Here is a 51,279-nt window from a genome sequence, read left to right on the forward strand (position 1 = left end):
GGACATTCGCACCATGACCACCTTTATCGGTCGCGATTGGAGCAAGAATGTCGACGACAATTGGCCGCGATTCCTCTCGATCTGGAAACCGATCATCGAGTTCGCCGAACAGCACAACGTGCGTGTGGCAATCGAGAATTGTCCCATGTTTTTTACCAACGATGAATGGCCGGGCGGTAAAAACCTGGCTCACTCGCCGGCCATTTGGCAGCGAATGTTTGCCGACATTCCCAGCGACCATTTTGGATTGAATTACGACCCGTCACACATGGTGTTCCAACAGATGGATTATCTGGCACCATTGAAAGAGTTTGCCGACAAACTCTTTCACATTCATGCCAAAGACGTGCGTGTCGACCGTCAGCGGCTCGATCGTGTCGGGATATTGGCCAACCCTAACGAATATCACTCACCTAAATTGCCGGGGTTGGGCGATGTCGATTGGGGGCATTTCTTTTCGGCGCTGACCGACACCGGATACAACGGGCCGGTTTGTGTGGAAGTGGAAGATCGTGCTTACGAAGGGTCCGACGACGATGTATTGCGAGCGCTGCTGCAAAGCTTCAATTTTCTTCGCAAGTATGTCGTCTAATGATTTGGTTTCTCGCTTACTTTGAATGGACAATCGAAAATGGATATTTGGCCAATTGGTGTGTTTGCGTCGGTCGACGCGGGATTGGGCGTGAAATGGGATGTGATCAAGGAACTCGGTGTACCGACGATCCAATTGCATGCACCGCACCCGTCCAAGCGTGATCAGGCGAACGCGGAAGCACTCAAAAAGCAGCTGGACGAAATGAACGTCCGCTGCACCGCCGTGTTTGGTGGGTTTGAGGGAGAGAGTTATGCCGACATTCCCACGGTGGCGGAAACCATTGGCTTAGTTCCGCCGGCGACCCGCCCCAGTCGGCTCGCCGAAATGTTTCAAATTTCTGATTTTGCGAAGTGGCTGGGATGTGACACGGTTGCCCTGCACCTGGGATTCATTCCGCACGACACCAAAGACCCCCATTACGAACCGATTGTTGCGGCGACCTGTAAACTGTGCGACTACTGCAAATCCAATGGCCAGTTTCTGCATCTGGAAACCGGCCAAGAAACCGCCGAGGGGCTGCTGGAATTCATTGCGGCGGTGGGCGCTGATAACCTGAAGATTAACTTTGATCCGGCCAACATGATTCTGTATGGGACAGGCGAGCCGATCGAAGCCCTGCGCAGTTTGTCACACCATGTACGCAGCGTGCACTGTAAAGACGGAACCTGGAGCAAGAAGCCGGGCGAGACCTGGGGCGCTGAAGTCCCGCTGGGTGAAGGCGATGTGAACATGCGCAAGTATCTTGAGACGCTACATGAGATCGGATACACCGGGCCGCTAACGATCGAGCGAGAAATTCCCGAGGACCCACTGCGGCAGAAGCAGGAAATCGGCGCTGCGATTGAGTTGCTCAGTCAGTTGCGTTCGGAATTTTGGGAAAGCGAATGATCACGCCAGGGTTGCACCGGGCCTACGATTGGGCCGCTGCGGCGCGCATTTGTTCGCGCAGGGGCGCAATGATTTGTTGGGGCACGAACTTGGCCAACTGTTGATCATCATCACTGACGCTGGCAATTTGTTTCAGCAGCGAACTGCTGACGTGGCCGAACCGTTCGTCGGCCATCAGAAACACGGTCTCGATGTCTTCGTCGAGTTGACGATTGGCCATCATCATCGTGAATTCGCCGGCGATGTCCGTTAGCGGTCGGATGCCGCGAACCATCACGCGCGAGCCGAGCGAGCGAACAAAGTCGACGGCCAATCCGTCAAAGAATTCGACACTGATGTTTGACAGATTGCCCGTCACCTGGCGGACCAGTTCACGACGCTGGTCCGGTGAAAACAGCGATCGTTTGTCCGCATTGATGCCGATCCCGATGACCAGTGAATCAAATAGTCGACTGGCGCGATCAATGATGTGCATGTGGCCCAGCGTGATCGGGTCAAACGATCCGGTGTAAACGGCTATTCGCGCGCCCTGGTTGGTTGCACTCATGAAACTCGAATCGGGAATGGGGGGGAAGTGGCGTTGATGGTTTAATCGGAAACGGGGTCAGGAACCACTAGCGCACCGAGGCGACGGCAGCGACCAATTGCTGCAGATCGGAGCTGTTATTGTACGCGTGGACGCCGGTGCGAATGCCACCACCTCGGCAGCTGACCACACATCCCTGGTCGATCAAGTGTTGCCGGACCGTCGCCGGTTCGCGTCCAGGGACGTCAAAGGTCACGATTCCCGATCGATGTTCCGGCTGGGCATCCATTCGCGTCTGAATTCCGATTTCACCCAGCCGATCAGCCATTTCCTGGACCAACCCCAAGACTCGATCGGCGATCGCGTCCGGGCCATGGGCTTCGCGGACGGCACTGAAGAGTTGCAAACTCGCGTCGAGTGCCGCGGCGCCGGACATGTTTGCCGATCCGGGTTCGAAACGGACGGCGGACTGCCGCAAATCCAACCGTGGTTGGTCGTAGTTGAACGTGTTGCGGACGCTGTTCCAACCGACGTTGCCGCAGCGAAGCGTCTGTAGATGGCGTTTGCGAATCATCGCCACCCCCATGCCTTCGGGGCCTAGCAGCCACTTGTGACCGTCAGCGGCCAAAAAATCGACATCTATTTTTCGCAGATCTAAATCAAAAATTCCCAATCCTTGGATGGCGTCGACAAACACCAAAACGTCAGATTCGTGGGCCCGCGCGACCAGAGATTCCAGATCGGCGCGGAATCCGCTGGCGTAGCCGACCCAAGACAACGCGATGATGCGCGTTGAATCATCGATTTGGGCAATCAGGTCGTCGACGACCACACGACCGTCGCGGCGGGGGACCACACGCACCTGCACGCCGCGTGATTGCTGGTTTTGCCAGGGGTACAGGTTGCTCGGAAATTCACCGTCGGGAACGATCAGATTGTCGCCCGGTTGCCAGGGAAATCCTTCGGCGACCAGGTTGATTCCGGTCGAAGTATTGGGAATCAGGCAGATTTCATCGCGTTCGGCCTGTAGCAGTTGTGCGAATCGTGTCCGCAGATCGTCTAGCCGGGCGGCCCACTGTGGCCACACGGTGTCCCCCTCGTGAGCGGCCTGGTCTGCGTAGGTTTGCAGCGCCACTGCAGCGGGATTGGACAGGGGGCCGACAGCCGCATGATCCAAATAAGCCCACTTTTGGGTCACCGGCATCTGGGATCGCCACCACTGCCAGGGATCAGATTGCAAATCGGGTGTGGTCATGGTTTGAACGAATGAATGGGCCATTTAGGACTAGCGGGGCGCCCCTCTAAGCTGAATTTGCAGAAAAATTGACCAAATGCCCGACCAGAGTCGATCACGGTAAACTAGCGATATAGCGTAGGCTTGGGAAACACCGCCCTTGGTAACTATACTGCGGCCCTTTCCCGGCTGCGATCCGACTTTGCCGCTCGCCATTTTCCGTTCACCCGTTTGTTTCCGAGGTTTAATTGATGCCCAAGGCACTTTGTCTCTTCAGCCTTGTCGCGTCGATTCTGGTCGTCTGTTTGTTTGTCCTAGACGCGATTGCACTGCTGTTCGGGCTTTCGAACTTCGCCATTCTGGGTGCGGCAAGCTTGATGATGGATATCACGTTCGCGATTTTAGGTGGAATCCTGGTTTATCTCAGTTGGTCCACCTATCGGGAGCAGCGATAAAACGGCTTTGATCTTGCGTTGTGCGACGACCAGCTGGGATGCTGCGGCGACGTTTTTGCCCGTCGCCAACTCTCTCGACTCGATCGACCCGTTCGGAAAGGTCAACGCCCTGTGACGCAGATCGACCGCTACATTCTGGTTCTTTTTCTCCGCACGTTTGCGGTCTGTTTCGCCTCCCTGTCAGGAATCGTTGTGGTGTTCCATGCGTTCACCAACATGAGCGATTTGATGGAATTGGCCGATTCTCGCGGTGTCAGCATCTCTCTGGTGATGTTCGAACATTACGGCCCCTATCTGCTGCTGCTGTTCGACTGGACCGGCGCCATCATCGCTTTGATGGCATTGCTGTTTGTTGTCGGCTGGTTGCGACGGACCGGCGAACTGACGGCGACCCTGTCGGCGGGGATTTCGCATGGGCGGATCTTTCGTTCGATGATTCTGGCGGCCCTGGCGTTGGTGCTCGTGCAATTAGCCAGTCGTGAACTGTTGTTGCCATCCATGCGTGACGCGCTGTCGTTGAAAAGCAAAGATCTCAGCGGTGACGCGCCACAGCCGATCCTGCCGAGTTACGACAAGATCAGCGGCATCCTGTTGGAGGGAGAATCGATTCGCCCCCGCAGCAAAGTCATCGTTCACCCCAGTTTTCGCCTCGACGGCGACTATCCGGGGTTCGGTGATGCGCTGGTCGCTGAATCAGCCGAGTGGTTGCCCGCCAGCATCCAACATGCCGAAGGCTATTTGATGCAGCAGGTGGAGTTTCCCGAGCAGATCGACCAGCTCCCGTCGACCGGGACCGCGGATCGCTTGGTGCTGACCACGTCCATGGACCATGACTGGGTGAAACCGGGGCAATGTTTTGTGGCAACGCCGGTCAACGCGGAAATCCTGCAAACCGACCAATCGTCGACACGCCTTTGCAGCAGTTGGAACCTGTACAAGCGACTGCGCAACCCTGCGGTCCACAACTCGATGGCCACGACGATGTTGTTGCACGAGCGAATCATGCGTGTGCCGCTCGATTTTTCATTGTTCCTGTTGGGGTTGCCGTTGGTGATCAATCAACGTGGCCGCAACCTGTTCACGATGATCGGGGCCGCGATCGGAATGGTGATGCTGTTCTTTATTTTAAAAACCGCCGGCAGCGCACTTGGTGGGGCCGGCTATCTGCTGTCACCCCCGGTGGCGGCTTGGATGCCGATGATCGTGCTTGGTCCGCTGGCTTACATGCGATTGCGTGAAGTCGAAACGCTATGACGCCGGTGGATGTGTCGGTCATCATTCCGGCCATTGACGAAGCTGCGAATCTGCCTGCTGCGATCCAATCGGCGCTGGCCAACGGTGCCGGAGAAGTCATTGTGTGTGACGGTGGCAGCCGTGACGCGACACGGCAACTGGCTCAGCAGGCCGGGGCCAAGGTGATTGAGAGCGAACGCGGTCGCGGGACCCAGCTTCGCCAAGGCGCCCAGTTTGCGTCAGGAGCAATGTTGTTGTTCCTGCACGCTGACAATCGCCTGGATGACGGCTGCCTAAACGAACTCTGTCGCTGCGTCCGCTTGCGCGGCACGGCCGAGCAGGGGCAGTGCGCTGGGTCGGAGACAACGGTGGGTTCTCCACCGTCGCTTTTGTTGTGGGGCGGATTCCGCCAGCGGATTGATGCCACAGCCCTTGGTTTTCGCTTGTTGGAATGGGGCAATGCCTCCCGCATCCGCTATCGGGGGATGCCGTTTGGAGATCAAGCGATGTTTGTCACACGACAGCTGTACGACCAGGTGGGCGGGTTTCAACCGCTGCCGTTGTTGGAAGACGTTGTATTGGCCCAATCGCTGCGGCGGATTTGTTGGCCGATCCTGGTTGATCACACGGTCCAGGTCGACGCCCGGCGATGGCAGAAGCGTGGGATTGTGCGTCAGACGCTGCGGAATTGGGGCATTCAACTGGCTCACTGGTCCGGCGTGTCGGAATCTCGCCTGGCCAGTTGGTACCGCTAACGCTGCGGACGCTACCGATTTCTGAGTTGAAATCCCTCCTAGACCTTGCAGGGATGGTCAGTGAATTTAGAATCGTAGATAGGTACGAGGGCACACGGTTGGTCATGCAGTGTTTGATCGGGACAAACACACCGCCGAATTTTGTCGCTCGACTATGCTGCGAGGTTACCGTTTTGCTTACTGAAGCCACCGTCGAAGAGATGTTCCGCAAGTTGATTAGCGACCCCAACCGTGGGGAAGCCATTTTTGACAAAGCGGAGGACCTCCTCGATGAAGAGCTCCGGCCCGAGAGCCCATTGCGGCATCGGTTGAGCCAGGAGCTAGAGGAATTGCGAGAGTTGGCTGACAAGGCTTAAGTACCTCTCTCGAGACACAGCACGCGGATCAGTTTCCGTAACAAACGAAAAAAGCCGCGACGGAATGATTCCGCCGCGGCTTTTCTCTTGCACCACGATGTCGTTTGAATCGTCTAGCGATTCAGTGTGATCCCGAATGTCCCACCGACCAGCAGCAAGTCTTGATCGGTGCTGCCACCGGGTAGGAACGATGTCCCCGAGTCACCGCCACGCCACAGGCCGCGGGCCACATCGACCAGTTGGAAACCGCCACGGACACAGATCTGTTTGGTCAGCTGGTAACCCAGTTCCCCGCGGACATCAAAGCCCAAGAAGAACTCGTCGTTGCGTTTGTAAACCGGGTCGGTTTCGTTGTAGTTGATGAAGTCCACTTCGTCACCGATTGCTGTGGGTGTGCCGTCGTAGACGGTGAACTCTTCGGTTCGGTTGGATCGGCTCGATTGCCAGTTGCCACCGGCAAAGACTCGGAAGTCAGACGAGAATGTAAATCGATCGCGAAACTTCGTGTAGCGGAAACCGACTTGTCCGGTGAACGCTTCATTCTTTGTGAACGCCTGGTCGGTCGTCACCAGATCCGCGTCGGCACCGTAAACATCGCTCAGCGGTGGGATGCCATTGATTGGCACGTCGTGACTGCTGATGAAGTTTTGATAGACATTGGTGTCTTCAATACGGAACCAGCGAACACCGGCCATCGGTTCCAGAATCCCTCCATAGTGGTAGGGTTCCAAACGCCATGTTTTCATCAGTTCGTAGCTATCAAAGTCAACCACATTCAGACTGTCTTTGACATCCACAAAGCGACGGTTGTAGCCGATGTTGTTGGCGTCCCCGGGGATCGCTTCGAATCCGAACGGTGGTGCCGGGTTGGTCGCCCCGCCATCGAGTTCGTCCAAGTTGGCTCGGTTGGTCCGTTCACGGCGAACGGTGAAGAACTCGCCGACGCCGGTGTTCAGCCAGCTGAATAACCATCCGCTGTCTTCGTCGGGTAGCATGAAACCGATTTCGTATCGGTGACCCCACCCGCTGTCCAACCCGGACTCTAGGTCCTGGTTGCCTTCGATTTCTGGCCGTGAACCGTACAGGTTCAATCGGTCATAGGTGGCGAACCAACCGGTATTGGCTCGCTTCTTTGGCTTCATATCCGCCAAATCCATGTCATAAATCGGTTCGAACCAACGGAAGTCGGGATCGAACTGAAACGGATCCGCAATCGGGGGGTTGTGATCCTGAGCATGGGCCGAAGCCAATCCACAGAGCATCACAAGGGATCCACAAATCCTAGCCGTCAGCTTCCGTACCGACATCGCTGTTCCACCGTCTTAATGAAGTCGTCCGTATGGGCAGCCAAAAACCGTCAACAGTTTTCACTGGCCGCCCGCGTTGGGTGCAATGACCGAAAATGCGTGTCGCAAAGACTCAGAAATTCGGTCGTGACGGTCTTATCGGACACGCCGGTTGCAAAGGCTTAGTCTGATTATCGCCAGAAGTGGCAAATGTCCGAGAATCTTTAAAACCGTTACAGCTTGCCAGGACGAAGAATCGGCTACTTTTTGCCCAGGGCGCGTTTGCTGGCAAAGAATTCGGTCAACACTTGGCCACAGGGTTCGGCCAGCACGCCGCCGCAGACTTCGCTACGGTGGTTCAGCCGCGAATCGTTCAATAGCTGAAACAAGCTCGACACCGCACCGGCCTTGTGATCGCTCGCCCCGTACACGACTCGCGGCACACGGGCCTGCAGGATCGCGCCGGCACACATCGGACAGGGCTCCAGCGTCACATACAGAGTGGTTTCCTCCAGTCGCCAATCACCCATCGCCGCGGCGGCCTGAGTGATCGCAATCATCTCCGCATGAGCCGTCGGGTCTTTTAGCATTTCCCGCTGGTTCGATGCGGCAGCAATGATCTGGTGGTTTCGCACCACCAATGCCCCGACCGGCACTTCATCCGCGGTTGCAGCTTGATAGGCCAATTCCAAGGCTCGCTGCATAAAATGTTCGTCGATCTGCTGTTGCGGGATCACTTGTCGTCGCTCTTTTTCGATTCCTGGTCCGCGGGGGCCACTTTATCGGCGACCAGTGGGCGGATCTGAATGTTGCGAATCTTGGACGTGGATTCGAAGTTAGCGATCCCCAGGGGCGTGCAAGGATCCATTTCGAAGCGGATGTCAAAGGTGTGATCCTGGCGTGGTTGTGCGAACAGTTCCGTGTCATCAATCCAGGCGGTGATGTTTTTGCTGTCGACGCGGACCCGTGCCTTGTACCAGGTGTCGTTTTCAAACGCTTTGAACATCGTCGTTTCGTTATCGCTGGCGTCGCGCCCGTCGACACTGCTGATCCCGGTGACGCCGCCGCCCCAGCCGCCCATCACCAAACTGACGTGGTCCTTGCCAACCGGAAAAGTGAACGCGCACATGAAATCGAATCCTTGATCGCGACGGCATTCCCAGCGCAGTTCATAATTGTCGCGTGGCAGGGCTTTGGGGGTGGGTTTCTTGTCCTTCGACAGGTCGGCCTTGGCGGCCGGATCACCGACAAATGGTCCATCCCACTTGACGCCGGTCAACGGGTCCCCGTATTCCATCGTGATCACCCCGTCTTTGATTTGGATCTCACCGTCGCCACCAAATTGACAGGCGGTCCAGTGGTCCGCCAACGTGATCCATGGCGTCGTGGCATCGTCGTTGCTTGTTTGGGGCGTTTCAGTCGCAGCCGTCGGTTGCGGCGGTTCGGCGCTCAGCGGGCTGGTCGGTACGATGGCGATCCAGCAACCGATCATCAGCAGGTTGGTCGCGACGTTTCGTGTCAGTCGATTCACGGGGCGTATTCCTCGCAGCAGTTGTGTTGGTTCATTCGGATTCAAGCGTCACACCCAGTCTGGACTTATGCGCCCGATCACAGGCATCACGATACTCGGCTTTCGACTGGGCGTCATCGCGTTGGTAGGGTATTGGATCACACTTTTTCTGGGGACACACTGGCCCGCTGGCGCTGAGATCGTGCCGGACGTGAGTGACAAAGTGAAGCATTTTTCGGCATTCTTCGGTTTGGCCCTGCTGTGCTGCTATGTGAGCGAATCCCCGCGATCGGATCACGCTGCGACTGTCCGCCGGTTTGGCATGATCGTCGTCGGATTGATGATTTACGCGGTCATCGATGAACTGACCCAGTTCTTTTCGCCCGGCCGACATCCTGATCCGTTAGACGCTCTGGCTGACACCGGCGGGATCGTTTCGGCAGTCATCCTCTACCTGATCGCTCGGCGGTGGATCCGCCACCGGATCTAGTGCCGTTGCTGCGGATTCCTTGTACTTGAGTTTGGCGATCTTTTGCCGCAAGAACCGAGACCGTTTGTCGAGTTCCGCCAGTTCAGTTTCTAGCTTTTCGATCTTGCGGTCATCGCTGATGCGTAAAATCCGCTCGGTCAAATCGAACAGGATCAACACCCGAAACGCTTTGAGCGCGGTGCCCCGCAATCGGTAGGCGCGGGCAACATTCGTCAGCTGCTGGATCCGCACCATGTCGGCCACTCGCAACATGCGAGCCAGGCTGAGCGAGCGGAGGAACCAGATCAGAGGAAGAATGACGATCGCCAAATCGATCCAGTGCTCTTTGCAATAATCGAGTTTCTTTTCGGCAATCGAGACCATCAAAATGAACTCCGCGGCAAACGCGAACCAGATCACTCCGGTGCCGATGTGCATCAACATGCGCAGCCATCCGTAAGCCGCGACCTGGTCTTTCAAGAAAAATTCGGTGATCAGGATCGGCATGATCAACAGCGCGATGATCATCATTGGCACGCTGAAATGCCGTTCCAGCTGTCGCTGCAGGCGGCGACCACCACGTCGCCAGCCCATGCCCGGCAACCAGATTCGCCCATTCATCTCGGGGCTTCTTGCGCACATCCGCAAGGCCGGACAAAGACAGAACAACAGACTGTACAGATGATGTCGGCGCATTTCGCGGTTCCAGGGGCGCGTGCACCAATGAATGCCCGCTTCGACCCAGACCACACACCACACTCCAGCCATCACGACCAACACCACGTCGTCGATGCCACGGTCGGAATGAACGTCGACGCCACCGACCAAATGAGTGTGTTCCGCTTCGGAGCGGTGGATGATGTTCCGCGCACGCTCCTGCAGATTGGGAACGTCAACCCAAATCACGACCAAGAACGCCACACAGACCAAATACACAACGGCCAATGTGAACATCAATTTTTCATTGCGGCCGGCAAACCAACGCAGCCAGTGTTTGGTGTCGAAACGTTTTTGCACTTCGAACCTCCGTTGGCGTTCGAGAATGGGGCTTGGCACCGGGACTTACGCAGTAACCCGACGCGTCAGTTTTGAAGCCAACGCTTTCGCGTGGGGCATTGGTTTTTGGTAACCCGACGCGTCAGCGAGGGATCTCCTCAACCCGTCAAATCCCTCGCTGACACGTCGCGGTTGCGATAAAAGCGCAACTTCTAAACGCGTGCACCGGGGGAGGTCTGCAATGGGTCAGTGTAACCTTAGGCCCTGGTGCAGGCTGTCCGGGGCGCTGCTGCTGGCCGTCGCGGGCACTCGACTTTGAGACACGGGTGAACGGATTTGGGATCGCACCACGAGAGATTTCAATCGGTAATCACCGTCAAATCGGCATTCTGCCGTCTGCCCGCTAAAACTCTGCTAAATTAATCACTTTGACCGCCGCACTTGTCTAGCCTGCCGTGGTATTAAATTGATGCCTTTCTCGAATCGCCTTGCCGTTATCGGTCTATTCTGGGTGATCGGAGCGATCTCGGCGTCGGCCGGCGACGCCGACACGGTCCAACTCCGTAGCGAATTAACGCAAATTCGATCGTCGTATCAGCACTGGGGGCTGAATCGCGAGACCCGCCAATACAAGTCTGTCAAAGTGGATTTTATGCCATCGGTGCCAGCGGCGATCCCTTGGGATGCCCTTGGACCGGGGCATCTGACGCGAGAACGTTTTTTGCGTTCGGGGGAACGATTTCGGTCGGATTGTTTTGAACCCGCCATCGAGAAACGAATTTATGCGTTTGATGGGGTGCATGGTCGCATCCGCGATCGAAACCACGTGCACAATGGTCCGCTCAAAGATTTGCGGTCTGCGTTTGAACGCAATTTCGCGCCCGCGATTCCGCATCTAGTGTTGTCACACTATTACTACACGCCGAGTCTGGTTTGGCTATTTGGGACCAACGAGGTGGGGCCGTTGCAAGCGGATCCAGGCATGTTGGGCGAGTTCACGGTTGAGCAGATCGAATATCGCCAGCAACCGTCTTGGAAAATCAATTGGCGGACGGTTCTCGACTACGAAGGCGGCAGCATTGCTCACTGTGAAGTGGTTTTGGCCAAGCATCGTCATCTGCTTCCCATTGAGCAAACCTTTCGCACGGTGATCGGTCCGGGAACGGTGGAAGTCAAACGGATCGAGACCGAAGCGTTTCAGCACGATCCGAATCAGGACCTGTGGTTTCCTCAAACGGTTGTCGCGTCACGCACGATCGGATCGGGATTGCGCGTCTCCAAAATTGAATTCGAATTGACCGAACAGTTCAACGACTCGGCGATCTATTCCGACGTCAAACCACTCGCCCCGGAACACCTGAGTCCGCCGCCGGCGATCGTTCCCGCGTTCCAGCCACACGCGCTGCTGGCGCGTGCTCCCGGCCCGATCAGTTTGCGTCAGGCGTTGGCGGAAAAATCTCGCCTGGGGATGGGGATGGTTGGAGTCACACTCTCGCTGCTCGGCTGCCTGATCTGCTACGTCGGTTTGCGAGTAACCCGAATCGGTCGCATGATTCGTGGTTTCTTTTCCGATCACCGTCTCTTACTGGGAGTCACCGGAGTGGTTTTGACCGCCGGTGTCGGCTACCTGGGGAGAATCCCGCCCGGTTGGGTCACCTACGGATTGGCGATGATGGTCGCGGGCGTGTTTGGTTTTTTGTGGATCGCGTTTTCGATGCTGCTCACCGGCGACAAAACCCTTTCGATTAAAACCACACTCTGTATCGCTGCTTGCACCGCGCTGGTGTTTGGTGGTTACAACACCGGCATCAAACGGATGAAGCTACGACAGCGCATGATCCACGAGGTGCGTGACCTGGGGGGGGAGGTGGTGATGGGGAATTGGCGGTTGGATGAAGACGGATTGTTTTTGCCAACCCAGATGCGCCAGTTGCTAGGGGAAGCGTGGACGGGGCGGGCCAACCGTGCAACGATTGAACAGGCCGCCTTTACCGCTGACAATCTCAGCCGCTGGTGTGTCGATGAAGTCCAATGGTTGGGGATCGGCAGCGAACTGGGCAAACCGTTTGAAATCAACGCCCAGGCGTTTAAAGAATTCAAATACACCGATGCCATGTGGACGTTGCATGTCGACGGCGGACGGATCGGCCGTGACTGTTTTCGTCAACTCGCTCGCTTTGGTGAGCTGGTTGATTTGCATTTTGATTGTGTTTACCAACCGGTGGATCCCGAAATCCGCCTGCTTCAGGATGTCGAACACCTGTGGTTGACCCATGCGGTGGTGAATAAGGAACTCTATGAGACGCTCAGCCGAATGCAACGGTTGGAAGTGGTCACGTTGGTGTCGCCGCGGTTTGGCCACTGCGACGCGGTGGACACGAATTTACAAATTCGGCGTGTCGAGGTGCAGTTCGCTACATTGAACCCCAGCGATCTGAAAACATTGGGCATTGTTCCGGCCGAGCTGCGTGTGATCGACAGTCGATTCAATTTGGGATCGGCCAGCGAATTTCAGATGCCGATCACGCGTGGTTTCAGCGTTCAAACCAGTGACATTGATGACAGCGTGTTAGCCAAATTGGTCGGGTCACCGAATTTGGCATGGATCGGGCTGGCTGGTACAGATGTCACCGCGGCCGGGGTCGAAGCGTTTTCGCAGTTGCGTCCGCAGATCTCGATCACACTCGAGTGAACAGCGGCGATCACAGCTGGCTCAATCACAGCTGGCTCAATCACAGCTGGCTCAATCACAGCTGGCTCAATCACAGCTGGCTCAATCACTGCTGGCACTGGGCCACCACCAGGCCGGCATTCAGTGGTTCAATAATGCGGCGGTTTTTCACTCAGCGGATCGTCAAACGATTCCCCTTTGTTCTTCAACGTCTCCACCGTTTGCTCCCACTTGGTGATACGTTTCTGCAACCGATCGAGTTGTATCGACTGTGCCGTGACGACCTCATTCAATAGATCGTATTGGCGCTGTAGATGGGCGAGCGCGATTTCAAGGTCACAAATTTTTTCGGCGTCGGTTTTCATGTTCAAATTTTAACGGCTCGTCGGCTCCCGCCGAAGTGGTCCAGATCGCGTAGAATGAGAGACGTTCTTTCCGACTCACTCTTTCCCCACCAACACTCTCACGAACTTGCATCATGGTCGAAGCGCTTCATCCTCGTCAACGACTTCTCATGGGGCCAGGCCCTAGCACCGTGCCGGCTCGAATCCTGCAAGCGATTTCGGCGCCGACACTCGGTCACCTCGACCCCCAATACATCGGCTACATGGACGAGACCTGTGAAATGTTGCGCAAGGTCTTTCGCACCAGCAACGCGCTGACCTTTCCGGTCTCCGGGACGGGGATGGCCGGGATGGAAACGGTGCTGGTCAATTTGATCGAACCGGGTGATGAAGTGATCGTGATGATCAATGGCGTCTTTGGGGGGCGGATGAAAGACAACATGGAGCGCTGCGGGGCGACCGTGCACGCGGTGGAGATCCCCTGGGGGCAATCGTTTTCGTTTCAGCAATTTGCCGACGTGGTGGCGGCGCATCCGGCGGCGAAACTGTTGGCCGTCGTGCATGCCGAGACTTCGACCGGTGCTCTGCAGGATCTTTCGGGCCTGGGCGATCTACTGCACGACGCCGGGATGCTGTTTGTCGTCGATGCGGTCACCTCGCTGGCAGGCCACGATGTCCAGGTGGATCGCTGGGGGATCGATGCCATTTATTCTGGCACTCAGAAGTGTTTGTCCTGTCCGCCCGGATTGTCACCGGTCTCGTTCTCTCCCCGCGCCATCGAACGCATGGAGGCCCGTACCACGAAAACACGTAGTTGGTACTTGGATGTGTCGATGCTGAAGGACTATTACACCGGTGGCGGCGGTCGTGCGTACCATCACACCGCGCCGATCAATATGATCTATGCGCTGCGAGAATCACTCGCGATCGTGTTGGAAGAAGGGTTGGAGAAACGCATCGCGCGGCACCAGGCCATGCACGATCTGTTGAGGACTGGTTTGGAAGGCTTGGGGTTGTCCTACATCCCGGACCAGTCGCTGTGCACGTTAAACTGTGTTTCGGTGCCCGATGGAATCGACGAGGCTGCGATTCGAAAGCGATTGTTAGAACAATTTGACATTGAAATCGGCGGCGGATTGGGCGTGTTTGCCGGCAAAGCCTGGCGGATCGGTTTGATGGGGGAATCCGCAAACAAACGGAATGTGCTGACGTTGTTGGCGGCACTCAAAAATTGTTTGTCATGAACACGCCGACTGCTGATCTTCAATCGCTGTGCCATCGATTGCCACCAGGCCGCTTTCATGCCGATGCGGCGTATCAAGCCGCATTCGAATCGGATGGATTGACCGCGTTTCGCCAGCGACCGCTGGGCGTCGTGATTCCTGAATGCGAACAGGAAGTGATCGAAGTCATTCGCTGGTGTTATGAACAATCGGTCCCATTCGTCGCCCGCGGTAGCGGTACGAGTTTGTCAGGGGGATCGATGCCGGTTGCAGACGGAATTGTGATTTCGCTAAATCGATTGAACAAAATCATCCATGTGGATCCGGACAACCGAATCGCAGTCGTTCAACCCGGCGTCATCAACTTGCATGTCTCCGCGGCAGCGGCGCGGCATGGGCTGTATTACGCACCCGATCCATCGAGCCAGAAAATTTGTACGATCGGCGGCAACATCGCGTTCAACTCCGGTGGCGCCCATTGCTTGAAATATGGAATGACGTCGAACCACGTGATCGGGATGCGAGTGGTCACGGCGACAGGGGAAATTGTCAATCTGGGTGGCCCCACGTTGGAATCGATTGGACCCGATGGGACCGGATTGTTTTGTGGCAGCGAAGGGCTGTTCGGTGTGGCACTGGAAATCACCTTGCGACTGTTGCCCAAACCCGAATGTTTTCACACCGTGTTGGTCGGCTATCGATCGCTGCGCGCCGCCGGCGACGCGGTCTCGGCGGTGATCGATTCCGGTCTCCTGCCCGGCGCGATGGAAATCATGGAGTCATTGGCGATCCAGGCGGCCGAAGCAGCAACGGCCTGTGGCTATCCCGACGGTGCCGCGGCGGTCTTGATTGTTGAATTGGAAGGCCCGCGGGAAAAGATCGCAGCCGAACAGCAACAGCTCGACGCGGTGATCGCTGCAACCGATGCCTTTGAAACCGTTGTGGCCGCCGACGACCAACAGCGCGCTGCGATTTGGGCGGGGCGCAAGAGTGCCTTCTCTGCGGTCGGCAAACTCAGCCCCGACTTTTTGGTCCAAGACGGCGTGGTCCCTCGCAAACGGTTGGGCGAAGCTCTGGAGCGGATCGAAAAACTCTCACTGGCGTCTGGATTGCGAGTCGCAAACGTCTTTCATGCCGGTGACGGCAATCTGCATCCGCTGATCCTGTTTGATGATTCGATCGCCGGACAACTTCAGCAAGCCGAGGCACTGGCCGGAAAAATTTTGATGATGTGTGTGGAAATGGGCGGCTCGATCACCGGGGAACATGGTGTTGGAATCGAAAAACGAGATTACCTGCCGGAGATGTACGACGTGTCAACGATCGAATTAATGCATCGCTTGCGCGCCGCGTTCGACCCCAAAACCATCGCCAATCCCGGCAAGATGTTTCCTGGCGCAGACGCCCCGGCACTGTTGACCCATGGCTTGCATCCGCTGGAAAAAGCGGGGGTGATCAGTCGTGAGTGAAATCGAATCCAATCCATCAGCGGCCAACGCTGCCAACCCGGTCTGTCCCGATTCCATCGACCAAGTTCGCCAATTGATTCTTGATTCGGAATCTGTCTTGATGGTCGGCAACCGCAGCAAGCCGACGCTTTCCGCGGTCACCGCCGAAACCACTCTGGTCAGCAGCCGATCGCTGTCGGGGATCGTCGAATACGAACCGTCGGAGTTCACGTTCACGGCAATGGCCGGAACGACGCTCAATGAGATCAATGACACGCTTCGGGACAAACGCCAGTACATGCCGTTTGATCCGCTCTTGGCTGACCACAACGCAACGATTGGTGGGACATTGGCCGCTGGGATCAGTGGTCCCGGACGTCATCGCTACGGGGGCGTTCGCGATTTTGTTTTGGGGGCACAGTTCGTTGCCGGTGACGGCCAACTGATTCAATCCGGTGGCAAGGTGGTCAAGAATGCTGCGGGATTCGATATCCCCAAATTGCTGGTGGGAAGCTGCGGCCGATTCGGCGCCATCACGCAATTGACGTTCAAGGTGTTTCCGCGGCCGCAGGGCATCCAAACCTATCAAGTCCGTTGTTCAGATCATGCCATGGCGGCGACGGTGATCGCTGCAGCGGCACGCGGCCGCTGGGAACTTGATGCGATCGATTACTCCGCCAAGACGCGAATGGTGTGGTTGCGGATCAGCGGTGCCGCCGAAATCAGCCAAGCGATTGCCGATGACATGCAACGCGTGGGCGTTGCGGATTCCCTGACACGAGTCGATTCGGACCAGGCCGCATTGATTTGGCAGCAACTTGGATCGTTTGAATTTGGCCCCGAACTGGACTGTGTTGCAAAAGTGCCCACGACGCTGAGACAGATGATCGGGTTGGCCGATTGGTGCGACACTTCCAAACACGCTGCAGTGCTGCATAACAGTGTCGCCGGCGCGATCAGTTGGATTGCGTTGTCGCAGCACGACCTCGATGATTTTGATACCTATTTGCGTGAGACCGAAGTGACCGGCCAACTGATGCGCGGGCCGCGTGCTCCTGATGGACGTTTGGTGATCGGCAACCGGGGAATCAATCACATTGAATCGGCGATCAAACATGCGATGGACCCGGTTGGCCGTTTTCCGATTTTTGAGCGATAGAAATGCGTCACGAAATCAAACCGCAACAGCACGGGCCACTGGGGCAGTCGATGGCCGATGCCGTCAGCACCTGTGTGCATTGTGGATTCTGTTTGTCGGCCTGCCCGACCTATCACGAACTGGGACGCGAGACCGATTCGCCGCGTGGGCGAATCGTGTTGATGAAAGAAGTCTTGGAGGGGGCGTTGCCGCTGGAAACCGCGGCACCGCATCTTGATGCCTGTTTGGGATGTGTGTCCTGTGTACCGGCCTGTCCTTCGGAAGTGGCCTATGGCGATCTGATCAGTTCGTTTCGGGCGACTCAAGAACCAGCACGCAAACGGGGGCTGGGCGACCGCTTCAAACGGACTTTGGCGCAGTGGACATTGCCCTATCCAAGTCGATTTCGAATGGCGGCTTTCACCGGCCGATTGGTCAAACCACTCGCTGGGCTGATGCCCGCGCCGATTCGTGTGATGTTGGACCTGTTGCCGGCCAAACTCCCCGCCGCACAACCGCTGCGTGAACTTTACCAGGCAAAAGGCACACGCCGCGGACGCGTCGCGCTACTGGCGGGTTGTGCGCAAACGGTGCTCGATCCCGATATCAACCTGGCAACCATCGATGTGCTCAATCGCAACGGGATCGATGTGATCGTCCCCCGCTCGCAATCCTGTTGTGGGGCGCTCTCGTGGCACGTCGGCAATTTGAACCAGGCACGTCGCTTCGCCAAACTCAATTTGGATGCGTTTCCGGCGGATGTCGATGCGATCGTCACCAACGCCGCGGGATGTGGTAGCGGGATGCACGAATATGGGTTGATGTTAAAAGGCACCGCCGACCAGCAGCGGGCTGCCGAATTTTCCCGGCGGGTCTGTGACGTCAGCGTCTATCTGAGCCGGCTGGGTGATCTGCAGCCGCTACCGCCACAGACCAACGGCGGCAGTGCCCAGAATCTGCGGGTCGCCTATCACGATGCTTGCCATTTGTCCAACGCGCAAGGCGTGCGTCGCGAACCGAGACAATTGCTGCAACTGATTCCCGGATTGGAATTGATTGAAATCGCCGAGGGGCATCTGTGTTGTGGCTCGGCGGGTTCCTACAACATCGACCAGCCCGAAATCGCGGGTTCATTAGGCCGGCAAAAAGCGGCCGCTGTGATTGCGTCCGGCGCCGATGTGGTTGCGATGGGAAATATTGGCTGTCTAACGCAGATCGAAAATCATTTGCGAGCGGCCGGTTCAACGATCCGCGTGCGACACACGATGCAAGTGCTGCGAGACGCCTATCAAGCCGACCAGCAATGACGTCTCGCGGCCGAGAACAACACAGGGTTAGAGCTGCCTCGATCGCAACTGCGAGTGCGATCACTACGCCCAGTCTTCGACGTTGTCGCGGGTCTCGGCAGCGCTCTCGGTGTCGCATAGGGCAGTCTGCTGATCGTCCAGATCGGGATCCGACGCCTCCTGCAGAAGTGCCGCAACACGTGCAAAGTTGATCGGGGTGTTGTCTTCGACGTGGTCCGCGAGTTCCGCGTCGGCGTCCCCTTCGACTTTTTGCGGTTCGAGTCCTTTCAGCACTTCGTCCAATTTGGCGTCCAGATCGTCCAGTTGGCTGAGAACGTCGTCTTGGCGACGCTCTAACTCTTCGAGCAATCCGCCGGGTTCTCGGTCAGCGGTGGATTGAGCGTCAAAATGGGGTGCTGGGACAGCCATCGGCAGTGATCTGGCGGATTGGTCGATGTGGCGGATGCACAGGGTTTGATGCGAGTCGAATCATTCGCTCGCACCGTTGGCATCGGACCGTCCAGCCATCGGAAGTGTGCCCGGTTCCGAACAAACCAGTTGCCTAAAGCGGGTTGGGATTGACGGTTATGCCGTTTGTGCGGAAACCGCTGTGCCAAGGGTGTAAATCCAGCACCCAACGGCAATGCAGGGGGACGATCGACTGCGATTCATGCAAAAACCCGGCAAAAACTGCCTGAACCGAAAAGGATGGCCGTTGCGGGACTGGCATGCCGATCGTTACACTCCCGCGTCTCTCGCCGCACCTCGGCCGGTTGTTTCCGTTGTCAGACCTGATAATGGCTGCATGCCGCTGCCACGCTCTGGGGGTGCGGACTGAGAAATAAGCGATTTCATTCAATAAACAGAGGATTCAGCGATGCAATTGGAGAAACAATGGTCAAGTTGATGGTCCGTGACAGCGAAACGATTCAAGAGGCAGTCCGAAGATTCCGAAAGTTGGTAGAACGCAGCGGAATTAAAAAAGAAATGCGACGCCGCGAGCACTACCAAAAACCGAGTGAAATTCGTCGTCGCCAAAAGATTCAGGCCGAACGACGCAACAAGCGAGCTCGTTTGTTAGGCCGCTGATGAAGCGAGACAAGAATACACCGCCGCAGCTGACAGAGGCATGAAAGCCGTCGGCAACCGGGCAGCTGGTTTTGACCGGACCGGATGTGGCAGACGATGTTTGCAGCGCCCTTGTGCTTGCAAAGCAACGTGATAGAGCAGTGATTGAACAGAATCGAGGACGCATTCCCACCGCGTCCTCCAACCGATGCGACGCACAGGCAGTGTTCACTGAGAACCGCGCCGAAGCACCCTCCGCTCAGCGGACGAGTTGAGAATTGCATCCCACATCGGGCGTTTGGCTCAGTTGGTTAGAGCACCTCGTTTACACCGAGGGGGTCGGGGGTTCGAGTCCCTCAACGCCCACTTCTTAAACCCTTGTTTCTAAAGGGTTTACGTCACCAAGGCTTGCCGCCCTTGGGTGCCCAAAGGTTTTGCCACCGGAAAATGTCCCTGAACGGGGTGGCAACTCCAGAAGACCTTCTTGAAAAGGTGTTCGTTTGCCCCGGCGTCTTACGAAGTCATACAAAAAGCCCCGCCAGGAGTGACGGGGCATTTGTCATTTATTGCGATTGCCTTGAGTGGTCCTAAATCCAACCGGATCAGTCCTTGACTCTGAATCGCTCAACCAAGTCCACAATCTTGTCATGATTCTTCTGGGTTGTTGAGATGATCAGTGACAGGTTTTGGGGATACGGTGCCATCGTCGAACTTCCCCCTTTCGCCTCCCAGTCCGACGGCGAAATTGTTTGCTGAATGAACGTCATCAGCAAATCGAAGGAAACGCCCTTCGTTGGTCTGTAAATCGGAAGGTCTGCAACTTTGTAGACCTTCGTTGCAATTATTGGGTTGGCTTCTTGTGACTCTTCCGCACCAACACCAGCCGCCAGGAAACTCGCTAGAACGATTGCCACAAGGCACACAGCAACAGAAATCTTTCGCATTGATCAGTCCTTTGGGTTTTGAGTTGCATCGGCAGAAAGGACCGTACTAAATCCCAAGCAGCCGTGAAACATCAGTAAATGAAAAAGGGTCAGGAGCCGATTTGGCAGTTTGGATAAGAAGGCTCTTCCGGTGCAGCCGACTCTCCCAGCTCATACGAATCCAACAGAGTGATCATCCAGCCCACGATCGCCCGCGACGCCCAACGCCACCACCCCCGTAGCTGGGCCGGCCACGGTTCAGATTTCGCCGCACTCCGGAGCGACTAAACCCTGGCGGGATCTGCTACGACGATCGTGCCCATCCGCAGTTCACCTAGGTCGGTCGTGTGTGACGCGCTGCTTGAATCCGCGTCTGGTCCGCTGACGCGATGGTTCGGTGTTTTGTTGGGTTGATCTTTCGCCAGTTGAGTTCGGCTCGCGCAGACAGGAAGCGCAACGTTTGATTAGGCAGCCATCTTCAAAGAGTTCGTTAGCATGGAATCAACTCCGCCTTGAGAGGTCGACGCGGCGATCCGTCTTCCGCTGAAGGAAAGCGTCACCGTTCCTTTTGTTTTTGCAATCGATGACCCAACGGATTTGGGCACATCAGATGGTGTCTCGTGACGTGATCGAACTCCACATGCCCAAGTCGACAGATGATCGATTGACACGATAAACTGCTGGTTGCTTATCATCCCTTACCCATGTTGCAGACCGTTCATGGCCCTCGGAATCGACCCGACCGTCGACTACGCATTCAAACTGCTGCTCGGGAGCCCTGAGCATCCCGCGATCACGCTGCACTTTTTGAACGCGATTCTTGGTGATGAGATCCATATCGTCGAAGTCGAGATTCTCAATCCGATCCTGGGCAAAGAGGACGATCTCGACAAGCTGTCGATTCTGGATGTGTCGGCGCGCGATTCGGCGGGCCGTCTATACGACATTGAAATGCAAACGACGCTTCCCGCGGGTCTTTCGCAGCGATTGGCGTACTACACCGCGTCACTCTACATCAGCCAAATCGGCGAAGGCGACGATTACACGCTATTGCGGCCGGCCATCAGCATCTGCGTTCTTGACGCAATTCTCTTTCGGGAATCAGCCCAAATCCACAGCGATTTTCGGCTCCGAAGTCGCGACGGCGGCCTGAAATTGACCGATGGGCTGCAAATTCACCTTCTTGAGTTGCCAAAGTACACGGTGCCGAGCGATAATCGAGTGATTACCGACCCCGTCGACGCGTGGTGTCACTTCTTCCGCCGAGCCGAAACGATGACGGCCGAAGAGATCAAGCAGCGATTCAACTCTCCCGCCTTTAGCGAAGCCGCCGAGGTCCTCGACATGATCCAACGAACGCCGCAGCAACGCAGCCAATACGAACTCCGCTTGAAAGCCCAACGCGATGAACGGGCAAGGATGCAGTTCGCGGTCGAGCAGGCGCGGAAAGAAGGCAAAGCAGAAGGCGAAGCTGTTGGTGAAGCCCGATGCCGGATTAAAATCCTTCACGAGCTTCTGAGCCGAGAGCAAACGTCCGTTGAAAATCTCTCGCTAGACGAGTTGGCAACATTGGAAAAGGACCTGCAACGCCAGCTTCGCGACCGGGGTGTTTGACGCGATCACTTTCGCATCGATTCTACGAATCACAGGCGTGTCATGACTGTGCTTTCGCCACCCCACGCCTACGGACGAGTCGCTTCCGTGCGTCAGCGAGCGTCTCGGAAGAGTGCGGCTACGATTTCACAACGAGATCGCAGGTGCACGTCGTCCCGTCTAAGACGGTGTTCGCCCCGCGAAACCCGCCAGAAATGTGAGGCGTCATCCGCCGCCCCCGTGCGTTGCTACGTTAGAGGCCAACACTACAGTGTTACCGCGCTGACGGATTCGTCAGCGGTGATCAAGGAGCGGTACGCTTACGATGCCTATGGCGGACTGTCGGTGTTTGATGGTAGCGGCACTGCACGTACGACGGCAGCCGAAGGCAATCGGTACACGTATACCGGCAGGGAGTGGGACGAAAAGCTAGCGCTCTATCACTATCGGGCTCGAATGTATGATCCGATCTGTGGGCGGTTTTGCTCCAGAGATCCGATCGGATTTGAGGGAAGCGAATGGAATCTATATGAATCCGTTGAGTCGAACCCAATTGATGGTCGCGATCCGCTTGGAATGACCCGAGAGTGCGACGCTAAGGAGAATCGACGGTTATGTTACATGTGCTGTAAAATGAAACATGGAGGACGCAGCGGAAGTCATATGAGAGGCTGCAAAAATAGCTGCAACGCGCGTCACCCGCCAATGCCGCCTCTTGTCCCGCCGGCGTCACCTCTACCTGGTCCGTATGCTGATGGAATCGTTACTTGCACACGATATCCTGGGAACGCGAACCAATTCCTCTGTTTTCCGCGATGCGGCAAGGACTATTCACTCGACTACGGCCTCTACATCATCGAGGGCACGAATTGCAGATTGTTTACAGCCTTCACATGCAAGGAATTTATAGAAGGCTACGATTTGGGTGGAGGCTCTTTGGATCAACCTTTTGCGTGAGCAAGTAGTGATGACCATTTGGATTTCAGGCATATTTGCGGGAGTGGCTTTGGTTTCGCTGTTGCTCTCGACTTTCATCTTAGTTATCAGGTACGGGAGCGTAGTAGCGAAAGATGATGTCGGTCTGGACCAGATCGGTGGACTTCTCTTTTTGTTGTTTCTTGTGTCGACAGTTTTTGCGTTTATGGCTTCTTAGAGACAGGTCGAAGCTCTGCCTATCGACGTTCGCTGTACTACCGCAGCAACGAGCGCAACAGTACGCCGCTGAGATTCTGCACACAGCGGTCGTGTCTCTCGACCGTCGCGCATTGGTTGGCCTGGTTAACCGAACAAGGCTGGCTTGCTGTCGACCCCGGCAAATCGATCGAACTACCGAAAGAAGAACAGCGTCTTCCGTCGGCACACCTGACGATCGACGAAGTGGAAACGCTCTTGAGCAGTGTCGATCTTAGCACGGCGGCTGGACTACGAGACCGTTCGATCTTGGAACTGTTTTACGCCACCGGGATGCGTCGCGCGGAGTTGATTGCGCTACGGTTGGACGACATCAATCACGAGTCGGGACTGGCGATGATCCGCCAAGGCAAAGGACGTAAGGACCGCGTGGTTCCGACCGGCCAGCGGGCGCTCGAGTGGTTAAACAAATACATCCACGACGGACGCCCGAACTTGTTGGACGACGACACCCAAACGATCTTTCTGACATCACGAGGCAACGCGTTCCATCCGGTTACCCTGTCGCAACTGGTGAAGACCTACTTAACCGCCGCGGGAATCAGCAAGCCCGGCAGTTGCCACATGCTGCGTCACACGACAGCGACGTTGATGCTCGAAGGCGGTGCTGACTTGCGTTCGATTCAGTCACTGCTGGGACATGCGAGCTTGAACACGACTCAAATTTACACGCACGTGTCGATCAAACGCTTACAAGAAGTCCACGACAGGACGCATCCCGGCGCAAAAGACCGCAAACCGCCGGAAAACGAATAACTTCTTCATCATCCCAGTTGGCTACAATAGCGGGATGCTCTGCCAGCCATCATCCCGCCGCCGACCATTTACCCCCAGTCTCGCGCGCACCCGCGCGGGAGCTGGAATATCGTACGTCGTTTCAAAACGCAATCCTCGCTGCAGATCCCGCCCAGCATCCCGTCGCACGCCCGGCAAAACCCGCTCTGAAAGTGACGAGTCGCCCACAAAGCTTGCCCCTGGCTACGTTAGCAACCAACAGTACAGTGTCAACGCACTGACCGATTCGTCTGGGACGATCAAAGAACGCTACGCGTATGATGCGTACGGCAATCTTTCGATCTTCGATGGCAGCGGCGCCGCACGCACGTCAACCGCCGAAGGTAATCGTTACACCTATACCGGACGCGAATGGGACAAGGATCTTGATCTCTATCACTATCGGGCCAGGATGTACGACGCGACTGCCGGGCGGTTCTGCTCCAGAGACCCTATCGGGTTTGATGATGGGCCAAATCTATTTGCGTATGTCCACAATCGCCCTATCAGCTTTGTTGATCCGAGAGGGCTTTATTCCACACCGGGTTATGGCCATTTCTGTGGGCCAAGAAACGGTGAGGAATGGGACGGAGTCACAGAATTGGATTGCATCGACAAAGCGTGCAAGTGGCACGATGAGTGCATCGGCCCTCTCGGCACACAATATCCATGCCGAATTACCTATTGTGACCAAAGTCTGAGTATCAACGCCTACTACTGCGCCATCTATGGATGCAATACCGCAGCGTGTCGTGCTGCGGCATTGGTTATCGCACCTTGGATGGACATCCAAGGTGGCGGAACTTTGCCAATTGGTTGGCCGTTTTTCAAATAGGACCATCCAATGAAACTGACGTTAGTCCAGCGGGGTGGCTTGCTCGCGATGTTGGTTGCGGTAAATTTGTTCTTGTTGGCAACTGCAGGAATGACGTTTCAACTCCACTGGTTGCTTGTATGCGGCATATCGGCGACTGGCGCCCTTTTTGGTGTGGCTCGGTCGACGGACGAACGTATTGTAGGCTCGCTGATAGGCAGTGCAGTGGCGATTTTCGTTGTACTAGGGTTGATCATGTCTGCCTTCGGGCGGATGTTCACTTCCTAATCCACAAACCGTCAGACAGGGTCAGTAGACGTTGATTGACGGTTTTTCTTTGCGCCCGCTTCCAAACAGATCGTGCTGGTCTACTTGGTTGCCAGGTCTGCCCAGTGTGACTTGGGTAACGATAGCGTTTTCACTCTCTTGGCCGCTTCGATTTCAGTCGAAGCGAGTGCGTTTGGCGACGTGGCGATGAAAAAGGGTCAGGAGCCGATTTGGCGATGAAAAAGGGTCAGGAGCCGATTTGGCAGTTTGGATAAGAAGGCTCTTTCGGTGCAGCTGACTCGGCATGCCCCACTACTTTCGGCGGTCGCAGGTTCGGCACTCCGATCGCGTCGAATTTCTGCAGCCTGATCTGCCAATGCACTAAGAATGCAGTTTACCTAGCATTCCATAAATGCTCCTGCCCCTTTTTCACTCCTGTGTCCCAAGCCGATCTGGATCGAGCGGGTACGGGTTCTGGCCGATGTCTGGTTGCATCACGTCGCCGAATTGTTGGCAGGCTCGCGATCATCACGAAACAAAGCCAAGAAGCGGAGGTTTAACCCTGGGAGCATCGTTCTATGTACAATTTCCTATTCGATCCATTGTGCAACTTTTAGAGGGTATGCAAATGTCTACGCAAAAGAATCTCGAACAACGTATGTCGCATCTTGAAAAGGAAGTTCGAATTTGGCGCCGCCTAGGGCTAGGAGGGCTGGTGTGTGCTGTCCTTGTCTCCACAGTTGCGGCAACCCAGAATCCAGAAACGCCAAGTGTAGTTCGTGCCAAAGAATTTCAGTTGATCGGCAGTGATGGAACGGTCAAAGGAGCCTTCAAAACGCTTGGGCCAGACAATGTCCAACTCCGAATGAATGGTGCAACGTCAGAGATTGCGTTGGTCGCGAACGATCAACGGGCAACACTTAATCTTAGCAACGATAACAGAATCAATTCCGCAGTCATCGAGGCGTATGCGAAAGGCGGATCGATGGGCTTGTCACGAACCACTGAAAAAGGGCGTTCTGGCGTACACGTCAACGGCGGTAGCGAAGACTCATTCGTAAAGATTGAACCAATGGGCGGTCCTCAGGTTCGCATTCCCGAGTGAACTGTGAGTCGATCTTGGGCAGCATGATCGGCAATAATTCGTCCAGTGCGTCCACGTCCGTTTGGCAATCGTCCAGCAACGTCAGCAACTCGGCAGCGCTATAGATCCGCCTCGGATCGCCAAATCACGCATCGCGGTTTTCTCGGTCGCGTCCATCGAGTCACACCCGTGGAACGCCAGACATCCGAGCAGCCCAGAACCGGCTGGCGGTTTAGAGCCGTTCAGTATGTGTCTAAATTCGCACCACAGATCCAAAACACGCGACGGTAACCGCCATCCTAAGGAGCGAAAACAATTCCACTCGGCCGATGAGAAGTAGGCAACGAACAGCGCGTCCGATCCCACGTCAAAGGGTGGTCGATCCGTCTTGTTGATTTCATCGAATCCGATTCGGTCGCCACATCATTGCCACCGTTGGCAAACAGTTCTTGCGGTTCCGCTTCCGGATGGAGATGGCAGTCCAAAAGGGAGCCACCGTGGTAGCCAAAAACGGATCCAGGTGGTTTGAGGGGGTGGTGGCTTGGGGGGGCGGTGTGATGAGCTATTCCGCTGTGGAATTTCGCTCAACTCTGAGTCGTGGAACGTCAGTCACTTCATTGGCGTTATTGGCGTTGGGAAGAAGTGGATTATTCCGTATTTGCACATTTTTCCGTTGTGAATGGTTGCACCGGTTTGGCGTCCATCTAATCTCGCGGGTGGCATTCACGCGTTTTCTGCGTGGAGTTCCTAGGTGCAGCAACGGTGGACGGGGAAAATGCTTGGTATGAGCAGAATTCGATTCTTATTGGCGGGCGCTGCGCTATTGGTCACGACCGCGGGGCAGGTGCAGGCTGGGATTATCCAGTACACCATCTCGGTGAATGTGACCGCTGCTGACGGGGCGCCAGGAACCTTCGTGCAGTGGGATTTTAGCAGCATACCTTCCGTCTTTACTGGGACTTTTGAGGCTGACGATACTGTTACCGGATCGATTAGTCATTTCGAACTTACAGTCGGTGGGATTGATATCGCCACGAGTCACCCAGACACCTTGGGATCGGGCAACAATCTTTTTGATCCAAGTTCGCTCCTTCTCGATTGGGGCGGCTACAACACGTTTGGGGATTCATTTGTCGGTTTTGGTGATCTAGCAGATCCGACTTTACCAACCTCGTCCCCTGCCAATTACGTGGGGGCTATCGAAGCGACCGATTTGTTTCCCGATGACCCGTTCTATCAATACGCGCAAAATTGGGTTGGCACGTATTCAATTGTTCCGAGTGCCTCGGCAGTTCCCGAACCATCTTCGTTCGCCATCTTCAGCGGATTGGGATTGGTTGCTTGTCGGATCCGTCGCCGACAACGAGGCTCGCGTTAGACGCCGAGTCAATTCAAGTTCTACAGGTAGCTTGCTCGGCAGTGGCTACTGCAGTCGCTACCAAGGGCGAGCATGTCGCGGTTTGAAAATTTGGGCGAAGGTACTATGCCAGCGACCAGAACGACGACAGGAGGTTGTTGCAATCTTCGCGGTTGATGACTCGATCGGAGTCTTGAATCTGGTTGGTGCCTCTTTACGTCAGCGGCGTGATACAACTGAGCCCAGGGTCAGGTTTTGCAAGTGCAGCGAGCAAACCGCAACCCTAGGTTCCGAGCTGGCAAGTGGGCTGGGAATCGATGTTGGTCATTTTTCGCAAGCTCGATAAAATCGGCGGAAATGACCCGGCCTCAGAAGGAGCGAACCATGTTTCGTCGATTATCAAACCAGACTGCCCTTGCCGCCGCAATTGTTGTCGGCTGTTCGTTCTCTGTTGTAAATGCGGAGCAAATCGAAGCAGATGGAAAAAAAGCGATCGTGACCACCGTTTACAATGTCAGCGACTTGACATCGTTTACGGACGGGCAGCACGGATGGGACTACACAACCTTGCTTGAGTTGTTGAAAACCAAGATTGGTGATGATCAGACCTCGACGATTGCGCCGTACCCGCAAAACCTGAGTCTGATCATTTCTACGACCAACGAAAAACATGCCCTGGTTGCCAAGACGCTTAAACAGGAGAGAGCCAAGGCAAAGCAAACCAAAGCGAACTCCAAACACGCGATTGTGACCCGCGTGTACAAAGTGGGCGATATGGCTGCGTTCACCCAGGACAAGAGTCTTTGGGATCCGTCTATCTTGCTCGAATTGTTGAGAACCAAGATTGGCGAAGATGAGTCCACATCGTTCGCTCCATACCCACAGAATCTTAGCCTGATCATTTCCACTACCAGCGAAAAGCACGACATCGTGGTGGATACGATCGAGAAACTTCGTCAGAAGAAATAGCGATCGGGTGGACCTCCGCAGTTGATGGCGATTACCAGCGGAACGTGTGGTTCATTTCGAGACACCCCAATCCCTGGACTGGTATTCCGAACTGACGGTCAGTCCCTTGCTGTGTGCGTTGATGAACCAAGCGGTTGTTCCGGCAGGAAGCGTTGACGTTGCCTGCCAAGTATCGTCTTGATGTGTTAGCTGGGCCGGGGCCTGCGTCCACTTTCGACTTCCGGTGACGCCCGTGTCGGTCGTCGAAACCAGCACGGCATCATCAAGTTTTTTCGATGAGTGGAACGAGACAACGGCTTGCTGGTCGCTCACGTTCGCTGTTGTCTGATGACACCAGGGTGCTCCCTGGCGGACGACGCTGTTGGCAAATGCGTAGCTGTCCGGTGGATTCCAGCCCGCACCGTGGCCGTGCCGCATCCCTGGGATCAGACAAACCATTGTGTCGCCGGCCATCGCTCGGTAACACGCGGCTTGTTTGTCCAGCGGGAAATGTTGATCGCCGGGCCATGAGAGCCAGAGAGTCGGCATGGTGGCGTGTTGCATACGCACCATCGGATCCCAGACTTGTTTGTAGAGTTCGTTGTCGCCTAGCGACCGACCGTATTGGTTGGCCGCGGTGGCCAGGTTTCCGCAGCCATAGGTTGGAATTGCGAAGGCGAATCGATCGTCGATCCCGATCACCGTGCTGGTGATGATGCCGCCCCAAGAGATCCCCATTACGCCGACCCTGTCTTTATCGACGTTTGGAAGAGAGCGTAGCAAAGAATTGGCCAGCACCGTATCGGCAACGGCGTGATACATCCATTGATCAGCAAGCGGTTGATCACTGTCTCCGTAAATCCCATTTCTTTTGGGGCCGGCCCATTCGTGTTGAAACCACTGCTTAGTCTGTTCCTCTCGCTGATCGGTCTGGCCTTCGACCGCGATGCTGATCGCCGCAAAACCATTTTCGTTCCACTTTTGAACCCACTCCTTAAACGCCGACCCGCCGCCGCCGTGAACGAGCACGACACCCGGAAACTGGCCATCACTGTCGGTGGCTTGTGCGGTCGTGGGCATTCCAAGCCATGCAAACACCCGTGTCGGTTTCCCTTGGTACGGCAGCGCGTCAAAGTAGATTTCACGCAGCCCCTCGCGGTCTTCAGTCTGGCTGACTGGGTACATGCTGGGCGGATTGGTCAGATCCCCGATCGATTCAACTTGTTGACGCAATGCAACAAAGTCATCGGACCGAGTCTCGCGTGCACAAACACACGCCAACAACGCAAGTGAACAATGCAGAACGCGAATTCGAATCATGGGTGTGTTTTCTTGTTGAGGTGGAGCCTGTGTTGAGGCTGCGGTTTTATCGCAACCTGACCCGTCGGGCCAAGAAGATCAATGCCTCAGGCCAACCACGCGGCGTCAAGTATTCTTGGTTTGCATCGTAGAGGCTAGCCAAATGGTCCTGCCGTTGCCTGAAGCTAGAGTGTTCATCGTCCAGAAGCTTCCAGCTGTCCTTCAGCGGTGCAGTGGCAGTGTTGCGAAGCCAACTATTGCGTCTTTGAACCTTGGGCAGCTTCAGCCTGAAGTTCTTGAAACGCAGAATTTTCGAGTTTGTCGGTGACCGGCCGGACTTGCCAGACGATCCAGCGATAGGTTCCTAGGGTATAGCCGGTTTGGGATCGCAAGGCGACCGCGTTGAATGCGTCACCAGATTTGTCTCGGGTATCGATCGATGTCAGTGGCGTGAACGTGGATCGATCTTGCAGGTCCCAGCCTGGATCGGTCGCTGAATTGCAGCCATAGAGCGTCAGTTTTTGAGGGCCTCGAACGCCATTGACGTTGGCGGTCCAGCTGGTGATCGTTGACACGGGTTTCGATTCACCCAAGTCCAAACGATACGCACCGCTGGTCACGCCATTTGCAAACACCGGCCCATAGGCTTGCGTCAATTTTCCGTCGACCAAGACATCGGGTGATGCATTTTGAGTCGACGGCTTGGTATCAACGGTGCCCTGGAAAGTGTCGGTCGGTACAGTGTCGGTCGGTACAGTGTCGGTCGGTACAAGGACCGTAAATGCATCGGGAGTCTGCGCGGATTCGAACACGAGATGCGGAGCATTTTCAATCAACAGTTCCATCTGCTGTTGATTTCGAACAAGATTCAGCCGCAGCGGCACATTGCCGGCACTTTGGTAGACGGACAGCAAGTCGACGACACGCTTGATTTGCGATCCGTTGATCCCTTGGATTAAATCGCCATCGACCAAGCCCGCTATTGCTGCGGCACTGTGCTGGCTGATCTGCGACAGGGCGACGCCGCCGTCAGATTGGGATACGCCGTAAGCAGAGAATTCCGCGCCGTTCAAGTTACTGATCGCGGCCCCCAGCCAATACAGTGGCAACGATGGTGCGACTGGGCCGCTGTCGGAGCGAGGCTTTTCCATCGTACGCCGCACTTCCACGGCGGGGATCTCTGGTGTTCGTGCGATTTGCTTGAGCGACGGTTTCTTAACGCCGAATTGATCCATCGGAAAGTTTTGAAATCCGATGTCAAAGGCCGGTGACCCTGGTTGGACTCGAAAGTCACCATTTTCAGGATCGACGAATTTCGGATCGGCAACAATCGAGTGAATGTCCCAGCCGAATTGCGTGTAGCGGTCAGCCATACCGGGTGCGTTGGCGTAGTAGAGATTGCTATCCACACGCTTGCCTTTCGCCGTTTCGCTGGGCATGCGGGCACCGCGCGGCGCAGCCATAAAAAGATTGCTAAACACTTCGTCGCCGCTGTGATTGTACCAAACGTGGGGATGCAAACCGTTGTTGACGGTGATGTTGTTCCATGCACGTCGACGAAAACCTTCTCGCAATTTCAGCCCGCCGGAAAGCATCAGATTGTTGTAGATGTCATAGTTGGATGATCCATCATCAAGATCGATGTCCCAACCGTGATCGCAGCGCCAACGACTGTTGCGAATCACGGTTGTTTCCACAGCATCTAAAAACGGCAAGTCGGGTTCTTGGTCGATCACCTTTTGGCTGGCACTTCGATCGCTGCTCCAGTAGCGATCGCGCCCCCATGAATTGAAGGATCCGTGGTCGTGTGTTTCCAGCACGGTGTCGAAAACATCACATCGCTCGATCAGGTGCCCGCCCCAGGCGCCGTCACCGATGTTGATGCCTGCGCGTGCGCAGTCGTACACCGAGCAATCGCGGACGGTGATGTGTTGGGCCATTTCAATTTGCACGCCGGCGGGCTGTCGTTCGACACGTCCAATCCCATGGATCAGGCAGTCTTCGATCACGGAATCGGCCGGGTAGCGATTGGTTTTGGGCCCGGGAGTGCGATCAATCTTTGACAAGTCATTCTTCTGACCGTATTCAAATAACGGATCTCGCACTGCGTTGGGGTCGCCGACCCAACAAACACCGCTGGCACCGACGTCATGGATGTGGCAGCCTTTGATGAGCGTCCTGCGGTTGTAGTTGGAAACAAAAATGGCGTTGCCGCCGACCTGATCAAATTCGGCGTCCAGAATCTGAATGTCTTCCGTACCGCTAAGGACCATCGCGCCACCGCGATAAATGGCCCAGTCGCTGCGAAGCATCGGCTCCTTGGTTTCCATGAAGGTTCGGGCGGCATGGCGGAAGACAAACCCTTTCAGTGTGATGAATTTGACCGGAGTGACTTCTGTTCCCTGAAATTCAATCAGATGACGTAGCCGAACCACTTCGATCTCAGCCGTCTGCAGATCCACATCCTCGGCGGGCATGTAATAGAGCGTGTCGCTGCTTGAGTCGTGAAACCATTCGCCAGGTGCATCAAGTTCTTCGAAGATGTTTTCGACCATCCGGAATTCATTGTGCATTCCCATTCGTCGGTTGTTTTGCCAGCCGCCGACGTAGGTGACCTGGCCATCGGGATCTTTGCCGGTGATCTGATAGTGGTATCCACCCCAGCGCGCGCGATGCATTGCGTGGATGTATCCGCCGGCGGGATTGGCCCAGCCCGCAGCCCGCTCTTTGGCAAACGCGTCGGCTGCGAATCCCTGGTAGGCCTGTGTTTTCTGTTGGGGATCGTAATTCGGATACCGAGCCATTCGCTGATTCATTCCATTGACGAACAGCTGGTCAATTTGCAACCCCGCCGCAGTCTTTGCCATGACGATTCCGTCACGATAGGGACGCCACTGAAGATCCAGCCGACTTCCACCACTAAGCACCACACCGGATTCGTGCTCGGCCTGATAAGTGACAGGACAACTCGCGTTTCCAGAATCAGATGGAGTGAACACAAGCGTGTCCGGCAAATAGTAGACGCCGTCGGCGACATGAACGGTGACCGGCTGTTGCCCCGCCATGGTTCGGGCGATCGATTGAGCTTTTGAGAGTGAGGCGACGGGCGCCGACGCATTGCCGGCGTGATCGTCGCTGCCGGCGGGATCGACGTAGATGTCAGCCGCCACTGCGGACGGGCCGTTGGACAGCATCATGCCCAGCCAAATCGTGACGAGCCGAACGATCATTGCCAGTGCGTTTGCGTTGACAGCCAGTCGTGCCAGGTGAGCAATCATTGTGTGGTTCATTTGGCGTGAAAGGAGAGAGTGACAGGACACACACAGGGTCAATGAATCGGTTGGAATTCAATCGCTTTCAGACTCGCCGATTCCGTCTCGCCGTCGATGCATTGCACGGAGACTTTGTAGCGACCCGGTTTGGGGAAGTTTATCCAGCCGATTGGGAATGTTTGGTAGTTATGCGATGAATTCTGTTGATTCTGAATCGTTTCACCGGCCTGGATCGAGACTTTCCAGACCAGTCGTCCGGTTCCCGCGTAGGTGAGAGAAACGTTGTAGTCGCCCGGTTGGTGAACATCAATTTCCCACGATGCGCGGCCGCCACTTTCAAACCCGTGGACGTGAATGATCTGCTTCCATTCGCCAAACTTTTCCATCCACCGTTTTTCGTCTTGTTTCGCACCATCGACACTCGAGAACTCTGCCAGTATTTCGGTGTCCAGATTGGGGTCGATCGCCCAGATGGGATCCACCCGAGGTTCCCCATCAAGTTCGACGCGAATGACTGAAACGAGTTTTTCGGGTGCCCGCGGGGGCAAGCTGATCACAGTCCAATTGCCGGCTGTATTCCACTGCAGGACACCGTCGCCGTCCGCGTGGAGCAACTGGGCCGATTGAATTTTGTTATTCAGATTGGGCAGATACAATTTGCCGGCGGCGGGCCAGTCGAACACGCACAAAAACAAAGTATTGTCCTTGCGTGTCACATCGCCCCACGGCAATGCGTGCTGCCAGGGTGAGGCGTCGGTGTTGTAGACGACTTGAGGATAACGTTTGATCCAATCCCCTGACAGTTTGAGCGTTTTTATCGCGCGCTCGGGAACTGATCCATCACCTCGTGGGCCGATGTTTAGCATGTACGTTCCGCCGCGTCCGACGCAAGCAATCAATCGCTTCAGGATTTCTTGCGGCGACTTCCAATACTCGTCGTACCAAGCGTAGGCCCAGGAGTCGTTTGTCGTGTCAACGCTCTCCCACATGCCGTCGATATTGTGCCGAGGGACTTCCATATCGCCGAGTGTTTGATAGTCGCCGAGTCCATGGCCGGCGCGACCGGAAACCAATGCCCGCGGTTGATTTTTGTGAACGATGTCAACCAGTTGCTCGACATAGTGTTTCGGCATCTTTCCGGGAGTATCAAACCAAACCAACTCGATCGGTCCGTACTGGGTGGTGATTTCTTTGACCTGGGGCAGACATTTCTTTTGAAAATAGTCATCGAAGGTTGCCGGGTTGCCGTTTTCATCGGTTTGGGGGCCGTTTCCGCCGCCCGGGAACGTCCAGTCCTGGTTGTGCGAGTAGTAGAATCCGAAGCCCAGGCCCGCTTCGCGGCAGGCAACGGCGAGCTCCTTCATTGGATCTTTTTTCCAAGGCGTCGCGTCAACGATGTTGAAGTCGCATGCTGTTGAATCGTACATCGCGAATCCGTCGTGGTGTTTGGCCGTGATCACGATGTACTTCATGCCGGCGTCTTTGGCGATCGTCGCGATTTCAGTCGCATCGAAGTTGACGGGATTGAATTGGCCGGCGAGTTGTTTGTATTGGGGGATGGGAATTCCAGCCATCCGCGGATTCATGATCCATTCACCGATGCCGTAGTAAGTCTTGCCATCGACTTGATTGCCTAACAGCGAATACAGTCCCCAGTGAATGAACATTGCGTAGTTGCCTTCGTCAAACAACTGCCCACGCTCGGCGTTCTCCGCTCGCAGTTTGATGACGCGGTCGCCCCAAAGCTGGTCCATTGATTCCTGTCCGTGAGAAACCGATGGAGTCGCAGCGAGCAGGAGTGCCAGGCAGAGACTGCTTCTTAGGACAAGATTGATCATAGGAGTTTGGAGGGTCGGCAGAGGTGTGTTTGGAATGGCGTTCAAGGTTCCGGCAGAGCGGTGTTGCATTTTGACCGGGCGCAAGCGAGACGCTATGTGAGGGATTTAGGGAGTTAACGAGATCCCTCGCTAACGTGTTTCGCAGGTGGGCACTGATCGTAACCCGACGCGTCAGCGAGGGATTTAGGGTGTTAACGGGATCCCTCGCTGACGCTTCGGGTTACCCAAAACCAATGTCTCACGTGAAAGCGCAACTTCAAAACGCTTCAGCGAGAGATCGCTCTGTCATAGTTTCAATGCTTTTTGGCGATAGTGTTCGTCAATTCGATTGGCAATTCGATCGACATCCGAATCACTCATAAACACAGGCCCGCCGATTGCAGCGGCACCGGCAAAGATTTCGGCTGCCTTGTGTGCCATCAGCATTGCGGCTTTGACTGCGCCGGCGGTTGGGCCGAGTGTGATCAGACCATGGTTTTGAAGCAGGATGACTCGAGGCGGAGACCGATATTGATCAAGAAATGATTCCACCGACGTTCGGATGACTTGCGAAAGCTTCATCCCCGGGTCCACGTAGGGCACCAGAACAGATCGCGATCCACAGCAAACGACTTCGTCTGGAAACAATCGATGATCAGCGAATTGTTGGGCCAGCGGTGAACAGAGTATCCGGTTAACCGCAATGCTGTGCGTGTGCCCAACGAATTCAATTCCAGGCAGCGACAGCAGGTAGGCGTGAAAAAGTGTTTCGACCGATGGTTTTTTGGCGCTGCTACTGACCCGACAGGCGAGCAATTGATCCTCGATCATTTGGTCGCTGACGTCATCCTGATCTAACATCGGCAGCAACCGATCAAAACGGCAGGCAACAGCATCGTCTTCACCGAGTGTTTGCAAACAGCTTCCGCTCGCTTTGACCAAGAAGCTCTCGTCGTCAATCTTTGCTGATGTATTGCCTTCGCCAAGGATCGCGAGTTGCCGGCTTTCTTCGCCAAGAAAGTGAGAAAGCTCTAGCATCGCTTTCAAAATTTTGTTTGGGGTCATCATTTATTTCGCGGGTGATTGGACGGTTCGTTGCAGCGGAGTGCCGTCATGATTCAAGTGCTGTGGCACGTGTTACTTGCGTCCATACAGCGGACCGTAGTTTTGACAGGCTCGGAAATCTGCACCTTCGCGGTTGTTGGTGCCAAACGCATTCCAGGCAGTGGGGCGAAAGACACGTGAATCGTCGATGTTGTGCATGTAAACCGGAATGCGTAGGATCGATGCCAAAGTGATGAACAGGTGGCCGACATGACCGGCTGTCATGACGCAGTGATTGGCACCCCAATGGTTCATGACTTCGTAGGTCGACGTGAAAGCACCGTGTCCGGTCAGTGTCGGCGCGAACCAAGTTGTCGGCCACGACGGATTCGTTCGCTGGTCCAACACGTCATGCACCTCGCTGGGCAATTCGATCGTGTGCCCTTCGGCAATTTGCAGCGCGGGGCCTAGACCATCCACCAGATTGATCCGCGTCATTGTCGCAGGCATACCACCTCGGGTTTTGTAGCGAGTGCTCATGCCTCCACCGGGGAAATACTCGGTGATAGAAGGATGCCACGTCGTTGCTGTCAGGCAGCGTTCGATTTCGTCATCGGTGATTTCCCAAAAGGGTTTCATGGTAGGTGTCGCGTCGTCGGTCGACTGTTGACCGGTGCCATCGAGCGTCGCAGGTCCCGAGTTGATCAGGTGCAACAAGCCGTCTGCGGCGAGTCCATCAAGTTGGAATCCATCGCAGGCCGACGCAACCGCATCAGGGCTCCAGTAGGTTCGGAGATCCGCAAAGACTTGTGAGGTGTTGGTCAGCAGGTGCCCGAACAACATCGTCGCAGCGTTTAAAGCGTCATTTTCCGTTGCGACAATGTATGGAGGCCGTTTGCCGTTCCAATCGAACGATGAATTGAGGATCGCTTCCAGAAAGTCTCCATTGGGGAAATGGTCCGTCCATTGACGCTGGCCTTGGAACCCGGCCGCGACTGCGTGGTGTCCATGCGCCTGTTCACGCAGCCCGAGTTCCGCAAGGCGTGGATTGCCGACCATCAAGTCGCGAGCAATCAACGACATTTTCACACAATCGGACCATTCCTGGTCCAGCTGTTCGCGCGAGCGTTTGGTTTCATCACTGTTGTAATCATCGCCTTCGCGGCAGTTTTCTTTGACCCACGCGATGGCATTGTCGTATTCGTCCGGATCAAATTGCCCTTTGTTGATTCGCCCGATGAATTCACTCATGTCGATGTCCTCGACTCGCATCCCCAGCCATTTCTCCCAGAATGCATAGTCGATCATAGATCCGGCGATGCCCATCGAAGTGCCACCCATCGAAAGGTAGGACTTGCCGCGCATCAACGCGACCGCTAGCCCACAGCGCACAAAATCCAAGATCTTTGTTTGCACATCGATCGGCATGGTGGCGTCACCGGGTTCCTGCACATCACGGCCGTAGATACCGAACGCAGGAATCCCTTTTTGGGTGTGCCCGGCCAGGACCGCCGCAAGATAAACCGCGCCAGGACGCTGTGTGCCGTTGAATCCGAAGACAGCTTTGGGACGCGTCGGATCCATGTCCATCGTTTCCGATCCGTAGCACCAGCACGGCGTCACGGTCAGCGACACGCCGACGTTTTCATGTCGAAATTTGTCTTCGCAAGCAGTTGCCTCCGATACTCCACCGATGCAGGTGTCGGCAATCACACATTCGACCGGTTGACCATTGGGGTAGCGCAGATGTTCGGCAATGAGATCGGCAATCCGTTTTGCCAGATTCATCGTTTGATCTTCTAACGATTCACGAACTCCGCCGAGTCGGCCATCGATCGTTGGCCGGATACCGATCTTTGGTAGGCCGTCGTTCCAAACGCTAGGGCTGGAAAAGGTTGGGTTCACGATGCGTTCTCCGGGGCAATAGGGTTGCTTTTTGGTTGTTTCCCGCTTCCGGAAAACAGATAGACGGTGAATCCAAAGATCGCGATGACCACAAAGCAGACCAATGGCAAGAAGAACGAAACGCGAACCGATTCGAGGGCATGACCGGCGATCGTCATGCCTTCGCCGTCGATGATGGCGCCTTGGTAGCGAGGCAGAAACGCGCCACCGACAATCGCAAAGATCAGTCCTGCTGATCCAAGTTTTGCATCATTGGGGCTCAGTCCGCTGAGCGCGATCCCATAGATGGTGGGGAACATCAACGACATGCAGGCCGAGACACCGATCAAGCAATACAATCCGGGCAAGCCCTGAACAAAGATCGCTCCTGCCGTCAGCAATCCGCCGCCGACAGCCAGGATCCCTAGCAGCAAACCCGGTGACAGGAACTTTAAGATGAACGTGCAGATGAAGCGGCTGGCCAGAAAGATGACCATCGCGACGATGTTGTAGTTCTGGGCCTCGGACGCACTGAGTCCCACGAGTGTCATTCCGTAGTGGATGATGAACGTCCAACACATGATTTGGGCGCCGACGTAGAACGCCTGAGCGATCACACCACCAACGTAGTGCCAGTTTGTAAACAGACGTTTGACCAGAGTTTTCAGATCGATATCGTCCTCTTCGTTTCCGGTGTCCGGCAATTTTGCGACGGCAACCACAACCAGCATCAGCAATACCACGACCGCGATGACAACGTAGGGAGTTTTGACAACATCTAAGTCATGAGCCACCATCGCTTGCTGGGCTTCCGGGTCAGCTAGAGCCTGTTGTTGCATTGATTCCGTGATCAGACCATCGACCTGACTGGGGAGCATCGTTGCGTATTCGGGATGGGCATTGAGTTGGGCCTCGCGGAATTCGGAGACCTTTAAACCCGGCAAAATGAACAGGCTGGCAACCAGCATGCCGGTCAAAGAACCGATCGGATTGAAGGCTTGCGCAAGATTCAGACGCTGTGTGGCTGTCTGGGACGGGCCCATCGACAGGATGTAAGGGTTGGCGGTCGTTTCTAAGAACGCGAGCCCAAATGTCAGCACATAGAAACCGACCAGAAAGATGTTGAAATTCATCATCAAACTGGCAGGGATGGTCAGCAAGGCGCCGATCGCATAGAGCAGCAGTCCGATCAGAATGCCCGATTTGTAGGAAACCTTGCGTATCAACAGCGCGGCGGGGATCGCCATCGTGGCGTATCCGCCATAGAACGCCCATTGCACCAAGCTACTTTGGGCGTTGCTGATCAGAAAAATTTCTTTGAACGCGCGAACCAAGGGGTTGGTGATGTCATTGGCAAACCCCCACAAGGCGAACAAGGTCGTGACGATCACAAACGGATAGACGAACTGGGCCGGCACCACGGGCAGATCTTCGTTTCTGCCCGCTTCCACCTTGTCGTCGCGGGAGGACACTCCGTCGGTCATTCGATTGGGTATCACATTGGTAACAGGGGGGGCCGCCCAGGAAAACTTGGCGGCAATGCTTTTGCGACGTTCGCCGGGCTAGCGAAAGACGGTATATTACTAATGGGCAAAAGCCAATTGATAGCGATTCGCGACATGTTGGTAGCTGATTGCGACATCCCATTGAGAGTGTATTGATGAGCCGGAAAAGTCGACCTCGGATCGCATTGCTGGTGGAGGCATCGCGCGCCTATGGGCGCGAGTTGCTTCGCGGCGTGGCGTACTTTGCGCGGACCCAGGTGGACTGGTCGCTATTGCATCAAGAGATGACGCTTGATTCCGCGATGCCGGATTGGATGCGGCAAGCCAAGGTCGACGGTGTGATCGCGCGCATCGACACGCATACCATCGAGCCGCTGCGCGCTTTGAACGTGCCCATCGTCGATGTGCGTTGCAACCGCAAGTTTTCCGGCGTGCCTCAGGTCGAAACGGACAATCATCGTGTCGCCGAATTAGCGTTCCAGCACCTTTGGAATCGCGGTTTTCGCCGGTTTGCGTTTTGCGGCTTTCGCTTTGCTTCTTACTCCGACGCCCGGTTACAGTTTTTTCGAGACTTGGTGCAGCAATCGGGTTGTCCGTTCGATTTCTATGAATCGGAAGGGCGTCCGGGCAGTCCGCTGACCAGTTTGGAAGAAGCTGGAATCGTTGACATCGATTTGTTGTCCCAGTGGTTGATGACACTAAAACGTCCGACCGGTCTGTTTGTTTGCAATGACATTCGCGGGCAGCATGTCATGAATGCCTGTCGAAACGTTGGGATCGCCGTCCCAGATGACATTGGCGTGATTGGGGTCGACGATGATGACGCCCTGTGCCTTCTCTGTGACCCGCCACTCTCCAGTGTTCGTCCCGATGCAGAGCGGGTTGGATACCGAGCCTGTGAAATTTTGTCCCAGATGCTACAGGGGATTCAACCGGATTTGGAAATCGAATATGTCCCCCCCAAGTCTGTCTCGGAACGATTGTCGACCAACGTCGTCGCGGTTGATGATCTGGAGTTGGCCAACGTCTGCCGGTTCATTCGCCAGCACGCCTGCGACGGAATTAACGTTGCCGATGTGACGGAAGTCACAACGTTGTCGCGGCGGCAGTTGGAGCGACGTTTTCGTGAAGAGCTCGGGCGGACACCGCATGAGCAGATCACTGCGGTGCAGATTGATCGGGTCAAACAATTGCTTCGGGAAACTGAAATGACGCTCGAGCAAATTGCACCCAAAGCAGGCTACAGTCACAAAGAAAGTCTGAGCGCTGTGTTCAAACGCGAAACCGGCCAGACCCCGGGCGACTACCGACGCCGCAACAGACTGTAGCGGCAGGCTCTGTTCTTAACGCGACACCGTTGGAGTTCAACCTTTGGGTTGCTGAGGATTGTTTTCCTGGCGTGAGTCCAGCCTCGCAGAGGCCAGCAACCGCGTGTGACTAGGGTGCTGAAACGGTTGGCAAGCTGAACGAGGGTTGCTTTGGTGGCGGCGGTGCGGTGTGCGCTGGTTGGGTGCGCATGGCTTTGCCGTACGAGGAAACGAATTGGGTAGGGTCATTGATCATATCGGTGGTCATCTTGTAGTGGTGATAGTGCATCGCGCACTTGATCGTATAGAAGAAGAAAATCGACGGCGTTGCCATGCGCGCCTTCATCGCCCCCCAGATCCGTTGGCGATAGATGCGTCGCAGCGAAGCGTCGGGAACGCCTCGCATTAGTCGCCAATACATCACGACAAATCCAACCATAAAGAAGCTGAAATGTTTGATCCGCAGCCATCGGTGCTTGCGGAAGAATTCGGTCTGAAAGATTCGAAATTGAAAGTGATCATCCAGGAACAGGGAATCAAGCCGGTCAAAGTAGACATCGGGCTGATAAACTTGCTGCATCGTCGCCAGGTATCCACTCAACAATTCCTCTCGCGACATCTGCAAGGGAATTACATTGGTTCCGAATTGATGTTCATCCGACGTGTCTAGTCGGCCCTCGCGGCGAAGGCGATCGTGTAATGGCGTTTTGGGAATCGCATGCAGCAATCCGATCATGGCGTGGGGGATCCGCGCCTGTTTAATGAATTCCGCTTGCCGCGCGAAAATGCTGGGCGTGTCGTTGTCAAAGCCGACGATCAATCCACACCAAACCTCGAGCCCAAAATCTTGGATCTGGCGAACTTTTTCAACCAGCGTGCCGCCTTTGTCACGAACGTTTTGGTACTTCTTCGTCTCTTTGAGCGATTCCTCATCGGGACTTTCAATCCCGATGAAGACGGATTGAATGTTGCACCGTGCCATCAATTCCATCAGCTCATCGTCTTCGCATAAATCCAGCGAGGCCTCGGTACTGAATACCATTGGGTATCCGTGTTGTTCCTGCCATCGCGCGACTTCCGCCAGAACGGGTTTGATGCCCTTTTTGTTGCCGATCAGATTATCGTCCACAATGAAGCCGATCTCGACACCCTGTTTGCGTAACGAATTCAATTCATTGATGATTTGACTGGCTTGTTTGATTCGGGGCCGCCGACCGAACGTCACGATGATGTCGCAGAATTCACATTGAAACGGGCAGCCGCGAGAGAACTGTAGACTGCCTAGCATGTAGGACTTGTTTTTCAGCAGATCGTGGCGAGGCGTCGGCACCGTCGACATGTCGGTTTTTTCCGCCTGCTCGTAGCGAGATGCATGATTGCCGTTTGCCCACTCACTCAGAAACTGGGGCCAGGTCGTTTCCGCTTCACCGACAAACGTGACGTCGACCAAGTCGCAAAAGTATTCTTCCTCGACAGTGACCCAGGGCCCGCCAACGACGACAAACACGTCGCGAGCTTTTAGTTCGGTGAGGATTTCTTCCATCCGAAATCGCTGCACGCTCATGCCGGTCAACGCGACGATGTCAAATTGCTCAAGCACGTCGAAATCGATCGGTTCGACGTTTTCATCAATCAGCACCACCTGGTGTTCGTCCGGCGTCAATGCCGCCAGCAGCGGCAAGCTGGCGACGGGCATGTTCGCTTTGAATCCCATCAACGCCTGGGCGTGTTCCAGCCCCCAGTAAGAAACCTCAAACGCCGGATTGATAATCGCGATTTTCGCCATGGGGATACCCCGTCGGTTTCGGCAGGTGGATTCACTGTACCCCCTCGATGTTATCGCGTCTGAAGAGGCTTGGTGGGCACCAATTGCAAAATCAAAGGATTCAGCGATGGCTGCAAAGCAGCGCAAAAGTAAAGTTTCCACCCCCTTGAACCGTCGATTCTCAGTCACTACCTTAATGCGATCGGTTCTCAATAGAGGGCCGGCCCGCCGCGCAGCCAGCAAAACGCAGTTTCTTTCGTTCGCGCACTAGCCAGCCACGCCCTTTCCGTTCTTGTTTTTCGGTGTCTGGATTGTTGCTGCATGGTTGAATCATCAACACACAAACCGAAACAGCCAGCGCTGGCAAAACGCAAACGTCGTTCGATTTGGCTGCGTTGGTTGATTCATTCGCATTGGATCAGTTCCGCCGTCAGCTTGGTGGGAATGTTGTTGTTTGCGTTGACCGGCATCACGCTTAACCATGCCGCGCAGATCGAAACGCAACCCGTTATTCAGACCCATCAAGCGCAGTTGCCGCCGCGGTTGCAGCAGCAACTGCGGGAGTTTGATCACGATGGAACTGCGGCATTGCCAGCCGAGCTATCGGAGTGGTTGGGCGGAGAATTCGATCAGTCGATCCAGGACCGGCAAGCGGAATGGAGCGAGGACGAAGTCTATTTGTCGATGCAGGGACCAGGTGCAGACGCCTGGTTGGCAATCGATCGCGAGAGCGGCGAAGTGGAATTCGAATCGACCAGCCGCGGCTGGATTTCCTACTTCAACGATTTGCACAAAGGCCGTCACACCGGCGTGGCATGGAGTTGGTTTATCGATTTGTTTGCGGTGGCCACGCTGGTGTTTTGTATCACCGGTCTGCTGTTGTTATACGAACGCGCCAAGCATCGCCGATTGACATGGCCACTGGTTGGGCTCGGTTTGATTGCGCCATGGATTTTGATCGTGCTGATGATGCACTAAACCCAAGTTCCTTTTTTAAGCCTGTCGGAAGAGACGATGAAAAAATTGATTGTGATCGCGCTGCTGTGTCTAGGGATCGGTCGTGCTACGGTTGGGCTGGCGCAAGACGACGCGACGAACATGGAGGTTGGTGTTGAAATTCCACGATTGAACGTCTCGGAATACCATCGGCCTTATGTTGCTGTTTGGATTCAAGACGGCAATCGAAAAGTCGTTGCGAATCTTGCTGTCTGGTATCAGATGAAAGATTCGAGCGAAGGGGCCGGGACAAAATGGCTTCCGGATCTACGCCAGTGGTGGCGGCGGTCGGGGCGCAGTCTGGATCTTCCCGTCGATGGCGTTTCCAGCGCAACCCGTCCCGCAGGAAAGCACAAACTGTCCCTGGCGAGTGACGATCAACGTCTGACAAAACTTAAACCCGGCAACTACGAATTGATCGTCGAAGCGGCTCGAGAGGTCGGTGGTCGGGAACTGGTCGAAATTCCATTCACTTGGCCCACCGACAAGTCCGTGACACACAAGTCCAAGGGTGAATCCGAACTGGGCGAAGTCACACTCACCCTGTCACCGTAGCCGGTAGGCCGGAAGAAATACCATCCGTTTATCGTTCTTGGCTCCGTTGACCAAACCGTTGGATCAGCGGAGCGATCCACGACTTTCCTTTCCCGTTGGAGAACTCAAATGTCTCGCTTGCTACTTTCCGCCTTTGTATTGGCACTGTTGATTCCTGTTACCAGCGAAGCGCACAAGGTTTGGTTGCGTCCATCGCAAACGGTGCTTTCCGGTGCTGAACCGTGGGTCACGGTGGATGCGGCGGTTTCCAATGACCTGTTTTACTTCAATCACTTCCCACTTCGTCTGGACGGATTGGTCATCACGGCGCCGGACGGCAGTTCTGTCGAAGCCGAGAATCAATCGGTGGGCAAGTACCGCAGCGTCTTTGATCTTGCGCTGAAGCAACGCGGCACATACCGCATTGCGGTCGTCAATCACGGCGTGTTTGCCAGTTGGGAAGAAAACGGGGAACGACGTCGCTGGCGAGGTAACGCGCAATCCATTGCAAATGAAGTGCCTGCTGGTGCCAAAAATCTAAGCGTCACCGAAAGTTTGGGACGTGTGGAGACGTTTGTTACCAATGGGGCGCCGTCGACCGAATCGATCCAACCGACCGGCAAAGGCGTGGAGCTAGTGCCGTTGACGCATCCGAACGATTTGTATGCTGGCGAAGAGTCCAAGTTCCAGTTTTTGGTCAACGGGAAACCGGCCGCAAACATGCAGATCGAATTGTTGCGTGGCGAAACGCGATACCGCAATTCTCAGGATGCGTTGACGATCACGACCGACAGTAAGGGTGAATTCTCGGTCCGTTGGCCCGAGCCAGGAATGTACTGGTTAGAAACCAGTACGGAGGACTCACAAACCGAGATTCCACAGGCCCAGAGTCGTCGGTTGAGCTACGCAGCAACACTCGAAGTGCTGCCCCAGTAGTTTTATTCGTACTGCCACTTGAGAATCCAAGGGTCATCGAACTCTTTTTGCATCGCTTTGAGTTTGGCTTTGTATTTTTCCAAGACGTCAGCGTGCCCCGGACTGTCGGCCAGATTGGTGGACTCGTTGGGGTCGGTTTGCATGTCAAATAGCTCGAATTCGGGCCGCTGAACATAGCGGCCAATGGTCATCTGGCCATACGGAGCATCGTTGCCTTTGGCCAGTTGGGCTTGCCAACTGCTGGCGGCCCACAGGTCGGAGGCAAATGGGAACGGCAACGGGTGGGCGATGTTCCAGATCAGTTTGAAATCTTTGTCGCGGACGACGCGCATTGGATAGTACATCTGGATCTCATGAAACGTATGAGACGCCATGATGGTATCGTGATGATGATCATTGGGGTTCTTCAACACATGCATCCACGATTTGCCATGATAGGATGCAAACGGCTTGTTTCCATTGCGATTGTCCAACAATGCTTCCTCGCGTTCGTTCCAGAACTTGTTGGCATCCAGCATGTTTTTGGGGCGGTTCTTTTTGGTGTCTAAGCCGCCGGCAAAATCCAGCAGACTGGGCGTGATATCGATGTGACTGATCATCGCATCGGTCTCGACGCCGCGCTGTGATTGGTAGGGATCGCGGACGACAAAGGGGACACGCAACCCGCCTTCGTAGACGGTTGTCTTGCCGCCGGCAAATGCCATCCCATGGTCGCTGGTGAACACCAATAGCGTTTTGTCGAACAAGTCAGCCTGCTTGAGTATCTGGACCAACCGTGCGACTCCGGCGTCGACGCGTGAGCAGGACTGGTAGTACTGAGCCAATTCCTCACGCGTTTCCGGCGTGTCTGGCAGGAATGCAGGTACCGTCACGTCGGCTGGATCAAAGAAAACTTCTTCCACGCCTGGATAGGCACCGTGGTCCGGTTTGTTGCCAAATAGGTTTGGTTTTAATTTTTGGTCGCTTGATTTGTCGGTTCCACCACCGCGGTGCGGGTCGGAAGTGCCGAAATATAAAAAGAAAGGTCGATTGTCAGCGGAGTCAGTGAGGAAGTCACGGGACTGTTCGGCCATCTCGACGGCGTTTCGCGAGTTTGCTTTCAGATAGGTTTCGAAATGAAACACCGATTCTGGGGCGACGTGATATTTGCCGATCTGCCCGGTTCGGTATCCGGCTCGTTGCATCACGCGCGGCAACGCCAACGAAACGACGTCATGGAAGGACGCAAATTTGTGATAGTGGTGCTGGTGGCCAAACTGGCCATTGCGGTGATTGTGCAGACCGCTCATCACAACGCTACGACTGGCGCTACACGACGCGGTGGTGGCGAACGCATTGCGAAACAAGACGCCGTCGGCCGCGATCGCATCAATGGCAGGTGTTTTGGCGGCGCTGTCGCCATAGCATCCGAGCGTCGGACTTTCGTCATCGGTGATGATGAAAATCACATTTCGTTCGGCAGATCGCGCCGTTTGTGGTGTGGCCATCAACGTCAATAAAACGATGATCGCACATGGAAAAATTTGTAGCTGCATCAATCCGTACCAAGCAAATAAAGGGAGCGGCGTCGTGGAACATCAGCGGACAGGACGATCGAGCGCGGTGATGGATGATCCGATGGGATCAGATTCCCATCTGTGACAGCATGTCGGCAATGCGGCCGATGGTTTGCGTCAACACCGGATGGGATTCCTGGAAGGATCCGGTTTGTTCCTGAAGTTGTTTCGCCAAGGTCGCAGAATTGACGTCCTGTTCGTCCAAGGTCGCGGAGATTTGCCCCACTGCCCGCCGAAGGTGTTCGGCTTCATCGGGCCCTAGATTTTCGATCGAGTCGAGTGCCGATTTCAGTTGTGTGAGAGCTTCTTCAAGTTCTTGACGCATGCGAGTGGTCTCTAGTTCGGCTGATGGCCGCTGACAAAAGGGAGGGGGGATTTGTTGAAACACGATGGTTTCGCACCTCGTCCAATTGTATCGACTGGCGTACCCGGCTGGGAACCAGCGTTTTCACTCGCCCTCGGCCACCGGGACAACGATTCGAGACGCGATCGCAACAATCGCATGCAAGTCCCGGCGCATGGCCGATTCGTCCTGTTGCTCAGCGGAACGTTCTAACGAATGCGTGGGGGCGACAAACTGATCAAATCCGAGTGATCCGCTGGTTCCTCGCAACCAGTGCGCGAGCAGTCCCAATTCCGTCCAGTCCTGGTTGTCGAACGCTTGGTGCATCTCGCGGAGTTTGATTTCCAGTCGTTCCAGAAAGTGCAGGACGATTTCACGAAATTCTGGATCTTCCATCGGCAGTGTGGATTCGATCGGTCCGCTTGCCTGTGCGGCAGAATCAATCGGCGTGGCTGTTTGCTCGGACCGAGATGAGTCTTGGAATAAATCTTTGGCCGGTGAAGCTGCGATCTGAGACGCGAGATCGATGCGTGACGCGATGTGTTTGATTTGTTTCATTTGTAGCTGGCATCCACTGATTTGGTGCTCCAAAGAGAACCGCTGCAAGTCCGCCGCGGGCTGAAAGAAGACGTCGAATCCTGCGTTTCCACAGGTGCCTTTCAACCAGTGTGCATCGTTGGCCAATGATTCAAATTGCTCGGCTTGCAATGCTCGCTCCATCGCAGGGAAACGCAAACCCAATGCCTGGACAAATCCGTCTGCGATTTCCAAGAATTCGATGTCCTCCAAGGGGTGGCTGCATCGCACCGGCAGCTGAGGGTGCGTGTCGATCGACGCTGCATCGACGGGATTCGAGGTTGGCGGTAATGAACCGAGCACCTCGGCCAACTTGGCCAGCAACGTATCAATCTTGATCGGTTTGGTTAGAAATCCACTGCAGCCAGCGGCAAAGCATTTCTCCTGATCGCCTTGCATTGCGTTGGCGGTCAACGCGATGATGGGTTGGGTGTAACCCGATTCACGCAGCTTGGCGGTCGCCGTGTATCCATCCATCACTGGCATGTGCATGTCCATCAAGACAATGTCAAACGGCTCTTTGGTAGCCGCGGCGACGGCAAGTTGTCCGTTTTCGACGGTGGTTACATTGACGCCGGCCTGACCCAGAATCAATCGCAACAATTTTCGGTTGGGCGAGCCGTCTTCGGCAACCAAGATTCGACAGGCCGGTAGTTGTTGCACCTTTGTGGTTGGCGACTGGGATTCGGTCTGCAATTCTGGATCGTCGATCGGATCAATCAATTCCAGTGCATTCAGGGGGCCGATGGCGACGTGAATGGTGAATGTCGTGCCTTTTCCAGGTGTGCTGGAAACCGTGATTCGGCCCCCCATGGCTTCGGCCAGTTGTTTGCTAATCGCTAGCCCCAACCCGGTTCCGCCGAAGCGACGTGTGATCGACGTGTCGGCTTGGGTGAAGGGATCAAACACCTTGGCCAATGCGTCCGGCGAGATGCCGATGCCGGTGTCGATGACATCAATGGCTAAAAACGTTTGGTCGGCTGCAGCCAGATCGCTGTTGGAAGGGGCGCGGGGTTGATCTATCCGGGCAACGATTTCGACGCCGCCGTGTTCCGTGAATTTTATCGCGTTGCCGGCCAAGTTCATGACGGCCTGTCGCAGCCGCATGGCGTCACCGAGGATCAATTTGGGCAGCAGGCCTTGGTTTCGAAACGCCAGCGAGATCGCTTTCTCGTCGGCTCGAGGACGTAGCAAATTGACAACGTCTTTGATGATTTTATAAGGCGAACACGGTTCAATGGACAATTCCATCTGTCCCGACTCGACTTTGGAAAGATCTAAGATGTCGTTGATCAACGCCAGCAGGTGTTCACCGCTGCCGTGGATCGTGTCCAGGTATTCTTGACGGTCTTGGATCGAGGTGTCGAATCCGCGGCGGAGTACATCGGTGTAGCCCAGGATGGCATTCATCGGCGTCCGAATCTCGTGACTCATTCTTGCCAGGAACTCGCTCTTGGCTTGATTGGCGTCATCAGCGACTCGTTTCGCAATCGTCAAATCACGTTTGGTTTCTTCCAATTGTGTGACGTCGTCAAAACTGACCAACACGCCGCGACTCTTGCCATCGTGGCCGAGCACCGGGGAGGCATTGGCGATCAACATTCGGGGCGGATGATTCGGCAGGCACAGCTCAATCATGGCACCGGCGATGACCACATCATCAGAAAGCGCGGTCTGCCAGGGAGCCTGGTGGAGTGAATCCAGTTTCCAATCTAACCGATCGGCTTTGCGACCCAGAAGACGATCGGGATCGCATCCGATCCAGTCAGAAAAGGACTGATTGGCCAGCACGATGCGGCCTTGTCGGTCCAGTACCAAGAGGCCTTCGGCAAGCGAGTCGAGTGCCGATCGCACTCGTTTGGGGACTGTTTTGGAGGGGTCCAAATGAGCCAGCATTTTTTTCAGGTACAGTTGGAACAGAACGAAACTGACCAAGCACACAAACGCTGTCATCACAATCCACGGATCCATCAGTTTGGCAGACCAGTGGCTAGGTCGCAGAGGAGCAAAGCACAATTCGACGACTCCCCAGCGATTGGTCCCGCTGCGAATCGGTACCTGGACGTGAGTGCCCGTGGAATGCTGCGATGACCGCTTGGACCAGGCTTGTTTGTGATCTCCGAAGACCGAAACCAACGCGCCATTGGTCCGACGAATTCCGGCCGAGATCACGGCTGGGTTGCGCTCGACGACGGATTCAAGGAACCGTTCCAAGCGGCGTGTTTCGCGATGAGAGATCAGATCCGAACTTGTCAACGCGATGACTTCGCACAAATTTGCCCGACCGGCTCGAATGGCTGATTCTTCCGCCGGGACAAGCCCCAGGAACATAGCCAAAGAAAGCACCGACAGGAGGACGCAGATCAGCCCAAGCGAAATACGTGTCTTGACATTCAATTTGAATAGGTGCATTAGGAGACCTCCCCCGATGGCGATGCTTGATTCGTCGTCGTGACGTCCGGGGCAGGTTCCGGAGAGTTCTTTTCTAACATGGTTTCGATGGAATCATCGTCGGAGTCGTCAACGTCATCGTCTTCGTGCATGTCGCTCAGTACCAATAGCGGATCGACCAAACTCCATGCCGGCAACTGTGCCAATAGGCTGGTTGCCAGCAGTCCACCGCGGACGGTCCACAACACGTAGCCGACTGACAGAGCACCGGAAAATCCGGCAAATGTTCCAGCGAACAGGAACCGTGATTCGGTGACTTGCTTGATTTGCTTCTCAAACTCGGCGAGATCGTCCCACAGCAACTGACTATCAAACGGGACAAACTCGAGTATCGAGTCGAGTTGCTCGATCACATTGATCCGTCTGCCAGAGAGTTGTGTGCTGAGGCTCATTTGTGTCGTCGCATAATCCTCGGAACCCGCCAAATTCAGTGGCTCAAGTGACGCCATTTCCAGCGGTGCAAAACGTGTCAGTTGGAACGCTTCGGTATTGAATCCTGCGATGCCTCCGGCAAAGACGGTAGGCACGTCGCTCAGACCGGATGTGAGCACCGGCGGTAACGGGCTGGATACAGGGTTGTTTGGTTGACCGGTCGTAGGCGGCTCCAGAGGATCGGATGGTTGAGGATCTGGTGTCGGCCCAGGATCGGTCGGTGACGGATTGATGTTCTCGATGTCCGTGTTGTGGATGGGGGACATGACGAGTATTTGAACGGTCGTTGGTAGACCGGATTGGACACCATCTGTGGCGGAATAACTGAACGTGACGACGCCGGAAAATGTTGCTTCCGGAGAAAAGACGAACGAGCCATCGGTGGCGACTACCAGGGTGCCCGATGTCAGACCTCCCCAAGACTGAACCGACAGTGTGTCACCGTCGACATCAATGTCGTTGGCAAGCAAACCACCGGAACCGACGATCAGGGTGGTGTTGGCAGCGACGGAATACTGATCCGAGATGCCGATCGGTTGGTCATTGATCGGCAAGATGTTCATGTTCACACTCTCTGTCGTCACGTTCACGCCATCGCTGGCCGTGATGGTCAATTGATCGTTGCCGGTGACATCCGGATCGCTTCGGTACGTCAGTCCGATTGCCGCAGCGAGTGTGGTGTTGATTTCGGAAAGGGGGGCTGTCAAGGTCACACTGGAGCCACCATTTCCGGTGATGGATAGATCCGTGATCCCGCCCGGAACGGTTCCACTGATAGTCAGCCTGCCGCGAGCCACGCTCAACGTCACTTCTGCAATTCCGGTCCCGAGATCAATGTCATCCACACGGATGCCAGTGATCGTCCATGCAATGTCTTCGCTGGGAAACTGCATCCCCGGAACCGTGATGGTCGGTGCGTTGTTGTTTGCCGCGATCGTGACATTGGCGGTGGCGACGTTGCTGTTTGACTGGCCGTCGTTGACGACAAACTGGATTTGGCGTGTTGTGGTATCTGGATTGAGGGAACTATTGTCGTAGCGAATCGTTCGCAGGACTTGCTGGTAGTTGGCGACGCTGTCAATGTTGCTGAGTGTTAGCGTTCCAGCAACGTAGCTGGCGGTGATGCTGGT

The 51,279-nt window shown here is 55.4% G+C and carries 44 protein-coding genes and 1 tRNA gene (1 of these 45 cut by a window edge); 25 read left to right on the forward strand and 20 right to left on the reverse strand.

Translation table 11 applies throughout. The annotated features are described in order from the left end of the window. Together NHH03_RS24050 and NHH03_RS24055 are read left to right on the forward strand one after the other, a co-directional pair. Positions 1 to 592, forward strand: the 3' portion of a protein-coding gene (locus NHH03_RS24050) for a sugar phosphate isomerase/epimerase family protein (RefSeq protein ID WP_253160539.1). The gene continues 341 nt to the left of window position 1, outside the view; 592 of the gene's 933 nt are visible here — the last part of the coding sequence; its start codon lies beyond the left edge, outside the window; its stop codon occupies positions 590 to 592. Between the two features lie 39 nt (positions 593 to 631). Next, positions 632 to 1,483: a sugar phosphate isomerase/epimerase family protein gene (locus NHH03_RS24055; RefSeq protein WP_253160541.1), complete on the forward strand. Its 852-nt coding sequence runs from the start codon at positions 632 to 634 to the stop codon at positions 1,481 to 1,483. A gap of 22 nt (positions 1,484 to 1,505) precedes the next feature. On the opposite strand, the gene coaD is transcribed toward NHH03_RS24055, so the two are convergent. Next, positions 1,506 to 2,030 (reverse strand): pantetheine-phosphate adenylyltransferase, encoded by a 525-nt coding sequence (gene coaD / locus NHH03_RS24060; RefSeq protein ID WP_253160543.1) that lies wholly within the window; start codon positions 2,028 to 2,030, stop codon positions 1,506 to 1,508. Positions 2,031 to 2,097: 67 nt separating this feature from the next. Further along, positions 2,098 to 3,288, reverse strand: coding sequence for an aminotransferase class V-fold PLP-dependent enzyme (locus tag NHH03_RS24065; RefSeq protein ID WP_253160544.1), 1,191 nt, complete (start codon positions 3,286 to 3,288; stop codon positions 2,098 to 2,100). A 206-nt stretch (positions 3,289 to 3,494) separates the two neighbouring features. On the opposite strand from NHH03_RS24065, the gene NHH03_RS24070 reads away from it, so the two are divergent. From NHH03_RS24070 to NHH03_RS24085, 4 genes are all read left to right on the forward strand, one after another. Then, positions 3,495 to 3,698 (forward strand): hypothetical protein, encoded by a 204-nt coding sequence (locus NHH03_RS24070; protein WP_253160546.1) that lies wholly within the window; start codon positions 3,495 to 3,497, stop codon positions 3,696 to 3,698. 111 nt (positions 3,699 to 3,809) lie between these two features. Next, positions 3,810 to 4,952: an LptF/LptG family permease gene (locus tag NHH03_RS24075; RefSeq protein WP_253160548.1), complete on the forward strand. Its 1,143-nt coding sequence runs from the start codon at positions 3,810 to 3,812 to the stop codon at positions 4,950 to 4,952. Then, positions 4,949 to 5,686, forward strand: coding sequence for a TIGR04283 family arsenosugar biosynthesis glycosyltransferase (locus NHH03_RS24080; protein WP_253160550.1), 738 nt, complete (start codon positions 4,949 to 4,951; stop codon positions 5,684 to 5,686). The genes NHH03_RS24075 and NHH03_RS24080 overlap by 4 nt, the downstream gene beginning before the upstream one ends. 173 nt (positions 5,687 to 5,859) lie before the next feature. Beyond that, positions 5,860 to 6,042 (forward strand): hypothetical protein, encoded by a 183-nt coding sequence (locus NHH03_RS24085; RefSeq protein ID WP_253160552.1) that lies wholly within the window; start codon positions 5,860 to 5,862, stop codon positions 6,040 to 6,042. A 113-nt stretch (positions 6,043 to 6,155) separates the two neighbouring features. Here the strand turns inward: NHH03_RS24085 and NHH03_RS24090 are convergent, their stop codons facing one another. From NHH03_RS24090 to NHH03_RS24100, 3 genes are all read right to left on the reverse strand, one after another. Next, entirely contained in the window at positions 6,156 to 7,304 is a 1,149-nt protein-coding gene (locus tag NHH03_RS24090) for a hypothetical protein (RefSeq protein WP_253160554.1), read from the reverse strand. Positions 7,305 to 7,588: 284 nt separating this feature from the next. Then, on the reverse strand, positions 7,589 to 8,065 hold the full coding sequence (tadA, locus tag NHH03_RS24095) for a tRNA adenosine(34) deaminase TadA (RefSeq protein WP_315861485.1): 477 nt from the start codon (positions 8,063 to 8,065) through the stop codon (positions 7,589 to 7,591). Further along, complete coding sequence (locus NHH03_RS24100) at positions 8,062 to 8,859, reverse strand: DUF1080 domain-containing protein (protein WP_253160555.1); 798 nt, start codon at positions 8,857 to 8,859, stop codon at positions 8,062 to 8,064. The genes tadA and NHH03_RS24100 overlap by 4 nt, the downstream gene beginning before the upstream one ends. A 67-nt stretch (positions 8,860 to 8,926) precedes the next feature. Here NHH03_RS24100 and NHH03_RS24105 point away from each other — a divergent pair, with 67 nt between their 5' ends. Beyond that, positions 8,927 to 9,328, forward strand: a complete 402-nt coding sequence (locus NHH03_RS24105; RefSeq protein ID WP_253160557.1) for a VanZ family protein — start codon at positions 8,927 to 8,929, stop codon at positions 9,326 to 9,328. Here the strand turns inward: NHH03_RS24105 and NHH03_RS24110 are convergent. Next, entirely contained in the window at positions 9,242 to 10,324 is a 1,083-nt protein-coding gene (locus NHH03_RS24110) for a potassium channel protein (protein ID WP_253160559.1), read from the reverse strand. The genes NHH03_RS24105 and NHH03_RS24110 overlap by 87 nt on opposite strands. A 448-nt stretch (positions 10,325 to 10,772) precedes the next feature. Between NHH03_RS24110 and NHH03_RS24115 the strand changes: the two genes are divergently transcribed. After that, positions 10,773 to 12,995, forward strand: coding sequence for a hypothetical protein (locus tag NHH03_RS24115; RefSeq protein ID WP_253160561.1), 2,223 nt, complete (start codon positions 10,773 to 10,775; stop codon positions 12,993 to 12,995). A gap of 128 nt (positions 12,996 to 13,123) precedes the next feature. Here NHH03_RS24115 and NHH03_RS24120 read toward each other — a convergent pair whose 3' ends face one another. After that, positions 13,124 to 13,339, reverse strand: a complete 216-nt coding sequence (locus NHH03_RS24120; RefSeq protein ID WP_253160563.1) for a SlyX family protein — start codon at positions 13,337 to 13,339, stop codon at positions 13,124 to 13,126. A gap of 149 nt (positions 13,340 to 13,488) precedes the next feature. Here NHH03_RS24120 and NHH03_RS24125 point away from each other — a divergent pair, with 149 nt between their 5' ends. Genes NHH03_RS24125 through NHH03_RS24140 form a run of 4 tightly spaced genes read left to right on the forward strand, consistent with a single transcriptional unit; the run spans position 13,489 to position 18,434 of the window. Then, positions 13,489 to 14,562: a pyridoxal-phosphate-dependent aminotransferase family protein gene (locus NHH03_RS24125; protein WP_253160565.1), complete on the forward strand. Its 1,074-nt coding sequence runs from the start codon at positions 13,489 to 13,491 to the stop codon at positions 14,560 to 14,562. Then, a complete protein-coding gene (locus tag NHH03_RS24130) occupies positions 14,559 to 16,010 on the forward strand; it encodes an FAD-binding oxidoreductase (protein WP_253160567.1) in 1,452 nt (483 codons plus the stop codon). The genes NHH03_RS24125 and NHH03_RS24130 overlap by 4 nt, the downstream gene beginning before the upstream one ends. Next, a complete protein-coding gene (locus tag NHH03_RS24135; RefSeq protein WP_253160569.1) occupies positions 16,003 to 17,148 on the forward strand; it encodes an FAD-binding protein in 1,146 nt (381 codons plus the stop codon). Before NHH03_RS24130 ends, NHH03_RS24135 begins: the two co-directional genes overlap by 8 nt. 2 nt (positions 17,149 to 17,150) lie before the next feature. Beyond that, complete coding sequence (locus NHH03_RS24140) at positions 17,151 to 18,434, forward strand: (Fe-S)-binding protein (RefSeq protein WP_253160571.1); 1,284 nt, start codon at positions 17,151 to 17,153, stop codon at positions 18,432 to 18,434. A gap of 63 nt (positions 18,435 to 18,497) precedes the next feature. Here NHH03_RS24140 and NHH03_RS24145 read toward each other — a convergent pair whose 3' ends face one another. Then, entirely contained in the window at positions 18,498 to 18,842 is a 345-nt protein-coding gene (locus NHH03_RS24145; RefSeq protein WP_253160573.1) for a hypothetical protein, read from the reverse strand. A 465-nt stretch (positions 18,843 to 19,307) separates the two neighbouring features. On the opposite strand from NHH03_RS24145, the gene rpsU reads away from it, so the two are divergent. Together rpsU and NHH03_RS24155 are read left to right on the forward strand one after the other, a co-directional pair. Then, on the forward strand, positions 19,308 to 19,502 hold the full coding sequence (gene rpsU, locus NHH03_RS24150) for a 30S ribosomal protein S21 (protein WP_253160574.1): 195 nt from the start codon (positions 19,308 to 19,310) through the stop codon (positions 19,500 to 19,502). Between the two features lie 271 nt (positions 19,503 to 19,773). After that, a tRNA-Val gene (locus tag NHH03_RS24155) sits at positions 19,774 to 19,847 on the forward strand. Positions 19,848 to 20,083: 236 nt separating this feature from the next. Here the strand turns inward: NHH03_RS24155 and NHH03_RS24160 are convergent. Beyond that, positions 20,084 to 20,425 (reverse strand): hypothetical protein, encoded by a 342-nt coding sequence (locus NHH03_RS24160; protein ID WP_253160576.1) that lies wholly within the window; start codon positions 20,423 to 20,425, stop codon positions 20,084 to 20,086. Positions 20,426 to 21,124: 699 nt separating this feature from the next. Between NHH03_RS24160 and NHH03_RS24165 the strand changes: the two genes are divergently transcribed. From NHH03_RS24165 to NHH03_RS24190, 7 genes are all read left to right on the forward strand, one after another. Then, the gene (locus NHH03_RS24165) at positions 21,125 to 22,018 is read left to right on the forward strand and encodes an Rpn family recombination-promoting nuclease/putative transposase (RefSeq protein WP_253160578.1); all 894 of its coding nucleotides are present in this window, start codon (positions 21,125 to 21,127) and stop codon (positions 22,016 to 22,018) included. A 42-nt stretch (positions 22,019 to 22,060) separates the two neighbouring features. After that, a complete protein-coding gene (locus NHH03_RS28455; protein WP_390895620.1) occupies positions 22,061 to 22,954 on the forward strand; it encodes an RHS repeat domain-containing protein in 894 nt (297 codons plus the stop codon). Positions 22,955 to 23,266: 312 nt separating this feature from the next. Continuing rightward, positions 23,267 to 23,944, forward strand: coding sequence for a tyrosine-type recombinase/integrase (locus tag NHH03_RS24170; RefSeq protein WP_253160601.1), 678 nt, complete (start codon positions 23,267 to 23,269; stop codon positions 23,942 to 23,944). Between the two features lie 34 nt (positions 23,945 to 23,978). Next, complete coding sequence (locus NHH03_RS24175) at positions 23,979 to 24,797, forward strand: RHS repeat-associated core domain-containing protein (RefSeq protein ID WP_253160603.1); 819 nt, start codon at positions 23,979 to 23,981, stop codon at positions 24,795 to 24,797. Positions 24,798 to 25,647: 850 nt separating this feature from the next. Beyond that, positions 25,648 to 26,148, forward strand: coding sequence for a hypothetical protein (locus tag NHH03_RS24180; RefSeq protein ID WP_253160605.1), 501 nt, complete (start codon positions 25,648 to 25,650; stop codon positions 26,146 to 26,148). Positions 26,149 to 26,902: 754 nt separating this feature from the next. Continuing rightward, a complete protein-coding gene (locus tag NHH03_RS24185; protein ID WP_253160606.1) occupies positions 26,903 to 27,505 on the forward strand; it encodes a PEP-CTERM sorting domain-containing protein in 603 nt (200 codons plus the stop codon). A 363-nt stretch (positions 27,506 to 27,868) separates the two neighbouring features. Next, positions 27,869 to 28,453, forward strand: a complete 585-nt coding sequence (locus NHH03_RS24190) for a hypothetical protein (protein WP_253160607.1) — start codon at positions 27,869 to 27,871, stop codon at positions 28,451 to 28,453. Positions 28,454 to 28,504: 51 nt separating this feature from the next. On the opposite strand, the gene NHH03_RS24195 is transcribed toward NHH03_RS24190, so the two are convergent. From NHH03_RS24195 to fucP, 6 genes are all read right to left on the reverse strand, one after another. Then, the gene (locus tag NHH03_RS24195; RefSeq protein ID WP_253160609.1) at positions 28,505 to 29,752 is read right to left on the reverse strand and encodes an alpha/beta hydrolase family protein; all 1,248 of its coding nucleotides are present in this window, start codon (positions 29,750 to 29,752) and stop codon (positions 28,505 to 28,507) included. A 233-nt stretch (positions 29,753 to 29,985) separates the two neighbouring features. After that, complete coding sequence (locus tag NHH03_RS24200) at positions 29,986 to 33,009, reverse strand: right-handed parallel beta-helix repeat-containing protein (RefSeq protein WP_253160612.1); 3,024 nt, start codon at positions 33,007 to 33,009, stop codon at positions 29,986 to 29,988. 50 nt (positions 33,010 to 33,059) lie between these two features. Beyond that, complete coding sequence (locus NHH03_RS24205; RefSeq protein ID WP_253160613.1) at positions 33,060 to 34,757, reverse strand: alpha-L-fucosidase; 1,698 nt, start codon at positions 34,755 to 34,757, stop codon at positions 33,060 to 33,062. 369 nt (positions 34,758 to 35,126) lie between these two features. Continuing rightward, positions 35,127 to 35,888: a class II aldolase/adducin family protein gene (locus NHH03_RS24210; RefSeq protein ID WP_253160616.1), complete on the reverse strand. Its 762-nt coding sequence runs from the start codon at positions 35,886 to 35,888 to the stop codon at positions 35,127 to 35,129. A 69-nt stretch (positions 35,889 to 35,957) separates the two neighbouring features. After that, positions 35,958 to 37,769, reverse strand: a complete 1,812-nt coding sequence (locus tag NHH03_RS24215) for an L-fucose isomerase (RefSeq protein WP_253160618.1) — start codon at positions 37,767 to 37,769, stop codon at positions 35,958 to 35,960. Then, positions 37,766 to 39,232, reverse strand: a complete 1,467-nt coding sequence (fucP, locus tag NHH03_RS24220; RefSeq protein ID WP_253160620.1) for an L-fucose:H+ symporter permease — start codon at positions 39,230 to 39,232, stop codon at positions 37,766 to 37,768. The genes NHH03_RS24215 and fucP overlap by 4 nt, the downstream gene beginning before the upstream one ends. A gap of 176 nt (positions 39,233 to 39,408) precedes the next feature. Here fucP and NHH03_RS24225 point away from each other — a divergent pair, with 176 nt between their 5' ends. Next, a complete protein-coding gene (locus NHH03_RS24225) occupies positions 39,409 to 40,581 on the forward strand; it encodes an AraC family transcriptional regulator (RefSeq protein ID WP_253160622.1) in 1,173 nt (390 codons plus the stop codon). A gap of 109 nt (positions 40,582 to 40,690) precedes the next feature. On the opposite strand, the gene NHH03_RS24230 is transcribed toward NHH03_RS24225, so the two are convergent. Beyond that, on the reverse strand, positions 40,691 to 42,346 hold the full coding sequence (locus NHH03_RS24230) for a DUF4070 domain-containing protein (protein ID WP_253160624.1): 1,656 nt from the start codon (positions 42,344 to 42,346) through the stop codon (positions 40,691 to 40,693). Between the two features lie 300 nt (positions 42,347 to 42,646). Between NHH03_RS24230 and NHH03_RS24235 the strand changes: the two genes are divergently transcribed. The 3 genes from NHH03_RS24235 to NHH03_RS24245 all read left to right on the forward strand — a co-directional run bounded on the left by NHH03_RS24235 (position 42,647) and on the right by NHH03_RS24245 (position 44,791). Then, a complete protein-coding gene (locus NHH03_RS24235) occupies positions 42,647 to 43,303 on the forward strand; it encodes a PepSY-associated TM helix domain-containing protein (protein ID WP_253160626.1) in 657 nt (218 codons plus the stop codon). Positions 43,304 to 43,339: 36 nt separating this feature from the next. Continuing rightward, positions 43,340 to 43,876, forward strand: a complete 537-nt coding sequence (locus tag NHH03_RS24240; protein ID WP_253160627.1) for a DUF2271 domain-containing protein — start codon at positions 43,340 to 43,342, stop codon at positions 43,874 to 43,876. Positions 43,877 to 43,984: 108 nt separating this feature from the next. After that, the gene (locus NHH03_RS24245; protein WP_253160629.1) at positions 43,985 to 44,791 is read left to right on the forward strand and encodes a DUF4198 domain-containing protein; all 807 of its coding nucleotides are present in this window, start codon (positions 43,985 to 43,987) and stop codon (positions 44,789 to 44,791) included. A gap of 2 nt (positions 44,792 to 44,793) precedes the next feature. On the opposite strand, the gene NHH03_RS24250 is transcribed toward NHH03_RS24245, so the two are convergent. From NHH03_RS24250 to NHH03_RS24265, 4 genes are all read right to left on the reverse strand, one after another. After that, on the reverse strand, positions 44,794 to 46,278 hold the full coding sequence (locus NHH03_RS24250; protein ID WP_253160641.1) for a sulfatase family protein: 1,485 nt from the start codon (positions 46,276 to 46,278) through the stop codon (positions 44,794 to 44,796). 136 nt (positions 46,279 to 46,414) lie between these two features. Continuing rightward, complete coding sequence (locus tag NHH03_RS24255) at positions 46,415 to 46,672, reverse strand: DUF4404 family protein (RefSeq protein ID WP_253160631.1); 258 nt, start codon at positions 46,670 to 46,672, stop codon at positions 46,415 to 46,417. Positions 46,673 to 46,795: 123 nt separating this feature from the next. Beyond that, positions 46,796 to 49,678, reverse strand: coding sequence for an ATP-binding protein (locus NHH03_RS24260; protein WP_253160633.1), 2,883 nt, complete (start codon positions 49,676 to 49,678; stop codon positions 46,796 to 46,798). Continuing rightward, positions 49,678 to 51,279: Ig-like domain-containing protein (locus tag NHH03_RS24265; RefSeq protein ID WP_253160635.1), on the reverse strand; the 1,602-nt coding region annotated here is incomplete at its 5' end. The genes NHH03_RS24260 and NHH03_RS24265, both read right to left, overlap by 1 nt.

The sequence above is a fragment of the Stieleria tagensis genome (genome assembly GCF_024129865.1).
GTDB classification, from domain to species: domain Bacteria; phylum Planctomycetota; class Planctomycetia; order Pirellulales; family Pirellulaceae; genus Stieleria; species Stieleria tagensis.

Excerpts from the sequence above, each read along its gene's own strand:
- NHH03_RS24165 (WP_253160578.1), top strand. The coding sequence starts at position 21,125 with ATGGCCCTCGGAATCGACCCGACCGTCGACTACGCATTCAAACTGCTG.
- NHH03_RS24160 (WP_253160576.1), bottom strand. The coding sequence starts at position 20,425 with ATGCGAAAGATTTCTGTTGCTGTGTGCCTTGTGGCAATCGTTCTAGCG.
- NHH03_RS24255 (WP_253160631.1), bottom strand. The coding sequence starts at position 46,672 with ATGCGTCAAGAACTTGAAGAAGCTCTCACACAACTGAAATCGGCACTC.
- NHH03_RS24205 (WP_253160613.1), bottom strand. The coding sequence starts at position 34,757 with ATGGACCAGCTTTGGGGCGACCGCGTCATCAAACTGCGAGCGGAGAAC.
- NHH03_RS24145 (WP_253160573.1), bottom strand. The coding sequence starts at position 18,842 with ATGGCTGTCCCAGCACCCCATTTTGACGCTCAATCCACCGCTGACCGA.
- NHH03_RS24105 (WP_253160557.1), top strand. The coding sequence starts at position 8,927 with ATGCGCCCGATCACAGGCATCACGATACTCGGCTTTCGACTGGGCGTC.
- NHH03_RS24230 (WP_253160624.1), bottom strand. The coding sequence starts at position 42,346 with ATGGCGAAAATCGCGATTATCAATCCGGCGTTTGAGGTTTCTTACTGG.
- NHH03_RS24260 (WP_253160633.1), bottom strand. The coding sequence starts at position 49,678 with ATGCACCTATTCAAATTGAATGTCAAGACACGTATTTCGCTTGGGCTG.
- fucP (WP_253160620.1), bottom strand. The coding sequence starts at position 39,232 with ATGACCGACGGAGTGTCCTCCCGCGACGACAAGGTGGAAGCGGGCAGA.
- NHH03_RS24175 (WP_253160603.1), top strand. The coding sequence starts at position 23,979 with ATGCTCTGCCAGCCATCATCCCGCCGCCGACCATTTACCCCCAGTCTC.
- NHH03_RS24195 (WP_253160609.1), bottom strand. The coding sequence starts at position 29,752 with ATGATTCGAATTCGCGTTCTGCATTGTTCACTTGCGTTGTTGGCGTGT.
- NHH03_RS24235 (WP_253160626.1), top strand. The coding sequence starts at position 42,647 with ATGGTTGAATCATCAACACACAAACCGAAACAGCCAGCGCTGGCAAAA.
- NHH03_RS24070 (WP_253160546.1), top strand. The coding sequence starts at position 3,495 with ATGCCCAAGGCACTTTGTCTCTTCAGCCTTGTCGCGTCGATTCTGGTC.
- rpsU (WP_253160574.1), top strand. The coding sequence starts at position 19,308 with ATGGTCAAGTTGATGGTCCGTGACAGCGAAACGATTCAAGAGGCAGTC.
- NHH03_RS24245 (WP_253160629.1), top strand. The coding sequence starts at position 43,985 with ATGTCTCGCTTGCTACTTTCCGCCTTTGTATTGGCACTGTTGATTCCT.
- NHH03_RS24055 (WP_253160541.1), top strand. The coding sequence starts at position 632 with ATGGATATTTGGCCAATTGGTGTGTTTGCGTCGGTCGACGCGGGATTG.
- NHH03_RS24190 (WP_253160607.1), top strand. The coding sequence starts at position 27,869 with ATGTTTCGTCGATTATCAAACCAGACTGCCCTTGCCGCCGCAATTGTT.
- NHH03_RS28455 (WP_390895620.1), top strand. The coding sequence starts at position 22,061 with ATGACTGTGCTTTCGCCACCCCACGCCTACGGACGAGTCGCTTCCGTG.
- NHH03_RS24130 (WP_253160567.1), top strand. The coding sequence starts at position 14,559 with ATGAACACGCCGACTGCTGATCTTCAATCGCTGTGCCATCGATTGCCA.
- NHH03_RS24140 (WP_253160571.1), top strand. The coding sequence starts at position 17,151 with ATGCGTCACGAAATCAAACCGCAACAGCACGGGCCACTGGGGCAGTCG.
- NHH03_RS24090 (WP_253160554.1), bottom strand. The coding sequence starts at position 7,304 with ATGCTCTGTGGATTGGCTTCGGCCCATGCTCAGGATCACAACCCCCCG.
- coaD (WP_253160543.1), bottom strand. The coding sequence starts at position 2,030 with ATGAGTGCAACCAACCAGGGCGCGCGAATAGCCGTTTACACCGGATCG.
- NHH03_RS24080 (WP_253160550.1), top strand. The coding sequence starts at position 4,949 with ATGACGCCGGTGGATGTGTCGGTCATCATTCCGGCCATTGACGAAGCT.
- NHH03_RS24225 (WP_253160622.1), top strand. The coding sequence starts at position 39,409 with ATGAGCCGGAAAAGTCGACCTCGGATCGCATTGCTGGTGGAGGCATCG.
- NHH03_RS24115 (WP_253160561.1), top strand. The coding sequence starts at position 10,773 with ATGCCTTTCTCGAATCGCCTTGCCGTTATCGGTCTATTCTGGGTGATC.
- NHH03_RS24210 (WP_253160616.1), bottom strand. The coding sequence starts at position 35,888 with ATGATGACCCCAAACAAAATTTTGAAAGCGATGCTAGAGCTTTCTCAC.
- NHH03_RS24240 (WP_253160627.1), top strand. The coding sequence starts at position 43,340 with ATGAAAAAATTGATTGTGATCGCGCTGCTGTGTCTAGGGATCGGTCGT.
- NHH03_RS24185 (WP_253160606.1), top strand. The coding sequence starts at position 26,903 with ATGCTTGGTATGAGCAGAATTCGATTCTTATTGGCGGGCGCTGCGCTA.
- NHH03_RS24250 (WP_253160641.1), bottom strand. The coding sequence starts at position 46,278 with ATGGCCACACCACAAACGGCGCGATCTGCCGAACGAAATGTGATTTTC.
- NHH03_RS24200 (WP_253160612.1), bottom strand. The coding sequence starts at position 33,009 with ATGATTGCTCACCTGGCACGACTGGCTGTCAACGCAAACGCACTGGCA.
- NHH03_RS24125 (WP_253160565.1), top strand. The coding sequence starts at position 13,489 with ATGGGGCCAGGCCCTAGCACCGTGCCGGCTCGAATCCTGCAAGCGATT.
- NHH03_RS24065 (WP_253160544.1), bottom strand. The coding sequence starts at position 3,288 with ATGGCCCATTCATTCGTTCAAACCATGACCACACCCGATTTGCAATCT.
- NHH03_RS24120 (WP_253160563.1), bottom strand. The coding sequence starts at position 13,339 with ATGAAAACCGACGCCGAAAAAATTTGTGACCTTGAAATCGCGCTCGCC.